Genomic DNA, 56,439 nt, shown 5'->3' on the forward strand with positions numbered 1-56,439 from the left:
CGTTAAGGATGGTCATGAAACTACCTCTCAACATGCTGGCGCAGATGCGCGCCGCAACCCGCAACCTGATGGGCAGCGGTCCCGCCGCCGCCACCGAAGCGATCCAGCAAGCGCTGTCCGCCGCCGGCCTGGCGCCGCAGGCTGCCACCACGCAAACGCCGCCACCGCAGCCGATGCGCGACATTAATCCACCACCTGCGCCGCCACCTGCACCCTCTCCAGCGCAGGCCCGGGCCGAGCAGCCGCAAGCCGCCGCCGCACCAGAAACGCCTGCCGCCCCTCCCACGCCCGCACAGGCGGCGCAGGACTTCGCGCAGGATTTCATGTCGCGCCTGGGCGTGCCGGCCGGCCTGGGCCAGCACAGCTTCGACATGCCCAGCTTCGAACTGCCGAATTTCCACCCGCCCGGTTTCAACGCGCCGGCCGCCACGCCGGTGGATATCCCCGCAGGTGCGCAGTTCATCGACGGCGTGTACCGCAACCATGCGGGCACGCGCTCGTACAAACTGTATATCCCCAGCAGCTATCACGGCCAGGCCATGCCGCTGATCGTGATGCTCCACGGCTGTACGCAAAATCCCGACGACTTCGCGGCCGGCACGCAGATGAATGCGCTGGCAGAAGAAAAGGAATGTTTTGTCGTCTACCCGGCGCAGACGCAGGGCGCCAACAGTTCGCGCTGCTGGAACTGGTTCAACGCCATCGACCAGCAGCGCGACCAGGGCGAACCGTCGCTGATCGCCGGCATCGCGCAGCAAGTGATCGACGAATACCCGGTCAATGAACGCGAAGTGTTCGTCGCCGGCCTGTCGGCGGGCGGCGCCATGGCCGTCATCGTCGGCACCTTGTACCCGGATTTGTTTGCCGCCGTCGGCGTGCATTCGGGCTTGCCGTTTGCCTCGGCGCAGGACTTGCCGTCGGCGCTGGCAGCCATGAAGGGCGGCGCCATGCCCAATGCCCAGCGCAAGGCGCCGGCCGGCGGCGTGCCCATCATCGTTTTTCACGGCGACCGCGACACCACCGTCAACCCGCGCAATGGCGATGAACTGATCGCCCAGGGCGTGCGCAGCCAGGCGGGCGGCAAGGCGGCCAAAGCCGCTTCCATCGACGGCAGCGTGCCCAATGGCCACCGCTACACGCGCACCACGCACAGCCAGGCCGACGGTTCGCCGCTGGGCGAGCACTGGGTCATCCACGGCGCCGGCCATGCCTGGTCCGGCGGCAGCGATAACGGCAGCTATACGGATGGAAAAGGACCGGACGCCAGCCGCGAGATGCTGCGCTTCTTCAAGACCGTCAGCTGATGTTGCCGGTGTAGGGCGCGATCTGCCGCTGCTTGTCGGCGATCTCGCATACACCGTCGGCATAGCGGTGGGAGATGGCGATGAACTGGTCCTGGATCTGCAAAAAGGCATCGACGATCTCGGCGTCGAAATGCGAACCGCGTCCCTCGACGATGATACGCACGGCCTGCGCATGGTCCATGCCCTGCTTGTAGATGCGCCGGCTGATCAGGGCATCGTACACATCGGCCAGCGCCATCAGGCGCGCTGAAATCGGGATGTCTTCGCCAGCCAGCCCTTGCGGGTAGCCGCTGCCATCCCATTTTTCATGGTGGCTGTAGGCGATCTCTTTCGCGTACTTGAGAAAATCGACTTCGATGCCCAGCTCGTGCTCGGCCGCCAGGATGGCGTCGCGCCCCAGGGTGGTGTGCGTCTTCATGATGGCCATTTCGTGCGGCTCGAAACGTCCCGGCTTGAGCAGGATATGGTCGGGGATGCCCACCTTGCCGATGTCGTGCAGCGGCGCCGTCTTGAACAGCAGTTCAATATTCTTGTCCGTCAAAAAATCGCGGAAACGCGGCAAGCCGCGCACTTTTTCGGCCAGCGCTTTCAGGTAGTGCGAGGTGCGGCGGATATGGTTGCCCGTCTCGCTGTCGCGCGTCTCGGCCAGCGAGGCCATGGCGTGGATGGTGACATCCTGCAGCGCCGCCACTTCCTGCACGCGGCGCTCCACTTCCGTTTCCAGGTACTGGTTCTGGTCGCGCAAGAAATCCTGCATCTGCTTCATCGCCAGTTGCGTCCTGATGCGCGCCAGCACGATGGGCGCCGAGATCGGCTTGGTGATGTAGTCGACGGCGCCCAGGGCCAGGCCCAGCTGCTCGTCCGCCACTTCGCTCATGGCCGTGACGAAAATCACGGGGATGCCGGCCGTGGCGGGATCGGCCTTCAGCGCGCGGCACACATCGTAGCCGCTCATGCCCGGCATCATGATGTCGAGCAGGATCAGGTCGGGCTGGTCGCTGCCGGCGGCGATCTTCAGGGCGCGCTCGCCATTGACGGCGATCTTGGTGCGGTAGTCGTCTTCCAGCACCGCGCGCAACAGGTCGATATTGTCTGGCGTGTCGTCGACCACCAGGATGGTTGGCTTGCTTGCCGGCGCTCTCATGCCCGTCCTTCGTTCTGCATCATTATCCTTCTCACAGTGTCAGCTCCAGCGCATCGGCCACTTCGCCCAGCTGCGCCAGCGCACCTTCGAAATCGTATTGTCCCAGCATGCGCTTCAACTGGCGCGCGTGTTCCGCCTGCCCCGCCGCGACCAGCACGGGGCCGATGCCGTCGAGGTGCTTGACGGCCTGCGCATCGTCCTGCTGCAGCAGCTGCGACAGTTCGCGCAAGCCCGCTTCCAGGCGCGCCCGGTCCACCGGCGCCACGTGCGCCAACGCCGCGCCGCCCGCCTCGGCCGCATGGCCGCGCGACTGCATGGCCAGCACGATCTTCGGCACCAGCTCGTCGAGCGCCAGGGTGCAGGCAGCCAGCGCCTGCGGCAAGCCGTCGTGCGAGCCCAGGCTGAGCAAGTGCTCGACCCGCGCGGCGCTGTCGGCCAGGCCGCCGGCGCCGATATTGCCGGCCAGGCCCTTGAGGGTATGCGCTTCGCGGATGGCCGTTTCCAGCTGGTTGTTCTCGATGGCGGCAACGATGCGCTGCATGGCGTCGAACTGGGTTTCCACGAAGCGGTCCAGCAATTTTCGCATCAAAGCGGCATTGCCGCCCACGCGGCGCATGGCCTCCGCCATTTTCAGGCCCGCGATCACGGGCAGCTCCGCTTCCGGCTGCGCCACCACCGCCGCCATTTCCTGCGGCGTGGCCGGCGCGATCCAGCGCGCCAGGGTGCCGAACAGCTGCGCCACGTCGATCGGCTTGGCGATGAAATCGTTCATGCCGGCGTCCAGGCATTTTTCCTTGTCGCCCACCATGGCATTGGCCGTCATGGCGATCACGGGCAAGTTCGAATACCGGGGATCCTGGCGCAGCTTGCGCGTCGCCTGGTAGCCATCCATCACCGGCATCTGGCAATCCATCAGCACGCCGTCATAGGCGTTTTCCGCAATCTTCGCCAGCGCGATGGCGCCATTGCCCGCGATGTCGACGCGGATGCCGGCATCGTTCAGGATATGCTGCGCCACTTCCTGGTTCACTTCATTGTCCTCGACCAGCAGCAGCCAGGCGCCGCGCAAGGCGCGCTCGTCGTCGCGGTAGCTGCTCTGGCGCTGCGTCTTGCGGCTCTGCCCCGTCACGCCGCCAAACACGAACGCAATCTGGTCGAGCAGGGTCGAGGCGCTGATCGGCTTGTTCAATACACCGTCGAGCGGCAAGTCGCGCTGGCGCGCCGCCTCGAGCAGCGCTTCGCGATGGAAGGCCGTGACCATGATGCAGGCCGGTGTCGCATCGATGCCGGCGGCATCGGCGCGGATGCCGGCCAGGGTATCGAGGCCGTTCATGCCCGGCATTTTCCAGTCCATCAGCACCAGCCCGTACGGCCGCCCCTCGGCGCGCGCCTGCGCCACGGCGCCGATGGCCAGCGCTCCGCCAAGCACGGCACGCGCCTCGAAGCCCAGCGCCGTGAGCATGCTGACGAAGATTTCACGCGCGCTGGGGTTGTCGTCGACCACCAGCACGCGCAAGCCATGGAATTGCTGTGGCAATAGCAAATTATCGCGCGGCACGGCGGCCAGGCCGAAGCGGGCCGTGAAGAAAAAGGTGCTGCCCACACCCGCTTCGCTGACCAGATCGATCTCGCCTTCCATCATTTCCACCAGCCGCTTGCTGATGGTCAGCCCCAGGCCCGTGCCGCCATGGTGGCGCGTGGTGGACGTGTCGGCCTGCGTAAAAGCCTGGAACAATTTGCTGCGCTGGGGCGGCGTCAGGCCGATGCCCGTGTCGCGCACGTCCACGCGCAGCACGGCCGCATGCTCTTCCAGCTGCTGCAGGCGGATGGTGACGACGATCTCGCCCTTGTCCGTAAATTTGATGGCGTTGTTGGTCAGGTTGATCAGCACCTGGCCCAGGCGCAGCGGATCGCCCTGCAAGGCGTTCGGCACGTCGGGGGCGACGTCGAACAGCAGTTCGAGTCCCTTGTCCTGCGCCCGCATCACGGACAGGTCGGCGATCTGCGCCAGCACGTCCTCGAGGAAGAAATCGACTTTTTCAAAGGCCATCTTGCCCGCCTCGATCTTCGAGAAATCGAGGATGTCGTCGATGATGGCCAGCAGGTTCTTCGAAGCCGATTCCACCTTTTCCAGGTAGTTGCGCTGGGTCGACGTCAGTTCCGTCTGCAGCGCCAAATGGGTCATGCCGATGATGCCGTTCATCGGTGTGCGGATTTCGTGCGACATATTGGCGAGGAAATCCGACTTCATCTTGGTCGCATCCTCGGCCACTTCGACGGCGTGGCGCAGGTCCTGCTCGACGGCCAGGCTGGTGCTCATGTCCTTGAGCGCCTGCAGCAATTCGCCCGTCTCATCGCGCGACGTCACTTCGATGACGGAACTGAGGTCGCCATTGGCCACGCGCGTGGCGATCGCCACCGCCTCGCCCAGCGGACGCGTGATCGAGCGCGCCGACCAGGCAAAGGCGAGACCCGTCAGCAAGGCCGCCAGGCCGATGCCGCCCATCAGCAACAGCGAGGTGTCGATGTCGTTGCGTATCCTGGCGGCGCTGTCGCGGATCAGCTGCTGCTGCAGGTCGTCGAGCTGGCCCACGTACAGCAGCACTTTTTCCAGCACCGGCAAGGTCTGCGTCTGCATGGCCTGCTCGGCGCGGGCATGCTCGCCGCGCTCGACCAGTTCGAACATCGCCTTGAGCGACACATAGTAGTCGGCGCGTGCCAGGTGCATCTGTTCCAGCAGGCGCCGTTCCTCGGGCCGCGCATCGAGGCCGTCGAGGATGCGCACCTGCTCGTCGATGCCTTGCTTGATCGCTTCCAGGCGCGCCTGGTTCGCCTGGCGCAGCGCCAGCTCGTGCTGGTTCGGCAGGTTGCCGATGCGCGTGGCCGCCTCGCGCGCCAGCCCGTGGATCTTGCTGGTGGCCTTGGCGGCGACCCAGTCGCGCTGCAGGATATCGTCGGTCTCGGCGCGGATGGCATAGATGCGGCTGCCGGAGAGGACGATGACGACCAGCATCAGCACGATCAACATGGCATAACCGGCATTGATGCGCACGCCGATACTGATATCCCTGAAGCGCATAACTTTCCTATAAGAAATTCTTGAAAGTCGAAGTCTGAGCGTATTCCCCTACAAAATGCAAGGTCTTTTGCAAAGGAAAAAGTATGCCGATGCGCTTATTTGGCCGCTGTCGGGACTTTTGCAGGCGGCGTCAGGGTGGCGATATGGGCTTGCAGGCACGCGGGGCACCAGCAGCCCACAGCGCTGCCGGGCACGGGAACGGCCGGCGGCAGGGCCACGCACCAGCAGGGTTTGTTGGCGTCCGGGTCAAGCTGGCCGCACTGGAAGGCGGCGCCGCACAAGCTGCACTGGCTCATGGCTGTGTGTGAATTGGCAAGTGTGTGTCATGCCGCGCCGGGATGGGACGCAGATGTAACGGGCAGTAAAAGGGCTGGCTGGGGGACATATCGGGCCAGACTATAGGATCATCAGGGAAAATACAACAAGATCGCCCTATAATGCCTCCAAGATTTTCTTCTTCCCTGTAAAATCGCACAAATCTATTTTCCGGACTCGCCATGAATCAACTAGCTAACTTGAACCTGGACATGAATGACGACTTGACGGCGGTGTCGCCGCAAATCAAGGCGCAGATTCTGGCCGAGGCCCTCCCCTACATCCGCAATTTCCACGGCAAGACCATCGTCATCAAATACGGTGGCAATGCCATGACGGACGAACGCCTGAAGCACGGCTTCGCGCGCGACGTCATCCTGCTCAAGCTGGTCGGCATGAACCCGGTCGTGGTGCACGGCGGCGGACCGCAGATCGACAACGCGCTGAAAAAAATCGGCAAGCAGGGCACCTTCGTGCAAGGCATGCGCATCACCGATGAAGAAACCATGGAAGTGGTGGAGTGGGTGCTGGGCGGCGAAGTGCAGCAGGATATCGTCATGCTGATCAACCATTACGGCGGCCAGGCCGTGGGCCTGACGGGCAAGGATGGCGGCTTGATCCGCGCGCGCAAGATGCAGATGCCGGACCGCGAACATCCGGGCGAATTCCTCGACATCGGTTTTGTGGGCGAGATCGACGCGATCAACCCGGCCGTCGTCAAGGCGCTGCAGGACGACGCCTTCATTCCCATCATTTCGCCGATCGGTTTCGGCCAGGACGGCCAGGCCTACAACATCAACGCCGATGTCGTGGCGGGCAAGATCGCGGAAATCCTGAAAGCGGAAAAGCTGATCATGATGACCAACATCGCCGGCGTCCAGGACAAGCAGGGCAACCTGGTGACCGACCTGTCGGCGCGCGAAATCGACGAAATGTTCGCCGATGGCACGATCTCGGGCGGCATGCTGCCGAAGATCTCGTCCGCGCTCGACGCCGCCAAGTCCGGCGTGAACACGGTGCACATCATCGACGGCCGCATCGAACACTCATTATTGCTGGAAGTGTTGACCGAGCAGGCTTTTGGTACTATGATCCGTTCGCACTAAAAAATAATTCGGCGCAATTCACCCAGCGCCGATTTTTTATGCCCTTGTAGCTCAGTGGTAGAGCACTCCCTTGGTAAGGGAGAGGCCACGTGTTCGATCCACGTCAAGGGCACCATCGACTTATCCCCGTATCTGAAAAATGTCCATGGCTGCGTTGCCTCGCCTCGCCGTACATGCGTACTGTCTTCGGCTCGGCGCCTTGCCCTGAACACATTTCATCTACTCTGCCGTCATCTCCTCATAGTAAAAATGTCCATGGCGGCGTTGTCCTTCCTCGCCGTACATTCGTACTGTCTTCGTCAGTCCGCCTTGCCCTGAACACTTTTCCATCTGCTCTGCCACCGGTTGTTGCGCGGCTGAGCCAGTCCTACCTCTTCAGCAGTTATTCAATACACCCGCTCGACCTTCAAGCCCTTCTGACGCAACAAATCCGGCACGCTCTTGTCGCCCACCAGGTGCAGCACGCCGATGGCGGCCAGGCTGGACTTTTCGCGCGCAAGCAAGTTGGCGATACCGTCGGCCAGGGCCGGGTTGCGGCCGTCCAGCAACACTTTTTGCACGAACTGCGCGGCGAACGAGGGGTCTGTTGCCGCCTTTGCCGCCAGCTTGTCGAACGCTGCCGCGTCGGCGTTGCGCCACGCATCGGCGATCTCGCGCGCTTCCTGGCTTTGTTCCTGGTCTTCGATCGACGCCACGCCGTCTTCGAGGAAGCGGCACTGGTCGAGGGGCGACATGGCGCCGAACAGCGCCATCTGGCCTTCCATCGATTCGAGTTCCACCACGGGGATCTTGCGCGCCTTGGCTTGCTGCGACAGATAACTGTCGACGGCCAGGTCGGAGCGGTAGCCAAGCGTGGAAAACTCGCCGATGGCCAACACGCTGGCCAGCATCCACGGCTTCATCGGCGCCACCGCTGCGGGCGCGATGCCGTATTTTTGCAACAGCGGCGCCAGACGCGGCGCCAGGGTCTGGCGGCAGTCAGGCGGCACTTTGCTGCCTGGCGCCTCCATGCCGTATTTCAGCACGGCGCTGACGGCCTTGCGCGGATCGGCGCCGGGATCGATCTCCAGCGCCAGCGCGCCGGCGCCGTTCAATGCCTGCGTCACGGTCGGCTCGAGCGGATAAAAGTCGGGCGCGCCGACATGGATGGTACCGAACAGATACAGGGTGTGGCTGGCATCCTGCACCTTGAACAGGGCGCCCCGGTTTTGCGCCACGGAAGGCGCTTCGGCCAAGGCCGACTGCAACGGCAGCAAGAATAATCCGCAAAACATCACTATAATCTGGCGTCGCATGGTTTTCCTGATTGTTGAATTTTTCATCTTCTCTCGCTAGCAAAGACTCCTGTGCCTGTGTCCCATCTTAACCGCTCGTCGCCGGTCTGGCTGTTTGACCTCGACAACACGCTGCACAATGCCTCGCACGCCATCTTCCCCACCATCACGGCCAATATGAACACGTATATTGCCCGCGTACTGGGCGACGGCGTGACGCCGGCCGACGACGCCATCGTCAATGCGGCGCGCGCGGCCTACTGGCGCCGCTATGGCGCCACCTTGCTGGGCATGGTCAAGCACCATCAGGTGCAGGCCGCGCATTTTCTGCACGAGACGCATGCGTTCGACGATTTGCGCGCGATGATACGCGCCGAGCGGGGCCTGGGGGCTTTACTCAAACGCCTGCCTGGCCGTAAAATTTTACTCACGAACGCGCCGCTGCGCTATTCGAGCGACGTGATGCGCCACCTGGGCTTGCGCCGGCACTTTTCACACCACGTCGCCATCGAGGCGATGCATGTGCACCGCCAGTTGCGGCCCAAGCCATCGACCCTGATGCTGCGCAAACTGATGCGCAAGCACCACATCCGCCCCGGCCGCTGCATTCTGGTGGAAGACACCCTGGCCAACCTCAAGGGTGCGAAAAAACTGGGCCTGCGCACGGCCTGGATCACGCAATACCTGAAAATGGCCGATCCGATCGGCGTGGCGAAGCTGCCCATGGCGTTAAATCGCCCCGCTTACGTCGATGTCAAAGTAAAATCTGTCCGGCATTTGGCACGCCGCCTTCACCGTCTGCGTTGAAGGGGATTCCTGGGCTTCCGGTTGACACTGGAAGCCGCACCGCTAGCGGCGGTGACGGACCTCCCCATCAAGGCAGCATTTTTTTTAACGACAAGAGAAAATATGGCAAGCACACCGCCGGGCCAACGCAGGCTACAAATTCTTCAGGCCCTCGCCGCAATGCTGGAGCAGCCGAAAGGCGAAAAGATCACCACCGCCGCACTGGCGGCCAGACTGACCGTATCGGAAGCGGCCCTGTACCGCCATTTCGCCAGCAAGGCGCAAATGTTCGAAGGGCTGATCGAATTCATCGAGTCGAGCGTCTTCGGCCTGATCAACCAGATCGCGGAAAAACACAGCGATGGCATGACGCAGACGCGCGACATCATCGGCATGCTGCTCAATTTCGCCATCAGCAATCCGGGCATGACGCGCGTGCTGATCGGCGATGCGCTGGTCAATGAGGACGAGCGCCTGCAGGTGCGCATGAACCAGTTCTACGACCGCGTGGAACTGGCGCTCAAGCAGGCCTTGCGCGTGGCCGCCGCCGAAGGCCATGGCAAGGAAAGCGAAGTGGCGGCGCGCGCCACCCTGATCGTCAGCTTCGTCATCGGACGCTGGCACCGCTACGCCAAGAGCGGCTTCAAGATCAATCCATCCCAGGAAGCGGCGCTGCAAATCGCCATGCTGCTGGGGTAAGTCACCGCCGCAGCTGTCCCCATGCATACCGACTGCTTCGCCCTGCTCGACGACGCCAGCACACCCGGCGCCGGTTCGCGTCTGTACACGGGCCTGGCGGCGGTCTTGCAGTGCACCGAGGGGAAACAGTGGCCGGCCCTGCTCGAAGGGCTGCAAGAGGCCTTGCAACGCGGCCAGTACGCCGTCAGCGTGTGCAGCTACGAACTGGGTGCGCACTTGCTGGCCATGCCGCCGCGTGCGGCCGGCCTTGACGCGCCGCCGCTGGCGCAAGTGCTCGTCTTCGAGCACTGCACGCAGCTGTCGCAGGACGAGGTGGCGCAGTGGCTGGACTCTCGCGTCGACGCGGACGCCGCGCCGGCCGGCGTGGCCGGTATCCGCGCGAACGTGGATCAAGCCGAATTCACGCGCGCGCTGCACCGCATCCACGACTACATCGTGGCCGGCGACACCTATCAGGTCAACTACACGTACCGTTTGCGCTTCGACGCCTTCGGCTCGCCCCTGGCCTTGTATGCGCGGCTGCGCGCGCGCCAGCCCGTGCCCTACGGCGCGCTGGTGATGCTGCCCGATGGCGGCGCCCTGCTGTCGCTGTCGCCGGAGCTGTTCGTGCGCCACGCGCAAGGCGCGCTGACGGCGCGACCCATGAAGGGCACGGCGCCTGCCGCCCCGCCTGAGCAAATTGAAGAAAACGCACGCCGCGCCGCCGCCCTGGCCAGCGACCCAAAAAACCGCGCGGAAAATCTGATGATCGTCGACCTGCTGCGCAACGACATCGGCCGCATCGCCGTCACGGGCTCCGTCAAGGTGCCGGCCCTGTTCGAGGTGACGCGCTACAGCAGCGTGCTGCAAATGACGTCCACCGTGCAGGCGCGCCTGCGCGCCGACGCAACGCTAAGCGGCATCTTCCAGGCCTTGTACCCGTGCGGCTCGATCACGGGCGCGCCGAAACGCCGCACCATGGAAATCATCGCCGAACTGGAACCGGCACCGCGCGGCATCTATACGGGCGCCATCGGCTGGTTCGATCCGCCATCTTCCGCTCAGGTCGTCGGTGACTTTTGCATGTCCGTGCCGATCCGCACCCTGGCCTTGCAACCGGCCGACCCTGATGGCATCCGGCGTGGCGAGATGGGCGTGGGCGCCGGCATCGTGCTCGACAGCGACCCGCACGAGGAATTTGCGGAATGCCAGCTCAAGGCCCGCTTCCTGACGGGCCTGAGCAACGACTTCGAACTGTTCGAAACCCTGCACGCCAGCCGCGACCATGGTTGCCGCCTGCAGGAGCACCACCTGGCGCGCCTGGCCACCTCCTGCGCCTACTTCGGTTTTAGCTGGGATGCCAACGCTGCCCGCGCCGCGCTGCAGGCGGCTTGCGCGGCACGCCCCGACAATGTCCCTTTCCGCCTGCGCCTGGCGCTGCGCCAGGATGGCCAGTTGACGACGCAAAGCGGCGTGCTCAGCGCCTTGCCGGGGACGGTCAACGTCATGCTGGCGCCCGATACAACGACTGCCGGCGATCTGTTCCTGCGCCACAAGAGCAGCGTGCGCGCGCGCTATGACGCGGCCTGGCGCGCAGCCGAGGCGCAAGGCGGCTTCGACATGCTGTTCTTTAACGAGCGTGGCGAGCTGACGGAGGGCGGGCGCAGCAATGTCTTCGTGCAGCTGGACGGCCGCTGGCACACGCCGCCCCTGTCCTGCGGCCTGCTGCCCGGCGTGCAGCGCGCGGCCTTGCTGGCCGATCCCGCCTGGAACGCGCAGGAAACCATCATCACGCGCGCCATGCTGGCGCGGGCCGAAGCGATCGTCGTGTGCAATGCGCTGCGCGGGGCGATGCCGGCGCAGTTGGTTACTTGATATCTACCTGCATCTCGTAACCGCCGTAAATCATCCGCTTGCCATCGAACGGTAATTTTTCCGGGTCCATCATCTCGGCCAGGCGCGGGTCTTTCATGACCTTGTCGTTGATTTCATCGCGCTTGGCGCGCGACTCATACACGATCCATGAAAACACCACCACTTCGCCATCCTGCAAGTCCACCGCCTGCGGGAACGAGGTCAGCTTGCCCGGCTTGACATCGTCGCCCACGCATTCGCGAAATTCCAGCGCGCCGTACTCTCGCCAAACGGCGCCGCAACTGCGCGACATGGCCAGGTAGGCATCGAGCTTGGCTTTCGGTACGGGCACGACAAATCCATCGACATACGCCATGATGTTCTCCTTTGTTGTGACAAACGCGAACAACCAGCTTAGGACAATGATGGCAAGACGACAAGCGCGGCATTAAAAAAAAAGCAGGCGTTCAAGCCTGCTTGGGTATCAGCAACTTACAGCGCCAGCGCTTTTTCCACCGCGCCAACGAGTTTCTTGTCGTCCGGCGTCACCTTGCTGGGGAAGCTTTCCACCACTTTGCCGTGGCGGTCGATCAGGTATTTGTGGAAATTCCAGGCCGGGGTCTTGCCCGTCTGCTTGATCAGGTCCACGTACAGCGGATTCGGCGCAGGGCCGGAGACGACCGACTTCGAAAACATGGGGAACTTCACGCCATAGGTGTTGTAGCAGAAATCGGCGATTTCCTTGCTGTTACCCGGTTCCTGCTTGCCAAAATCGTTCGACGGGAAGCCCAGCACCACCAGGCCCTTGCTGCCGTACTTGGCGTACAGCGCCTCGAGCCCTTCATATTGATTGGTAAAACCGCAATAACTGGCCGTATTGACCACCAGCACGACCTTGCCCGCGTACTGGCACAGGTTTTGCGGCGCTTCATCCTGCAGGCGGTTGAAGGTCTGCTTGAGAATGGCCGGGCAAGCGGCCGGTGCAGCGGCAGCTGGCGCGGTGTCAGCGGCATGGGCCGGCATGGCCAGGCTGGCGCCGGCGGCAAGGGTGGTGATCGCAAACAGCTGGGCAAGGGTCTTGGACATGAAGGGCACCATGGTTGAACGGAAAAAAACCATTCTATGTCAAACGCCGCGCGCGCGTACAAGACGGACAACAACAGCGATGGCTTGAGCGACATCAACGACGGTGCAGTACTTGCCCAGCGCACAGTTTTTTTACCTATGCTCGGCCTTCCTGTCCCTTTCCCTGCCTTGTGGAGCCGCCATGCCCTTCCCGCACCTGACCACACTAACCACCGCCCTGCTGGCCGCCAGCCTGCTCATCCTGGCGCCAGCCAGCGCGCACGCTGCCACGACGACCAAAGCCGTCAAGCCCGCCGCGACCAAGGACGCCCCCGCCCTGCCCGCCTACCAGGCCGACCTGAGCCAGACCACCGTGTCCGGCCTGTCCTCGGGCGGCTTCATGGCGGCGCAGTTTGCCGTCGCCTACTCGGCCACGGTGGCGGGCGCCGGCATCATCGCGGGCGGCCCGTATTTCTGCTCGGGCCAGCCGGGCCGCTTCCCCTACATTCCTTACCTGACGAATGCCTTGAGCACCTGCATGAATCCCGGCAGCGCGCAGGTGGCGCCGCCTGTCGCCAGCGAATTGCTGCGCGCGGCGAACGATTTTGCGCGCGAGCGTCTCATCGACGACACGGCCAACCTGAAACGCCAGCGCGTATATCTGTTCAGCGGAACGAAAGACCAGACCGTGACGCGGCCGGTGGTGGAGCAGGTGGGGAAATTCTATCAACTGGCCGGTACGCCGGCGGCGCAGATCCGCTTCGTCGACACGCTAGGCGCGGGCCACGCGATCCTCACCGACAGCAACGCCGACAAGCCTTGCGCCGTGACGGAGTCGCCGTTCATCAACGACTGCGATTACGTGCAGGCGCGCGACATCCTGCAGCACCTGTACCCGGATCTGCAGCCGTCGTCGACTACCCTGACGGGCAAGCTGATCGCCTTCAACCAGCGCAGCTTCATCCAGAACGCGTACTCGAGCATGAGCAATACGGGCTACGCCTACATCCCGAAAGCCTGCAGCAGCGAGAGCTGCCGCGTGCACGTGGTATTCCACGGCTGCCTGCAAACGACGCAGGCCATCGGCGACCGTTTTTATACGAGCACCGGCTACAACCAGGTGGCGGACGCCAACAAGATCATCGTGCTGTATCCGCAGGCCGAACCGAGCCCCGTCTACCCGTACAACCCGAAAGGCTGCTGGGATTTCTGGGGCTACACCAGCATCAATCCGATCGACCCGGATTTCTACCGCAAGAGCGGCTCGCAGATGGAGGCGGTCAAGGGCATGCTGGACAGGTTAGGATCGGCTCGCAACAGCCGTCGATAACGGACGTCACGGATGCTTGAGAAAATCGTAGCGAGCGGCAACGATTTCTGGCTAAGAAGCGCAGCTGTACTTTAGTACAGTGAGCATCGCAGGCCGGAAAGCGCGCCGCGCAGTAGATTTAATCAAGCATTCTAGATACCGCCCATGCAGATGTATTTGATGACTAGGTAGTCTTCGATACCGTAGGTCGACCCTTCACGGCCCAGGCCCGATTGCTTGACGCCGCCGAAGGGGGCGATCTCGTTCGAGATCAGGCCCGTGTTGACGCCGACCATGCCCGTTTCCAGGCCTTCGGCCACTCTCCAGATGCGGCCGATGTCGCGCGAATAGAAATAGGCGGCCAGGCCGAATTCCGTATTGTTGGCCAGGGCGATCACTTCATCGTCCGTCTTGAAGCGGAACAGGGGTGCCAGCGGGCCGAAGGTTTCCTCGGTGGCCACGCGCATGTCGTTCGTCACGTCGGCGATGATGGTCGGCTCGAAGAAGCCATTGCCCAGCGCATGGCGCTTGCCGCCAGCGAGCAGGCGCCCGCCCTTGCCCAGCGCGTCGGCCACGTGTTCTTCCACCTTGGCCACGGCCTTGGCGTCGATCAGCGGGCCTTGCGTGACACCAGCCTCGATACCATTGCCGACCTTCAGCTTGGCCACTGCCGCCACCAGCTTGTCGGCAAACGCGTCATATACGCTGTCCTGCACGTACAGGCGGTTGGCGCAGACGCAGGTCTGGCCCGCATTGCGGTATTTCGAGGCGATGGCGCCTTCCACTGCCGCGTCCAGGTCGGCGTCATCGAAGACGATGAACGGCGCATTGCCGCCCAGTTCCAGCGACAGTTTCTTGATCGTCGGCGCGCACTGCTCGGCCAGCAAACGGCCCACCTGGGTCGAGCCCGTAAACGTCAGCTTGCGCACGATGGGATTCGACGTCATTTCGCCGCCGATGTCTTTCGGTGCGCCCGTGACGATGCTGAACACGCCCGCAGGCACGCCAGCGCGCTCGGCCAGCACGGCCAGCGCCAGCGCGGAAAACGGTGTCGCTTCCGCCGGTTTCAAGACCATCGGGCAGCCGGCGGCCAGGGCCGGGCCGACCTTGCGCGTGATCATGGCGGCGGGGAAGTTCCATGGCGTGATGGCGGCGCACACGCCGATCGGTTCCTTGGTGACAACCAGGCGGCGGTCCGGCCATGGCGACTGCAGGGTGTCGCCCGCGACGCGCTTGCCTTCTTCGGCGAACCACTCGATGAACGAAGCGCCGAACTGCACTTCGCCCTTCGCTTCCGGCAGGGGCTTGCCCTGCTCGGTGGTCATGATCAGCGCCAGGTCGTCGGCGTTTTCCAGGATCAGGTCATGCCAGCGGCGCAGCACGGCCGCGCGTTCCTTGGCCGTCTTCTTGCGCCAGGCGGGCCAGGCGGCATTGGCCGCCTCGATGGCGCGGCGCGTCTCGGCTGCGCCCATCAGGGGCACCGTACCGATATGCTCGCCCGTGGCGGGATTGTTCACGTTAATCGTCTGGCCACCATCGGCATCGACCCAGGCTCCATTCACGTAAGCCTGGTGACGCAACAAGGTAGGATCTTTCAACTGCAGCATATGGATCTCCGGTCTGGTTTGAATTATCGACGAGGGATACTATGCCACAGCGCGGCCGATTCCGCAGGCGCGGAACGGATTTACTCGACCTTGAAAGACGACAGTTTCGGGTCCGGCGCCGGGTATTCCAGCTTCATGCCCTGCAGGGTTTCCAGCAGCAGGGACGCGACCACCAGATTGCGCTGCGTCTTGGAGTTCGATGGCACCACGTACCACGGCGCGTGGTCGGCATCCGTCTCGCGGATCGCCGTTTCATAGGCGCGCTGGTAGCTATCCCACTTCTTGCGCTGGGCGATATCGTTGGGGTCGAACTTCCACTGGCGGTCGGGATCATCGAGCCGCTCCTGCAGCCGTCCCCGTTGCTCATCCTTCGAGATGTGCAAGAAGATTTTCAGGATGACGGTGCCCGTTTCGCTCAGCATGCGCTCGAAATCGCGGATCTGCGCGTAGCGGCGCTGGCATTCGGCCTTGTCGATCATGTCCTGCACGCGCGTGATCAGCACATCCTCGTAATGGCTGCGGTTGAAGATGGCGATCTCGCCCTTCACGGGCACGTGCTGGTGCACGCGCCACAAGTAATCGTGCGCCAGTTCGATATCGGTGGGGCCCTTGAACGCGATGGCGCGGATGCCCATCGGGTTGATGTTGCTGAAGATGGCCTTGACCGTGCCATCCTTGCCCGACGTATCCATGCCCTGCAGGACCAGCAGCACCTTCTTTTTGTGCTGCGCGTACAGCATGCTCTGGCACTCGGCGATCTGCGCCGTCAGCGCCACGGTTTCCTCGCGGTCCATGGCCTTGCACTGGGCCGGCGTCAGCTTCTTGTTCGCAGCCTTGGTGGCGGCGCCCAGCAGGCGCTTGCCGGCGAAATCCTCGTTCAGTTCGAAGCCCTTGCCGGCACGGAATTGCGTGCGCGCCTTCATGCCGCCACCACCAGCTTGCGGTGCTCGATTTTTGTGCAGTGATCCATCACCACGTCCATGCCCGCCGCCCGCGCCAGCTGCGCCGCCTGCTCGTTGACGATGTCGAGCTGCAGCCACAGACAGCCGGCCTTGACGGCGATGGCTTCCTCGGCGATGGGCACGATATCTTCTGACTTGCGGAAGCAGTCGACGATGTCGATGCGCGCCGGCGCGACGGCAGCGGCCGCCTCCGTCAGATTGGCGTAGGCGCGCTGCCCCAGCACCTCGCGCCCGGCGAGGGTCGGATTGACGGGCAGCACGCGGTAGCCATGGCGCAGCAGGTAGTCGGCCACTTCATGGCTGGCGCGTTCGGGCTTGTCGGACATGCCGACGATGGCGATGATGCGGCTGTCTTGCAGGATGCGGGCGATGTTGGACATATTCTGGTCTATGAAGCGTGCGACATTGCCCGCCTAGCGTAGCAGATTCCCGTCCTGCCGGGAGCTAAGTAACCCCCAATAAATTATTATGATTTCTGACTTCCATAATCGGCGCTCTGCGGCGTTGCCCGCTCCTAGCAGTGCTCGCACTGCGTCGCAGCAGGCGCCTTGCATAGCATCCGGTTCTGTTCGTCATAAATTCACAATAATTTCCTGAGGATTACTTAGCCAGAAGACTTAGCCTTGCGCACGGCCGCCATCTTCGCCACGAAAGCCTGCGCGCGTGCCGTCACGGCCGCGTAATCGCCCGTGGCGCCCGGGCCACTGAGGCTGCTGCCGATGCCCACGGCCACCGCGCCGCTGGCAAACCATTCCTGCAGGTTCTCCACCGTCACGCCGCCCGTCGGCATCAATGGCGCTTGCGGCAGAGGAGCGCGCAGGGCCTTGATGTAGGCGGGGCCGAACATCTCGGCGGGGAAGACCTTGACGATGTCGGCGCCCGCCTGCAGGGCCGTGACGATTTCCGTCGGCGTCATCGCTCCCGGCATGGACAGCACCTGGTAGCGCTGGCATAGCGCGATGGTGTCCACGTTGACGCTGGGCGAAATGATGAACTGGGCGCCGGCCAGGATGGCGGCGCGCGCCGTCTCCGTATCGAGTACGGTGCCCGCGCCCAGCAGCACGTCAGGGCCATGGCGTTCGCGCAAGGTGCGCAGCACGCCCAGGGTATCGGGCGTGGTGAACGCCACTTCCAGCGCCGTGATGCCGCCGGCGATGCACGCCTCGGCGATCCGCAGCGCCGCATCGGGCGAGTCGGCGCGCACGATGCCGACCATGCCCCGTTCGAGGATGCCATTGAAAACCGCGTGTTTTTGCATATGCTCTCTCCTGTCAGGCCGGCAGGGCGCCAAAGCGCACTTCCGGCAAACCGCGCACGCCCATCTGGCGCGCATGAAACAATCCGCCGGCCAGCGGTTCGCTCGCCAGCTGGGCCGGGGTCAAGTTCTCCTGCGCCGTCGTGACGAACAATTCGTCGTAGTGCGGGCCGCCCAGGCTCACGCAGCTGGGCTGTGAAACGGGCAGGCTGATCTTGCGCTCGACGCTGCCGTCCGGCGCGAAGCGCAAGACCCTGCCGGCGCCCCACTGCGCGCTCCACAGGTAGTCATCCGCATCGATGGTGGCGCCATCGGCGGCCCCCGGTCCCGGGTCGAGCACGGCAAACACGCGCACCCGGCTCGCGTCGCCGCCCAGGTAATCGTCCCAGCGGTAGATCGCCCTCTTCATCGAGTCGCAGAAATACATGGCCGTGCCATCGACGCTGAAGCAGATGCTGTTCGAGATGGCGATCTGCGGCAGCGGCAGGCGCTCCAGGGTCAAGTCCAGGTTGAGGCGGTAAAAGCTGCCGATCGCATCGCGGCACGGGCGCTCATCGAGCGTGCCGAAGACAAAGCGTCCCTGGCGGTCACAGCGGCCATCGTTCAGGCGCGTCATGGGCAAGTCGCCCTCCACCGTGTGCAAGCGCGTGACGGCCCCGCTGCGCGCGTCAAACCAGGCCAGTCCCGAGGCCAGTCCCAGCAGCAGCACCTCGTCGCTATCCGTCAGCGCGAAACACGCCAGGCGCTCGGGCATGGCCCAGCTCTGGCGCTCGCCCGTGGCCAGCACCAGCGCATGCAGCTGGCAGCCTTCGATATTCGTCCAGAAAACGCGGCCGCTGCGTTCGCACCAGCGCACGCCCTCGCCCAGGAAGTTTTGCGCATCGACCAGTAATTGCGCCTGTGTCCCCATCATCTTTTTTCCTTCCCTTCAATGAGACTCGCGCGGAACCGCGGAACCCCGGCAGCCGACGAGGAAGTCCAGATCCGCGCCTTCGTCGGCCTGCGTCACGTGCTTGATGTACATCGACTGATAACCGCCCTTCATGGCCGGCGGCGGGGCGCTCCACTCGGCGCGCCGGCGCGCCAGCTCCGCTTCGTCGACGTCCAGGTGCAAACGGCGTCCCGCCACGTCCAGTTCGATCATGTCGCCATCGCGCACCAGGGCCAGCGGCCCGCCCACGGCCGCTTCCGGCGCCACGTGCAGCACCACCGTGCCGTAGGCCGTGCCGCTCATGCGCGCGTCCGAGATGCGCACCATGTCGCGCACGCCCTGCTCCAGCAGTTTTTTCGGCAGTCCCATATTGCCCACTTCGGCCATGCCCGGATAGCCCTGCGGGCCGCAATTTTGCAGCACCATCACGCAGCTGGCATCGATATCGAGCGCGGGATCGTCGACGCGCTTTTTGTAGTGCTCGATGCTGTTGAAGACGACGGCGCGGCCACGGTGCTGCATCAGCTCGGGCGATGCCGCCGATGGCTTGATGACGGCGCCGCGCGGGGCCAGGTTGCCATGCAGGACGGCGATGCCGCCTTCGTCCTTGAATGGCTGCGCCAGCGGCGTGATCACCTCGGGATTGAAATTTTCCGCTTCGGCCACGTTGACGGCCATGGTCGCGCCCGTGACGGTGAGCGCCTCGCCATGCAATTTGCCCAGCAGGTCGCGGATGATCACGGGCAGGCCGCCCGCATAGTAAAAATCTTCCATCAGGTACTGGCCCGACGGCATCAGGTTCAGCAGGCAGGGAATGTCGCGGCCCAGGCGATCCCAGTCGCCCAGGCGCATATCCACGCCGATGCGCCCGGCGATGGCCAGCAAATGGATCACGGCATTGGTCGAGCCGCCGATGGCGCCGTTGACCATGATGGCGTTTTCAAACGCTTCGCGCGTGAGGATCTGCGACAGTTTCAGGTCTTCATGCACCATGTCGACGATACGCCGGCCCGTCAGCTGCGCCTGCAGCTTGCGGCGCGCATCGACGGCGGGAATGGCCGCGTTGCCGGGCAAGGTCACGCCCAGCGCTTCGACCATGCTGGCCATGGTCGAAGCCGTGCCCATGGTCATGCAGTGGCCGGCGGAACGCGACATGCACGATTCGGCCTGCTTGAATTCGGCCGAGGTCATGCGCCCGGCGCGCACGTCTTCGGAAAACTTCCACACGTCGGTGCCCGAGCCGATCGGCTTGCCGCGGTAATTGCCGTTCAGCATGGGGCCGCCCGACAGCACGATCGTGGGCAAATCCACGCTGGCCGCGCCCATCAGCAGGGCCGGGGTGGTCTTGTCGCAGCCCGTCAGCAGCACCACGCCGTCGATCGGGTTGGCGCGGATCGATTCCTCGACATCCATGCTGGCCAGGTTACGGAACAGCATGGCCGTCGGGCGCAGATTCGTCTCGCCCAGCGACATCACGGGAAATTCGACGGGGAAGCCGCCCGCCTCGAGCACGCCGCGCTTGACCATCTCGGCCAGGTCGCGGAAATGGCCATTGCAGGGCGTCAGCTCGGACCAGGTATTGCAGATGCCGATGACGGGACGGCCATCGAAGGCGTCGCTGGGATAGCCCTGGTTCTTCATCCAGCTGCGGTGAATAAAACTGTCCTTGTCGTCGCCACCAAACCACGATTGCGAACGCAAGGGGCGCTTGTTCTTGTTGCTGCTCATACTGTCTCCTGCGGGGAAATCAAGCCGCGCGCGGCGGCGATCAGCAGCGCACCGTGACCGGCCAGATAGTCTTGCTGCTGGTCGTCGACGATGATGCGCTTGCCATAAAAAAATCCGTGTTCTTCGATCAGCAGCCCGAGCGCCTGGCGCAGCATGGGCTTGCCGGTAATGACGAGCGGGCTATCGGGCCGCATCTGGATGGCGGTGCTGTTGCGCAGCGCCAGCAGGTCGCCGCTGAGGACGGCGCCCATCAGGAAATTGGCCCGCTCATTGCATTCGATGGCGCTGAACTGGCCCAGGGTGCGCACGCTGAAGCAGGCGCGCGCCAGCCCCGTTTTTTGCGCCGCGGCCGCGCCGGCCAGCAGCATTTTCGGCACCAGCGTCTGCGCAAAACCGCCATCGACCGATTGCTTGATCAGGGTGTGCTGCGTGATCGCCTGCAGCAGTTCGCCCGCAATGGTGGTGCTGCAGCCGAGGATGCGGCGCTGCTCGTCAACACTGATCAGCTTGGTATGCGAACCGGGCATGATCAGGGTCGCCGCGCCCCGCAATTGCAGGCGCTCGAGCAGTGCGACGACTTCCGTCTCTTCGCCGCGCATCATGTCCATCGCTTCGACGTTATGCAGGCCGACGGCGCCATGCTGGTTGCGCACGCCGGGAATCAGCCACAGGGGCTGGGGCAGCACGTCGGGCAAGTCCACCGCCTGCATGCCTTGCGCAAGCTGGGCCAGGCCGGCGGGCGCCGGCAAATGCGGCACTTCCCGCACACCCATGGGCGAGGTAATCATGCCCGAGGCCAGCGCCAGGTCCACGTCGGACGGCGCGATGCCGGCGCTGGCCAGCACGCTGGCGATGGTGTCGCGCAGCGCCTGTTTCAGCGCACCGTTATGGCCATCGATGGCGGTATTGCGCACGCCCGTTTCCAGCTGCGCCTGAGCGACGACGGCGCCTGCGCGCCACAGCAAGGTACGCGTATTGGTGGTGCCGGCATCGATGGTGAGTATGTTCATGGGCAGGTTCGCAGCGTCGGTCAGGACAAAAATGAATGAGGGAAAAACTACCTCATGGTAGAACTGCCCCGCATATCTGACCAATCACTTATTTGACATCATTGATACCGGTTCGGATATGTCAAACGCATCGATATCCTGCACGCCCAAACGGTAGGCAAGATTGAAGCGCCTGACCTGTCCCGGCTGCAATTGCACACCCTGCGCCAGCAGGGAAAAACAGCGCGCATCGGAATACAAATGGCAACTGTCCTGGGTGCTGGAAAAACGCAGGACCCGGCCGGAAGCGGGGTCGGCAACCCGCGCCGCCTCGCGCAGCTGGCCGCTGCCCGTCCAGTAAAAGTCATGCCGGAATCCCGGCAAGTGCACGAGCGCGGGCCAGGCTAGGCGCGAAGCGAGCGGCGCCGGCTGGCGGAAGTCGAAGGCGCTGCCCGCCACATCGAGCGGAGCGCTGCACGAATGCCCGCCGGGCCAGTAGCGGTCGGCGGCCAGGCGCAGCACATGGTCGCCCACGGCGGCGCGGCCGCCCTGCAGATTGAACAGGGGCGCGGCCAGCGCAAAACGGGAAACCGTCTCGGCCGTGGCGACGCAGTCGAGGTGCAGGCTGCCATCCTCGTCGAGCCGGTAGGCCAGGCGCACCGACAGGCCGTCATGCGCCAGGTGCAGCAGCAAGTGGCCGTCGTCCGGCGGCGCGCACCGCCAGGCCGTGGACGAGCGTGCCGCAAGGGGCGTGGCGCCCAGCACGTCGGCCAGGCGGCCATAGCGGTCGGGCGCCCACCAGGCCCGTACACTGGCATCGTGTGCATCGATGGCCACGCGCATGCCGCGTGCATTGCGCAGCAGATGCATCATGGCGCCTGCCCGGGGGCTGGCGGCGGCCGGCTGCGCTGCTGGAATTCGCGCGGCGTGCAACCGAGTTCGCGCTTGAAGACGGCATGCATGTACTGCACCGTGGTAAAGCCGCAACGCACGGCCACCTCGGCCACCTGCCCGGGTCCGCGCGCCAGCAGGGTCTTGGCCGCATCGAGCTTGAAATGCAGGATTTCATCGTGCACGCTGCGCCCCAGTTCGTGGCGGAAGTGCGCTTCGAGCGAGGAACGCGACACGCCTACGTAATCGGCCACCTGCTCCGTCTTGATGCCCTGGCAAGCGTACTGGCGGATGAAATGGCGTGCCTGCATCACCTGCGGGTGCTGGAAAGGCTGGTGGCGCGTGGAAGCGAGCACGTTCAGGCCGGCCGGCGGTACGAGGATGCGCGTGCCGGACAGGCGCGCGCCATTCAACATCTGGTGCAGCAGATGCGCGGCCGTGCGGCCCATTTCCTCCGTGCCCTGGATGACGGAACTCAATGGAATACGCGTGAGCATGCGCGCCAGCGGGTCGTTGTCGATGCCGATCAAAGCCACCTGCTCCGGCACGGCGATGCCCGCGTGCATGCACGCTTGCAGCAGCTGGCGCGCGCGTGCATCGCTGACGGCGATGATGCCGACGGGTTTTTCCAGGCTGTTGAGCCAGGCGATCTGCTGTTCCACCGCTTCGTCCCACGACGGTGCGCTGGTGGCGACACCCCGGTACACGTCGGCGCGCATGTGGTCGCGCTCCATCAAGGCGCAAAACGCCGTTTCGCGCTCCTGCGCCCAGCGGTTGACATCGGCCTCGGGCAGGCTGAAACAGGCAAAACGCGTCAGGCCCGCTTCCACCAGGTGTTCATAGGCCAGCTTGACGATCTTGAAATTATCGGTCGCCACGTACGGGATGCCGGCCGGGTAATCCTCGGCGCGCGCATACGAGCCGCCCACGGCCACCACGGGCAGGCGGCTGTGGGCCAGCGCTTCGCAGACGGCGGGATCGTCGAAATCGGCGATGATGCCGTCGCCCTGCCAGCGTTCGATGCCGGGCAGGCGGCAGCGAAAATCCTCTTCCAGGAACAGGTCCCACGACACGCGCGTCGTGTTCAGGTAGGCGGCGATGCCCGCGATGATGTCGCGGTCGTAGATCTTATTCCCGTTAAACAGCAGCGCGATCCGGTGCGCGGTCGGCATCTTCATGGTGTCTCCTCCCGTGCCAGATCGTTTCACGGCTATCTACGCCCCGCTCGCGTGCTGACATCGACCCACACGGCGAGGGTGAGGATACTGCCTTTCACGATCATCTGCCAGTAGGTGTCCACGTCCAGCATGGACATTCCGTTATCGAGGCTGGCCATCACCAGCGCGCCGATCAGGGCGCCGTACACGGTGCCCGAGCCGCCGCGCATCGAGGTGCCGCCGATGAAGCAGGCGGCGATCGCGTCGAGTTCGCTGAAGGTGCCGGCCGATGGGGAACCTGCCGCCAGGCGGCCCGTGTTGATCAGGCCTGCCAGCGCGCACATCAGGCCCATGATGCCGAATATCCACAACTTGACGGCTTTTACGTTGATGCCGGACAGGCGCGTCGCTTCCATATTGCTGCCGACGGCATAGATGCGGCGGCCGAACACGGTCTGGCTCGTGATGTAGCTGAACAGTCCCAGCAAGGCCAGCAGCAACAGCACGGGCAGCGGAATGCCTTCATAGCCGTTCAGGGTTTGCACGAAGGCATACAGCACAGCGCCGATGACGGCCAGGCGCAAGCCGTCGGCCCAGGGCGCCGTCTGCGGCAAGCCATGCTGGGCGCGGCTGGCGCGCGCGCGCCACGTCAAAAAGGCGGCCAGCAGGAACAGGCCGATGCCCAGCACGATGCCGGGGACCGCGGGCAGGTAGCCCTGCCCCAGGTAGACCATCGGCTCGGAGACGGGCGCGATCGTGATGCCGCCCGTGATGCCCAGCAGGATGCCGCGGTACGCGAGCATGCCGCCCAGCCCGACGATGAAGGACGGGATGCCCCGGTACGCCGTCAGGTAGCCATTGAGCAAACCGATCACCAGGCCGCAGCCGAGTACGGCCGCCAGGTTCAGCGCCAGCGGCCAGTGCTGCGTGACGTCCAGCACGGCGGCGATGCCGCCGAGCAGCCCCAGCAGGGAGCCGATCGACAAATCGATTTCGCCGGCGATAATCACCAGCACCATGCCGCAGGCGAGGATACCGGTGACGGACATCTGACGCAGCAGGTTAGACAGGTTGCGCGGCGTGAGGAAACTGCCCTCCGTCTTCCACGAAAAGAAGGCCCAGATCAGCGCCACGGCGATCAGCAGGGCCAGCATCTTGTATTGGGTGAACAGCTGTTTGATACTGTGCGGTTTCATGCTGCGGTTTCCTTGTTTGCGGTGTTGGCGGCGGGCGCCGGGCGCTGGTCGAGCGCGGCCGCCAGCACGGTTTCCTGGCTCAGGCCATCGTTGATAAAGTCGCCGCGCAGGCGGCCTTCGCCCATCACCAGCACGCGGTCGGACACGCCCAGCACTTCGGCCAGTTCCGACGAGACCATGATGATGGCCACGCCCTGGTCGGCCAGCGCCAGCATCAATTTGTAGATTTCATATTTGGCGCCCACGTCGACACCGCGCGTGGGCTCGTCGAGGATCAGCACGCGCGGGCGCGTCAGCAGCATCTTGGCCAGCACGGCCTTTTGCTGGTTGCCGCCCGACAGGCTCGTAATGGACAGCGACGGGCTGGCCGCCTTCAGTTCCAGCTTCGCGATCTCGCCGCGCACGGCCGTCAATTCCGCCTCGCCGTCGATGCGCGTGGCGCGCGTGAATTCCTCCAGCACGGCCAGGGTGATGTTCTGCCCCACGTCGAGATCCGGCACGATGCCGTGATGCTTGCGGTCTTCCGGCACCATGGCCAGGCCCATGGCGATGGCCTTTTGCGGCGAGCGGGTATCGATCTTGCGGCCATCGAGCCACACTTCGGCCTGGCACGGCCCCTGGTAGGCGCCGAACAGGGCCGAGACGAGCTCCGTGCGCCCCGCTCCCACCAGGCCGGCGATGCCGAGGATCTCGCCCTTGCGCAGGGTGAACGACACATCGTCGACCCGCTTGCGCTGCGGGTTGTCGGCGTCGATGCAGGTCACGTGGCGCGCCTCGAACAGCAATTCGCCGATAGGTGCCGGCTGCGCACGCTGCGGATACAGCTGGCTCATTTCACGGCCCACCATTTGCGCGATGATGCTCTCGACGTTCATCTGCGCCATCGGCGTGGTGGCGATATGCTTGCCGTCGCGGATGACGACGATGGTGTCGCAGATGGCCGCCACTTCATCGAGCTTGTGCGAAATGTAGATGCAGGTGACGCCCTTGGCCTTCAGCGCGCGCAGGATATCGAGCAGCACGGCGATTTCCGATGCCGTCAGCGACGACGACGGCTCGTCGAGGATCAGCAAGCGCGCATTCTTGTTGAGCGCCTTGGCAATTTCCACCAGCTGCTGGTGGCCGCCGCCGTAATTCATCACGGGCTGCGCCACGTTCAGTTCGGGAATTTTCAGTTCGCGCAGCAGCTCGTCGGCGCGCTTGTACATGGCCGCGTAATGCATGCGCCCGCCGGGCAGGGTCAGTTCGCGGCCCATGAAGATATTCTCGGCCACGGACAGCTGCGGCACCAGCATCAGTTCCTGGTGGATGATGATGATGCCCGCGTCTTCCGTGTCGCGGATCGATTGCGCGCGCAGGGGCTGGCCATCCCACAGGATCTCGCCATCCCAGGTGCCGTGCGGGTACACGCCGGACAACACCTTCATCAGGGTCGACTTGCCGGCGCCATTCTCGCCGCACAAGCCGATGCACTCGCCGGCCCGCACCTGCAGGTCGATGCCGTCAAGCGCGCGGACACCGCCAAACTGTTTGACGATGCCTTTCATTTCAAGCAGATAGTCGGACATGCTCACTCTCGTTGCGGATACGGGGAAATGTCGGATTACGCGGCGCCCATGGCGCCGCTAATCCGACCTACGGCCGGTGCGGACGGCCGACACCACCACCGGCGTTTCCGGTGCCGGCGATTGTCGGATAACGGCCGGTGCGGGCAATCGTAGGTCGGCTTAGCGCGCAGCGCGCAAGCCGACATCAAGCGGGTGGTCAATTACCCAGCTGCGCCTTGGTATAGAAACCGTCGTCAACGAGAATGTTCACATTCGCCTTGGTCAGCGGCGTTGGTTTCAGCAGCACCGTGCTGACCTTTTTCAGGCCGTTGTCATAGCTGGAGTTGTAGGCCGGCTTTTCATTGCGCGCCAGTTGCACGGCCAGCTTGGCCGCTTCGGCAGCGATGGTTTTCAACGGTTTGTAGACGGTCATCGATTGCGTGCCGGCGATGACGCGTTTCACGGCTGCCAGGTCGGCGTCCTGGCCCGAGACCGGCACCTTGCCGGCCAGTTTTTGCGCGGCCAGGGCCTGGATGGCGCCGCCGGCCGTGCCGTCGTTCGAGGCGACGATGGCATCGATCTTGTTGCCGTTGGCCGTCAGCGCGTTTTCCACGATGGACAGCGCTTCGGTAGCGCTCCAGTCCTTCACCCACTGCTGGCCGACGATCTTGATGTCGCCCTTGTCGATGAACGGTTTGAGTACCTTCATCTGGCCTTCGCGCAGCATCTTGGCGTTGTTGTCGGTCGGCGAGCCGCCCAGCAGATAGTAATTGCCCTTCGGTTGCAGCTTGGTCACGCCTTCGGCCTGCATCTCGCCCACTTTCTCGTTGTCGAACGAGATGTACGCGTCGATATCGGCGTTCAGGATCAGGCGGTCATACGACAGCACCTTGATGCCAGCCTTTTTCGCTTCCTTGACGGTGTTGTTGAGGACAGTGGCGTTGAACGGCACGATCACCAGCACGTCCACGCCGCGCGAGATCAGGTTTTCGATCTGCGAAATCTGGCGCTGTTCACTGGCGTCGGCCGACTGCACGAAGACCTTGGCGCCCTGCTTTTCGGCGGCGGCGATGAAGAAATCGCGGTCGCGCGTCCAGCGTTCCACGCGCAAATCGTCGATGGAGAAGCCGATTTTCGGGTTTTTCGCATCGGCCAGGGCGGCGCTGCTTGTCAATGCCAGCATGGCGGTCATGATGGCTGCACTGATGATCTTGTTCATTGTGTGTCTCCTTGTGGATTTTATTAACAACGTTTTTTTAACTACGGGTACTGCTGAAAATCTGGTGATGCTGGTGTTGTCGGCTTACGCGCGGAGCGCTAAGCCGACCTACATCAATGGTTATGCCGTGGCAGGGTCTGGCCCACGGCGCGGTATTTCAGGGCCAGCTCCATGCAGGCGCCCGTTTCCAGCTGGCCCACGCTGGCGCGGTAGATTTCCTGCCACGGCGTGGCGCTGTCGTTGACGGGCGGCGGCAGTTCTTTGGCGCGGCGCGCCAGTTCGTCCGCATCGACCAGCATGTCGCAGTGGCCCCCGTTCAAGTCCACGCGGATGATGTCGCCCGTGCGCAGCAGCGCCAGGCCGCCGCCCACGGCGCTTTCCGGCGACGCGTTCAGGATCGAGGGGCTGTCCGAGGTGCCGGACTGGCGCCCATCGCCCAGGGTCGGCAGGTTCAGAATGCCGGCCTTGAGCAAGGCATCGGGCGGCTGCATGTTGACCACTTCGGCCGAACCGGGCCAGCCCACGGGACCTGCGCCGCGCATCACCAGCATGCAGCTGTCGTCGATGTTGAGCGCCGGGTCGTTGATGCGCGCGTGATAGTCGGCAGAACCATCGAAGACGATGGCGCGCGCCTCGAACACGCCTTCGCTGCCGGGACGCGACAGGTAGCGCTCGCGGAAAGCGGGCGAGATCACGCTGGTCTTCATGATGGCGAAGTCGAACAGGTTGCCCTGCAAGGCCATGAAACCGGCCTTTTCCTTCAGCGGTGCGGCAAACGGGCGGATCATCTCGCGATCAGTACTTTCGCGTCCGGCCAGGTTCGCCGCCATCGTCTGGCCCGTGACCGTCAACCGGTCCGCATGCAGCAAGCCCGCCTGCTGCAACTCCCACATCACGGCCGGCACGCCGCCGGCGCGGTGGAAGCGCTCGCCCAGGTATTTCCCGGCCGGCTGCATGTTCAACAGCAGCGGCACGTCGTAGCCATGTTCCATCCAGTCGCTCGAGTGCAATTCCACGCCCGCATGGCGCGCCATGGCCATCAGGTGCGGCTGGGCGTTGGTGGAACCGCCGATGGCAGCGTTGACGATGATGGCGTCCAGGAACGCCTCGCGCGTGAGGATGCTCGACGGGCGCACGTCCTCATGCGCCATGGCGACGATGCGGCGCCCCGTTTCATAGGCGATCTGACCCCGCTCGCGGTATGGCGCGGGGATGGCCGAGCAGCCCGTGAGCGACATGCCCAGCGCCTCGGCCAGCGCATTCATGGTCGATGCCGTGCCCATGGTGTTGCAGTGGCCGGCCGACGGCGCGGAGGCGGCCGCGATCTGCAGGAATTTGTCGTTGTCGATCAAGCCGGCGGACAGCTGGCGGCGGCCCTTCCAGATGGCGGCGCCGGAACCCACCAGTTCACCGTCCATCCAGCCGTCGAGCATGGGGCCGCCCGACAGCACGATGGCGGGAATGTCGACCGTGGCGGCGGCCATCAGCTGGGCCGGCGTCGTCTTGTCGCAGCCCGTCGTCAGCACCACGGCGTCGATCGGGTAGCCATGCAAAATCTCCACCAGGCCCAGATACGCAAGGTTGCGGTCCAGCGCGGCCGTGGGACGGCGGCAGTTCTCGAAGATCGGGTGCAGCGGGAATTCCATCGGGATGCCGCCCGCGTCGCGGATGCCGTCGCGCACGCGCTGCGCCAGCTCCAGATGGATGCGGTTGCAGGGACTGATATCGCTGCCGCTTTGCGCGATGCCGATGATGGGCCGGCCCGAACGCAGCTCCTCGGCCGTGATGCCGTAGTTCATGAAGCGCTCGAGGTACAGCGCCGTCATGTCGATGTGGTCGGGATTGTCGAACCAGTCCTGCGAACGGAAGCGCCGCGCCGGGTGTTTGCCTGCGGCGCTCATGCGCCGTACCAGCCTGCGTCGACGTAGTATTCGCGTCCCGCGCACTTGGCCGCATTGTCCGACGCGAGGAACAGCGCCAGCGCCGCCACGTCTTCCGGCTCCACGCGCAACTGCAGGCATTGGCCCTGCAGGATGACGGCTTCCGCTTCCGGCGTATGCCACAGCTTTTCCTGGCGCGGCGTGCGCACGGCGCCGGGAATGATGCAGTTGACGCGGATGCCGTCGACGCCCAGGTCGCGCGCCAGGCCGCGCGTCAAGCCCTCGATGCCGGCCTTGGCCGTCATGTAGATCGACAGGCGCGCTTGCGCCAGGTGCCAGGAAATCGACCCCAGGTTGAGAATCACGCCGCTGCCCTTGGCGCGCATGGCCGGCGCCACGGCCTGGGCGCAGAAATACTGGTGGCGCAGATTCACGGCCATGCGCTCGTCCCAGTAGGCGGGCGTGACGTCCTGCAGTTCGTGGCGGTCGTCATTGGCCGCATTGTTGATGAGGATATCCGTGGCGCCGGCGCTGTGTTCGATCTCGGCGAAGGTGGCGGCCAGGGCGCCCAGGTCCGTCAGGTCGCAATAGCGGAAAACGGGCGGCTGCGGCAGGTCGGCCAGCTTTTCCTGCAGCGCCAGCGACGCCTCGCGGGCGATGTCGAGAAAGGTGACGTGGGCGCCCTGGCGCGCGAACGCCTCGACGATGGCCACGCCGATACCGGTGCCGCCGCCCGTGATGACGACGCGCTTGCCGGCCAGACTGGAATAAATTGCATGCTGCATGGTGTCTCTCTTTTTAAAATAATCGGATCAAAGCAAGCCGCGCTGGGCCAGGTTCTGGTACAGCGCGCGCACGCCGAACGTCCATGGGGCAATCGCATCGCAGCGCTGCACTTCGTTGACCAGCGCACCCAGCGAGGCGCTGGCAATCGTCACGCGGTCGCCCAGGTGGTGCGTAAAGCCGCCGCCCTGCGCGCCGCGGTCCTTCACGGGCGAGAACATGGTTCCCAGGAACAGCATGAAGCCGTCCGGATACTGGTGGTACTGGCCTGCCGTCTGGCGCACCAGGTCGAGCGGGTCGCGGCTGATTTCGCGCATGAAGCTGGCGCCTTCGAGCACAAAGCCGTCGTCCGCGCCTTCGATCAGCAGCGACACTTCCGCCTCGCGCACGGTGTCGAGCGTGAAGTGCTCGTCGAACAGGCGGATGAAGGGGCCGATGGCGCAGGAGCCGTTGTTATCCTTGGCCTTGCCCAGCAAGAGGGCGCTGCGCCCTTCGATGTCGCGCAGGTTGACGTCGTTGCCCAAGGTCGCCCCCAGCACCTCGCCACGGCTGTTGACGGCCAGGACGATCTCGGGCTCGGGGTTGTTCCAGGCGGACGATGGCAGCAAGCCCACCTGCGCGCCGCAGCCCACCGACGACATCGGCTGCGCCTTGGTAAACACTTCCGCATCGGGGCCGATGCCCACTTCCATGTATTGCGACCAGGCGCCGCGCTGTTGCAGCTGCTGTTTCAGGCGCTGCGCCGCGTCCGAGCCAGGCTTCAGTGCCGACAGGTCGCCGCCCAATGTCATTTGCAGGGCGGTGCGCAGGCTCGCCGCGCGCGCCGCGTCGCCGCCCGCCTGTTCCTCGATCACCCGTTCGAGCAGGCTGACGGCGAAGGTCACGCCGCAGGCCTTGACGGCCTGCAGGTCGCACGGCGCCAGCAGCAGCGGCTCGCCAGCCGGCGCGGCCAGCGCCTGCTCCAGCAGCGACTGCACGGGTCCGAGCGCGATGCCGGGCGCATGGCGGACGATATCGAGCGCATCGCTGCGCTCGAACAGCTCGGCCACCGTCGCCACCGTCTGCGTGATGTCGACCACTTCGCCGCCGCGCACGGCGACGACGCACGGGCCGTCACGCCAGATGCGGCCGACAAGGAGGGCCTGCGCCAGGTCGGCGGGCAACAAAGAGGCGGGGGAAATCGGCTGCATGGCAAGCTTTCAAAAGGTCGTGACGGGATGGCCGGTGTTCAAGTTCGGACCGATTCTGCGCGCCGCCCTGTGTCGCCGCAATTACGAAAATCACCAAATTGAATGATGATTATTGGTATTGCAGTGCACCAAAAAAAGCCGCCACGCGGCCCCCGTTTCCGCCCTGTGCGCAGGCGGGAAGGCGTGCCATGGCGCATTGCATCAATTGACCCATCGATATCGTTTTGGATATCACCAATGCGAAAAAAGTGATTGGTGAGGGATGGATGGACAAACTAGTATCAGCCGTGGCCTGCAATCGGCCATTCGCACGGAGCCCGCCCACTGGACGACGGCCCTGGCACATTCAACTATCGAAGACGGTGGAGACCTGAAATGAAAACAACAATGAAAATGCTGACCGCGAGCCTGGCGCTGGCCATCTCCGGCATGGCGGTAATGCCCGTGGCAAGCGCCGCAGACAAGGGCGCGATCGGCATCTCGATGCCAACCAAATCGTCCATGCGCTGGATCGCCGACGGCGACAACATGGTCAAGGTATTCAAGGAGCGCGGCTACAAGACGGACTTGCAGTTTGCCGACGACGATATCCCGAACCAGCTGGCGCAGGTGGAAAACATGATCACCAAGGGCGCCAAGGTGCTGGTGATCGCCGCCATCGACGGCACCACCCTGTCGAACGTGCTGCAAAAAGCGGCCGACAAGGGCATCAAGGTCATCTCGTATGACCGTTTGATCCGCGGCACGAAAAACATCGATTACTACGCCACCTTCGACAACTTCCAGGTCGGCGTGCTGCAAGCGGGCTATATCGAATCGGCGCTGAAACTCAAGGAAGGCAAGGGCCCGTTCAATATCGAACTGTTCGGCGGCTCGGCCGACGACAACAATGCGCACTTCTTCTACAACGGCGCGCTGTCGGTGCTCAAACCCTACATCGACAACGGCAAGCTGGTGGTGCGCTCGAAGCAGATGGGCATGGAAAAGGTCGCCACCCTGCGCTGGGATGGCGCCGTGGCGCAAGCCCGCATGGACAACCTGCTCAGCGCCTACTACGGCAATGCGCGCGTCGACGCCGTGCTGTCGCCGTATGACGGCTTGAGCATCGGCATCCTGTCCTCGCTCAAGGGCGTCGGCTACGGCACGCCGAAGCAGCCGTTCCCCGTCGTGACGGGCCAGGATGCGGAAATCCCGTCGGTGAAATCGATCATCCGCGGCGAACAGGCATCGACCGTGTTCAAGGACACGCGCGAACTGGCCAAGGTCACGGCGAACATGGTCGACGCGATGATGAGCGGCAAGACGCCGACCGTCAACGATACCAAGACCTATAACAACGGCGTCAAGGTGGTGCCGTCCTACCTGTTGAAACCGGTCACCGTCGATAAGGCGAACTGGAAGCAGGTGCTTGTCACCGGCAGCGGCTACTACACGGAAGCGCAAGTGAAATAAGCATCGACGGTACTGAAGGCCCGGCGCTGCCGGGCCTTTCGCTTCACGCACCATCAAGAACAAGACTGCAGCACGACCGATGCCAACCAGCACGGCCGTGCCAGAGAGGTTATATGACGAACACTATCCTGGAAATGCGCGGGATACGCAAAACATTCCCGGGCGTCGTTGCGCTCGACAATGTCAACCTGCGGGTACGCAGCGGCGAGATCCACGCCATCGTCGGCGAAAACGGCGCCGGCAAATCGACCCTGATGAAAGTGCTCAGTGGCGTCTACGGCCATGGCAGCTATACGGGCGACATCGATTACCTGGGCCAGACGCGGCACTTCCGCGGCATCAAGGACAGCGAAGATATCGGCATCATCATCATCCACCAGGAACTGGCGCTCGTGCCCCAGTTGTCGATCGCCGAGAATATCTTCCTCGGCAACGAACCGTCCAGCATGGGCGTCATCGACTGGGAATACGCGCAAAGCAAGACGCGCGAACTGCTGCACAAAGTCGGCTTGAAAGAGTCACCTGACACCCTGATCACCAACCTGGGCGTGGGCAAGCAGCAGCTGATCGAGATCGCCAAGGCGCTATGCAAGGACGTCAAGCTGCTGATCCTCGACGAGCCGACGGCCAGCCTGAACGAAAGCGACAGCGCGGCCTTGCTCGACCTGCTGCTTGGCCTGAAAGCCCAGGGCATCGCCTCGATCCTGATTTCGCACAAGCTCAATGAAATTTCAAGAGTCGCCGATGCCATCACGGTGCTGCGCGACGGGAACACGGTTGACAGTTTCGACTGCCGCGTGGAGCCCGTCAGCGAAGACCGCATCATCGAAAAAATGGTCGGACGCGAAATGGCCGACCGCTATCCGCCGCGCACGCCGACGATAGGCGAGACCATTTTCGAAGTGCGCGACTGGCGCGTCTTCCATCCCGAGCATGCCGACCGCCCTGTCATCAAGGGCATCAACATGCACGCGAAAAAGGGAGAGATCATCGGCATCGCCGGCTTGATGGGCTCAGGGCGCACGGAACTGGCGATGAGCATTTTCGGCCGCGCCTACGGCCAGCGCATCAGCGGCACGGTGCTCAAAAATGGCCAGGAGATCGACGTCAGCACCATCGGCAAGGCGATCGCGCACGGCCTCGCGTATGTGACGGAAGACCGCAAGGGTCTGGGCCTGATCCTCGAGGAAGACATCCAGAAGAACACCAGCCTGGCCAACCTCGACGCGATTTCGCAGCACATGGTGATCGACGAGCAGCGTGAATTCAGCGTGGCCGAGGATTTCCGCCGCAAGCTCAAGACCCGCTGCTCGAGCGTGGCGCAGAAGGTGGTCAATCTGTCCGGCGGCAACCAGCAGAAAGTGGTGCTGGCGAAGTGGCTGTTTTCGCGCCCCGACGTGCTGATCCTCGATGAACCGAGCCGCGGCATCGACGTGGGCGCCAAGTACGAGATCTACAGCATCATCAGCGACCTGGCCGCGGAAGGCAAATGCATCATCATGATCTCGTCGGAAATGCCGGAATTGCTGGGCATGTGCGACCGGATCTATGTCATGAACGAAGGCCGCTTTGCGGCGGAATTGAGCGCGGCAGAAGCATCGCAGGAGCGAATCATGCGCGCAATCGTTACACACGGAGAAAACAATGGACAATAAATTGACAGCAGGCGCGCCGGCAGCAGCAGCGCCAGCGGCCGCGCCGCAAGCGAAAAGCTATGCCGGCTTTTTGAAGAACAATATGCGCGACTACGGCATGCTGCTCTCGCTGATCGTCATCATGGGCTTTTTCCAGTACATGACCGACGGCACGCTGATGCAGCCGCTGAACCTGACCAACCTGGTGCTGCAAAACAGCTACATCGTCATCATGGCGCTGGGCATGCTGATGGTCATCGTGGCCGGCCATATCGATTTGTCCGTCGGCTCGGTGGTCGGCTTCGTCGGCGCCCTGGCGGCCGTCCTGATCGTCAACTACAACATGAATTTTGTCGCCGCCAGCATCCTCTGCCTGCTGGCCGGCGCCGTCATCGGCGGCGCGCAAGGCTATTTCGTCGCCTTCTTCAAGATCCCGTCCTTCATCGTCACCCTGGCCGGCATGCTGGTGTTCAAGGGCTTGACCCTGGCGCTGCTGGCAGGCCAGTCGGTCGGCCCCTTCCCTGAAGGCTTCCAGATGCTCAGCTCCGGCTTCCTGCCCGACCCGTTCGGCGGCGAGAACCTGCGCGGCCTGTCGCTGCTGCTGGGCGTGATCGCCGCCGCGGCGCTGATCTTCACCTCGCTGCGCAGCCGCGCCAAGCAACTGAAACACGGCATGGAAAACGAGCCGCGCGCCTTCTTCCTGCTGAAAAACGCGGTCTTCGCCGCCGTGATGGTGTATTTCAGCTATCTGCTGGCGTCGTACCGCGGCTTTCCCAACGTGCTGGCCGTCATGTCGCTGCTCATCGTCGCCTACACCTTCATTACCAACCGCACCGTGCTGGGCCGCCGCGTGTATGCCGTGGGCGGCAACGAGAAGGCGGCGCGCCTGTCCGGCATCAAGACGGAACGGGTCAGCTTCTACACCTTCGTCAACATGGGCATGCTGGCCGCCCTGGCCGGCCTGATCTTCGCGGCGCGCCTGAACACGGCCACGCCAAAGGCGGGCACGGGCTTCGAACTGGACGTGATCGCCGCCTGCTTCATCGGCGGCGCCTCGGCTTCGGGCGGCGTGGGCAAGGTGATGGGCGCCGTCATCGGCGCCTTCATCATGGGCGTGATGAACAACGGCATGTCCATCATGGGCATCGGTATCGACTACCAGCAGGTGATCAAGGGCCTGGTGCTGCTGGCGGCCGTGTTCATCGACGTCATTAATAAAAATAAATGAGAAGAACAAGGAAGCACAGGTTCGAGCCTTAGGGGGCTCTGGCCGGCGCTTGCGCCGGCCTTTTTCATTTATGTGATCGCCAGCCGCGCCGCCCTGTCGCCCCACCACGCGGCCTCTTCAAATACGGAAAAGCCCGACAGATCGGCATGCGCGAACAGGATCGCCCCATCGTGTTCGCGCAAGGCTTTGAGCCCCGCATTGCTGCGAAATCCCGGCAACGGTGCGGCCATGGCGTGGCCGCGCACGGTGATGTCGACGCGTTCGACGCAGCTGGCGAAATCGCGCCCGTACGCCGTCTTCAAATCGACGCTGGCCAGCGCCAGCAATTCTTCGGGCGTGGCCGTATCGAGCCACTTGCGCGCTTGCTGCGGTGTGCGGTCGGACAGGGCCACGTAGGCGCTGAAGACGGTTTTCTCGGGCGGACGCACGCGGATGTCCTGGTGCGTGGAGACGACATAGCCGAGGCCCGGCTCCTGGTACACGACGTTGTCCCAGCACAGCGGTGCATGCGGCAGTTCGTCGGGAAAACGCTTGAGCAGGAAATTGGCCACCATCCACGGCGCATACGCGGGCGTGTCGCGTTTCGCGTCGAAGCCATAGGCGGCGATGTTATCCACCACGCGCGCCGCGACATACAGCGGCATGGCGCAGATGGCCTTGCGCGCCTTGACCAGGTAGGTGCGCGGCTGGCCATCGACCAGTTCCAGGCACAGCGCCTCCACGCCGTTGGCCGTCGTCGTGAGTGAAACCACCGTACCCGCATGACGTTGGACACCCGACGCCTGTTCCATGGCCGTGGCGACCGGCTGCATGCCGCCCGGCCAGGTCAGCCAGGCGCCATTGCCCGCGTTCGCCGCCTGACCCCAGCGGCTGCAGTAGTAATGCAGGCCGGCCCAGGCCGAGACCTGGTCGTAACGCGTGCCATAGTCGTCGCGGCAGCAGTAATTCAGATACCAGTGCAAGGTGGGCGAGGTGTATCCCTCGCGCTCCATCCACTGTTTCAAGGTGATGGTATCGAGCGCCTGCCAGGCCGGGTCTTGCGACGATTCCACGGTAGGAAAAACGAACACGCGCTTGCCGTCGTTGCCATGCGCCTGGCGCAGGCGCCGCACGTCGGCAAAGAAGCGCTCGTGCTGCGCCAGCTCCTCGGCGGAGATGCCTTCGGTGGGAATGAAGCCATCCTGCCACTGGCCGTTGAACAGCAAGCGCTCTTCCGGCGCATGCAGGATGTAGCGCTCGTCGTAAGTGGGCTTTTCCGCCTGCGGATCGCGCTCGATGATGCCCAGGTCGAACAATATCTCGCGCACATGCGTCGATTCGGGCGACGGCAGCGGCAGGTAGTGGCCACCCGTGGGATAAGCGAGGTCGCCGAAATGGCCGCCGGCCGCGTTGCCGTAGGGCTGCGGGCCGTCGACCATGAGGAAATCCTTGTGTCCCAGTTTATTCAGCCGCCAGGCGGCCGTCAGGCCGGCGATGCCCGAGCCGAGGATGGCCACGTCGGTGGTGATGGTTGCCGAGGGCGCCGGCAGCGCCTTGCGCTCGCGCAGCAGCTCACGCAAATAATGGCCCTCGCTGCGGCCCGGGTACAGCACCTTCGGCGTGATTTCCTGCCAGCGCAGGTAGGCGGCGATGCTGCCGATGCCGGCTGCGGCCGCCGCTGCCGTGCCGCCGGCGGCCCACAGCATGAAGGAACGGCGCTGCATCAGCGGATCACCCGGTTCCAGTCCTGCTCGAATTCATGCACGAGCGACTGGGTGTTGAGGCGGTTCGGCGCCATCGGCAGCAGCTGCATATCGGGCGGGAAGATGAACATTTCGCGCGTGGTGTCCGCATTCAGGTAGCGCATCGGCAAACGGTAGCTGGTGGGCGGTGTGTAGTCGAGCTGGGGAGAAGCGAGGATAAACCCCCATTCGCCGAACGAAGGCACGTAGGCGTGGTAGGGCCAGGTGCGCATACCCACTTCGCGCAGGGTCGAATTGATGGTCCAGTAGGCGTGCGGGGCAAAGAACGGCGACGTTGATTGCACCACCATCAAGCCCTTGGCCGCCAGGTGCTTTTTCACCAGGTCGTAGAACGGCACCGAATACAGTTTGCCGAGCGCGAAGCTGGACGGATCGGGGAAATCGACGATGGCCGCATCGAACATGTCGCCGTTATTACGCAGCCAGACGGCGGCATCGGCATTGACGACGGTGACGCGCTTGTCCGAGAACGAATTATTATTCAGCTTGGCCAGTTCCGGGCGCGTGGTAAACGCGGCCGTCATGGCAGGGTCGAGGTCGACCACGGTGACGTGTTCGATCTGTGGATAACGGAGGATTTCACGCAGGGCCAGACCATCGCCGCCGCCCAGCACCAGCACGCGGCGCGCCCACGGTAAGGCTTCCAGCACCGGATGCACGAGCGCCTCGTGGTAGCGGTACTCGTCGCGCGAGGAAAACTGCAAATTGCCGTTGATGTACAGCCGCGTATCGTCCTTCCAGCGCGTGATCACCAGGCGCTGGTAGGGCGTGGTGGTGGAATACACGATCTGGTCGCCGAACAGGCCATGTTCTCCCCAGGCCACCATGCGGTCGGACATGGCAAAGCCGGCGATCAGCAGCAGCATCACGGCGCAGGCGCGCAGCAAGCGCCCCGTGAGGTTCTTCAGTTCCGCGCGGAAGACATAGATGCTCCACAGGCCCACGCCCACGTTGAGCATGCCGAACAAAAAGCCCGTGCGCACCAGGCCCAGATACGGCGACAGCACCAGCGGGAACAGCAGGGAAACAGCCAGCGCACCCAGGTAATCGAAGGTCAGCACGCGGCTGACCAGCTCGGAAAATTCCGTCTGGCGCGTATTCAGGGCGCGCATCACCAGCGGCACTTCCATGCCGACCAGTGCGCCGATCAGGAACACCATCACATACAATAAGGTGCGAAATGGCGCCGCCATCCACGAAAACGTCATGAACAGGATCGCGGCCGACAGGCCGCCGATCAGGCCCACGGCCAGTTCGATGTCGACAAAGCGCGAGAGCACGTCGTCGTCCTTCACGTACTTGGAAAAGTGTGCGCCTACGCCCATGGCAAACAGGTAGCAGCCGATGATGGTGGAAAACTGCAGAATGGAGTCGCCGAGCAGGTAGCTGGACATGGCGCCAGCGATCAGTTCATACGCGAGGCCGCAGGAAGCAACCACGAAGACGGACAAAATCAGAATCTTTTTGTTCATTGGACTTTTTTTTGTTCTAATATGCGTTGACGTTATCAAATACTCATTGCGAGGAAAGCCGTGCCCGCCATCCTAAACTATCTGATCCATCTTATACTGGCCGCCGCGCTGCTGATTGCCTTTTTTATCATTTACACGCGCGTCACGCCGTATAACGAAGTGCTGCTGATCCGCCAGGGTAACCACGCAGCGGCCCTGTCGCTGGGCGGCGCGCTGCTGGGCTTTTCCGCCACCATCGCCTCGTCGCTGATGCACACGGCCGACTACCAGCAATTCTTCGCCTGGGCCTTCGGCGCCATGGTGGTGCAATTGCTCGCCTATGTGGTGACCACGCGTTTGCTGCGCATGTCGAAGGACCAGATCGAATCGAACAACAGCGCTTTCGGCGGCCTGCTGGGCGCCATTGCCCTGTCGATCGGCGCCATCAACGCCGCCTGCATTTCCTGACCCCGCTTTATCTTTTCAAGGACATTCATCATGAGCCTCGGCAGCTTTATCAAGAAGCAGTTTATCGACGTACTGCAGTGGAACGAAGAGACGGAAGGCGTGCTGGCCTGGCGCTTCCCCATGCAGGATTTCGAGATCCAGAACGGCGCCATCCTGAATGTGCGCGAATCGCAGGTCGCCGTCTTCGTCAATGAAGGCAAGATCGCCGACGTCTTCGGTCCCGGCACGCACAAGCTGACGACACAGACCCTGCCGCTGCTGACCAACCTGAAAAACTGGGACAAGCTGTTCGACTCGCCCTTCAAGTCGGACGTGTATTACTTCAGCACGCGCGTGCAGACGGGCCGCAAGTGGGGCACGCCGCAGCCGATCACCATCCGCGACAAGGATTTCGACATGATCCGCGTGCGCGCCTTCGGCATGTATTCGTACCGCATCGCCGACGCGCGCACCTTCTTCACGGAGATCAGCGGCACGCGCGAAGTCTATACGCGCGACGAGGTGGAAGACCAGTTGCGCGGCATTCTGATGTCGAGCATGGCCAGCTCGCTGGGCGGCGCGAACGTCCCCTTCCTCGACATGGCGGCCAACCAGGCGTTGATGGCGCAGGAAGTCAAGGATGGCCTGGCGCAGGCGTTTGCCCGCTATGGCGTGGGCCTCGATGAATTCAACGTGGCCAGCATCAGCCTGCCCGAGGAATTGCAGGCGGCGCTCGACGAACGCATCTCGGCCGGCATGAAGGGCGGCCTGGGCGCCGACAAGATGAGCGGCTACACGAAATTCCAGGTGGCCAATGCGATCCCGCTGGCGGCGCAGAACGAAGGCGGCATGGCCGGCATCGGCGCGGGACTGGGCGCCGGGCTGTCGATCGGCCAGGTGATGGCGCAAAGCATGGGCGGCGCGCTGCAGCAGCAGGCACCGGCGCCGGCGGCGCCGCCAGCCCCCGCGGAAGAACCGATCGAGGCGCGCCTGGAAAAACTCAAGGGCTTGCTCGACAAGGGTCTCATTTCGCCGGCCGACTACGACGGCGTCAAGGCTGAACTGCTGAAAAAACTGATCGGCTAAGCGCGACTGCATGCAAACTGTTTCCTGTCCCAGCTGCGGCGCGGAAGTCCGCTTCCGCTCGCACGCTTCCGTGCTCGCCGTCTGCGAGTACTGTCACAGCACCATCCTCAAGGACGCCGATTCCGTCAGGGACGTGGGCAAGATGTCGGCCGTCCTGGAAGACTATACGCCGATCCAGATCGGCACGGCCGGCGTGCACGATGGCGTGCACTTCACGGTCGTCGGCCGCATCCAGCAGCGCTACAGCGCCGGCACGTGGAACGAGTGGTATCTGCTGTTCGATGACGCCAGCACGGCGTGGCTGGGCGACTCGTCCGGCCTGTACACCCTGACGCGCGAGCGCAGTACGCAAGATACCTTACCCGTCTTTGGCGAGCTGGCGCCGGGCAAGCGCTACACGATCTGCGGCGAGCCGTACACGGCGGCCGAGATCCGCAACGCCGAATGCATCGCCGGCCAGGGCGAATTGCCGTTCAAGGTGGGCGCAGGCTGGCGCATCCAGGTGGCGGACTTCCGCAACTACGCCAGCTTTGTCACGCTCGACTACACGGATGGCCCGCAACCGGTCGTCTACCAGGGCGTCGCCGTCACCCTGGACAGTTTGAAGTGCCAGTTGCTGCGCGACGACGACGCCATCGCCAAAAGCGCCGGCAAGTACCGCGGCAAGCTCGATGCGCTCGACTGCCCTTCCTGCGGCAACGGCATCCACTATGTGCCCGGCGCGGCGGCGCAACTCGTGTGCCCCGCCTGCCACGCGCAGCTCGACGCCAGCGGTCCGGAAGCGCAGGTGCTGGCCATCGGCAAGCAGGTGCACGACAACGCCGACATCTCCCTGGAACTGGGCGCCAGCGCGAAGATCAGCAATGTGGACTTCACGGTGATTGGCATGATGCGCCGCGACGACGACGAAGGCAGCGAGTGGAACGAATACCTGCTGTACAACGCGCGCGCCGGCTTCTTCTGGCTGGTGGAGACGGACGATGGCTGGTCGCGCTCGAACGTGCTGCCGAACTGGCCCAACTGGGCGTCGCTGGACGCCGATACCTGCACGCTCGATGGCGCCACCTACCGCAAACTGTATGACTACGGCTCGCAGGTCGTGTATGCGGCGGGCGCCTTCAACTGGAAGGTGGCCGTCGGCGACAGCACGCATGTCCATGAATTCGAGCAGGGACAGACCAAACTGGCGGCCGAGATCACCGGCGAGGAAATGACCTGGTCGCGCTCCGTGCCCGTCGCCTATGACCAGATGGCCGCCTGGTTTGGCGCCGCCTTCCATGGCGGCGACCAGGTACGGAATATCCAGCTCAGTCACCGCGGCATCGCCAAGGTCTTCATCGTCATCGTGCTGGTCTTGAACGCGATCCCGATGTTCGTCTCGTTCTCCAGCACCTTGATGTGGAGTTTGCTGGGCTGCCTGGCGCTGTTCCTGCCCGCCGCTTTTCTCGACAAGAATGCAAAGAATCCCCCATGAGTAAATACGTGATCTATGCCCTGATGGTGACCTTCAGTGTCACGGCCGCCAACTGGGTGCGCATGTTCAAGGTGGCCGGCAGCAGCAGCGGCAGCAGCTGGAGTTCGCGCACGGGCAGCGGCGGCGGCAGCTATGGCGGCGGATCCAGCGGCGGGAGCCACAAATAAGCATGGCGTCCACACCGCATCTGCCCCTGGGCACCCATCTGCTGGCCGACCTGTCGGGCATCGCGCAAGAAGCTCTGCGCGACTGCGCCGCGCTCGAGCGCCTGCTATGCGACGCCGCCATCGCGGCCGGCGCGCAAGTGCTGCACGGCCATTTCCACAGCTTTGGCCCGGGCCAGGGCGTCACGGGCGTGCTGCTGCTGGCCGAATCGCACATCTCGCTGCATACCTGGCCCGAGGTCGGCTTTGCCGCCGTCGACATCTTCATGTGCGGCGCGGCCCGGCCGCAGCTGGCGCTCGACATCATCAAGGAGGCGCTGCAGGCCGCGCATTGCCAGCTGCAATCCATACGGCGGGCGCCGCCCGGGCATTCCTAGCGCCGCTGGTGGATCGCGTGGGGATCGCTTACACTGTCGGCTCATTTCCCCAACCGTGACTCCCATGCGCCGTTCCGCCCTCCTTGCCTTGCCCCTGCTGCTGCTGGTTTCCGCCTGCGATGACTACACGGCGCCCAGCCTGTACCAGGCCACCACGCCCGAGTGCAAGACGTGGACGGAGGGCTCGCGTTTCGAGCTGCCGCGCGGTATCAGCATCTACGCCACGCCGCCCGTCACCCTGAAGGAAGGCGGCACGGAGCTGGCGCTGATTTTTACTTTGCCCGTCGGTACGCAAGCCAGTTTTACGCGCCTGTCCTTCCTGCTGGAAGAACCGAAACAGCCGCCCTTCGCGCAAGCCAAGATACTCACCATTTACCAGCGCGGCATGAACCAGAAGGCGGAGATCGTCGACGTCATCGAGCAGCTGCCCATCATGTTTTCCGCCGTCGGCAACAGCAAGGAAACGCAATGGCGCCTGCGGTTGCAACTGCCGCGCCAGCTGCCGCAGCGCTTCGATCTGTCGATGCCCGACATGCTCGTCGGCGGCAAGCGCTATCCGGTGCGCACGTTTACGTACCGCTATTTCCCCGAGCGCCAAGCTTACGGCATGTGCAGCTAAGCCACACCCTCTGTTGACGGCGGCGCAGGCCGCTGGCACACTGGTGTTTTCCATCACACAACAGGAGTAGACAACATGCGCCATTCGGATACTGCCGTGCTGTCGGCTGCCTGATCACCGTTTTTCCCCGCTAAGATTTTTAGCCCGCAATTCCCCATACGCTGATCGCGTAGCCGACTTCCCCTTCTTTCGTGCCAGTCATCGCGACTGGCGGTGCCTGCACGCGCAGGCTACACGTCCGCACGCGGACGACAGAATCTGGAATAACGCTACCATGATCGCATTCGATTTTGCACAACTACGCCTTATCGGGCTGCAGCAGGCCATCGCCAGCGCAGCCACCCAGCTCGACATCTCTTCCCCCGCCGTGCAGCTGATGCGCGTTTGCGCCGTGCACCGCGACAGCATCGGCGTGCACGACGGCCTCCTGGAACAGCCAGCGCAGATCCTGCCGTGCCTGCTGCACGAACTGCAGGCACAGGACACCATCCTCACGGTGGGCGACTGGGTCGCCGCCGAAGCCGATGGTCACGGCACGCTGTGGATAACGGCGCACTTATCCCCAGCCACGCAGATCGCGCGGCGCGGCAATGACGGCCGGCGCCAACTGCTTGCCAGCAATGTCGATACGGCCCTGCTGGTGATGGGACTGGACGAGGATTTCAATCCGCGCCGCCTCGAGCGTTATCTGTCCATCGTGCTGGCAGCGCAAGTGGCGCCCGTGGTGGTGCTGAGCAAGGCCGACGTGGCCGACGACGTGCCGGGCAAGCTGGCGCAGCTCAGACAGCGCCTGCCGCCCCACGTACCGCTGTTTGCCATCGATACGCGCCATGCGTATGACGTGGCCATCCTGGAACCCTGGTTGGGTGCAGGCCAGACCCTGGTGCTGCTCGGTTCATCGGGTGCCGGCAAGTCCAGCCTGACCAATACCTTGTGCGCGGTGGAGCAGGCAACCAACGGCGTGCGCCATGGCGACGGGCGCGGCCGCCACACGACGACGGCCCGCTCGCTGCACCTGTGTGCCAGCGGGGCCTGCATCATCGACACGCCGGGGCTGCGCAGCTGGCGCGCCGATGCCGATGTGGAAACCTTGGCCGCTACCTTTGACGACATCGCGGCGCTGGCGGCGAAGTGCCAGTTCCGCGATTGCCGGCATGCCAGCGAACCCGGTTGCGCCGTGCGTGGCGCCGTCGATGGGGACCGCCTGCGCAATTATCACAAGCTGCTGCGCGACGCGCGACGCAGCGAGGAAACGCCGCTCGAGCGCATCGCCGCGCGCGCCAAGTGGAAGACGGTATTGAAGGCGGGGCTGGAAAGGGGCAAGGACAAGCGCCGCTAATTTTTACTGAAATTCGTTTGCTGAAAAAAAAGGCAGCCCGAAGGCTGCCTTTCTTGCGCTGCGCAGTGATTACATCTTGCGCAGCTTCTGGATCGCTGCCAGCTGCGCAATTGCGCTGGCCAGCTCGGCTTGCGCTTGCGCGTAGTCGATGCCCGAATCCTTGTTGTGGATATTTTCTTCCGCCAACTTCTTCGCTTCCAGCGCTTTCGCTTCGTCGAGGTCGTGACCGCGGATCGCGGTATCGGCCAGGACGGTCACGGTATCCGGTTGCACTTCCAGCAGGCCGCCGGCAACGAAGACGAACTCTTCTTCAGCCTGGCCGACTACCTTGATGCGGACCGCGCCCGGACGGATGCGGGTAATCAAAGGCGTGTGGCGTGGGTAGATACCCAGCTCGCCCTGTTCACCCGGCAACGCGACGAATTCTGCTTCGCCTGAAAAAATCAGTTCTTCAGCGGAAACCACGTCAACGTGAATTGTGTGTGCCATGTGTGTCCTATCGGGTTGAAGAACCCCGCCTTCTGAGGGGCGGGGTTAGGCCCAGACTTAACTTAGTTAAGTTTCTTGGCTTTTTCGATTGCTTCTTCGATCGTGCCGACCATGTAGAACGCTTGTTCCGGCAGGTGATCGAGTTCGCCCGAAGCGATCATTTTGAAGCCCTTGATCGTGTCTTTGAGCGAAACGTATTTACCAGGCGCGCCGGTAAAGACTTCAGCGACGTGGAAAGGCTGCGACAGGAAACGCTGCATCTTACGTGCGCGGGCGACCAGCAGTTTGTCTTCCGGTGCCAGCTCGTCCATACCCAGAATCGCGATAATGTCGCGCAATTCCTTGTAGCGTTGCAGGGTCGTTTGCACGGCACGCGCGGTGTCATAGTGCTCTTGACCAACGATCAACGGATCCAGCTGACGCGAGGTCGAATCCAGTGGGTCCACGGCTGGGTAGATACCCAGGGAAGCGATGTCACGCGACAGCGCAACGGTCGAATCCAAGTGAGCAAACGTGGTAGCAGGCGACGGATCGGTGTAATCATCGGCTGGAACGTAGACAGCCTGGATCGAGGTGATCGAACCGGTCTTGGTCGACGTAATACGCTCTTGCAGACGGCCCATTTCTTCAGCCAGGGTCGGTTGGTAACCCACAGCCGACGGCATACGGCCCAGCAGTGCCGAGACTTCGGTACCAGCCAGCGTAAAGCGGTAGATGTTGTCGACGAAGAACAGAACGTCCTTGCCTTCATCACGGAACGATTCAGCGATCGTCAGGCCGGTCAGCGCGACGCGCAGACGGTTACCTGGCGGTTCATTCATCTGACCGTAGACCATCGCGACTTTGGAGTTCTCCGGGTTTTCCAGATCGACCACTTTCGCGTCAGCCATCTCGTGGTAGAAGTCGTTACCTTCACGAGTACGCTCACCAACACCGGCGAACACGGACACGCCGCTGTGCGCTTTGGCGATGTTGTTAATCAGTTCCATCATGTTCACGGTCTTGCCTACGCCAGCGCCGCCGAACAGACCAACTTTACCGCCTTTTGCAAACGGGCAAACCAGGTCGATCACCTTGATGCCGGTTTCCAGCAGTTCTTGCGATGGCGACAGTTCGTCGTATGCGGGAGCGGTGCGGTGGATCGACGCGATCTGCTCGTGCGACACGGGGCCGCATTCGTCGATCGGGTTGCCCAGCACGTCCATGATGCGACCCAGGGTTGCTTTACCGACTGGCACCATGATAGGTTTGCCGGTGTTCTGGATCATCATGCCGCGACGCAGGCCATCGGACGAGCCGAGTGCAATGGTACGGACAATGCCGTCGCCCAACTGCTGTTGTACTTCCAGGGTCAGTTCCGAGCCTGCCATCTTCAAGGCATCAAATACCTTAGGCATCGCGTTGCGGGGAAACTCAACGTCCACCACAGCGCCGATACACTGAACGATTTTGCCATCAGCCATGTTCGTTCCTTCAATATAGTTAAATTCGTTTAAACCGCAGCCGCACCGGCGACGATTTCGGAGAGTTCTTTGGTAATCGCAGCTTGGCGGGTCTTGTTGTAGATCAGCTTCAATTCGCCGATCACACTACCCGCGTTGTCGCTTGCAGCTTTCATCGCGACCATCCGTGCCGATTGCTCGGACGCCAGATTCTCCGCGACTGCCTGGTACACCAGCGCTTCTACATAGCGCTCCAGCAATTCGTCGATGATGCTTTGTGCATCCGGCTCGTAGATGTAATCCCACGAGTGTGCGCTCTTGTCGGCGACCATCTTGTCGGCCGTCAGGGGCAGCAATTGCTCCACGACTGGTTCCTGTTTCATCGTGTTGATGAATTTGGTGTAGCACAGGTACACTGCATCGATCTTGCCTGCCTGGAACTCTTCGAGCATGACCTTGACGGGTCCGATCAGTTTGTCCAGGTGGGGCGTATCACCGGTCTGAATGGCAGAGGCGACGATCTTGACGCCGATGCGATTCAAAAAACCCAAACCCTTGTTACCGATGGCAACTGCTTCAACCCGGTTGCCAGCTGCTTCCAGCTCGCGCGACTTCGACGTCACCTGGCGCAGGATGTTGGTGTTCATGCCGCCGCACAGACCTTTGTCGGTCGTGACAACGATGAAACCCACTGCCTTCGCTTGCGTACCCTGGGCAGCTGCCAGGAACGGGTGCGTGTATTCCGGATTGGCGGTCGCCAGATTGGCGGCGATATTCCGAATCTTGTCACTGTAGGGACGAGCGGCCCGCATCCGGTCTTGCGCCTTGCGCATTTTGGACGCGGCGACCATTTCCATCGCCTTGGTGATCTTCTTCGTATTCTCTACGCTCTTGATCTTGCCTCGTATCTCTTTGCTTGATGCCATGAGTCCTTACTCCTTCTGCGCGTAGGGCGGCGCCTCACTCGAGGTGGGCGCCGCCTGGCCGCTTAATATGCGCCGGATTTCTTGAAATCAGCAATGGCCGCCGACAGAGTTGCTTCGCTGTCTTTGTCGAGTTGCTTGGTTTCTTCGATCTTGGCCAGCAGAGCAGCTTGCTTGGTCTTCATGTAAGCGTGGACACCAGCTTCGAACGACAGCACTTGCTTGACTGGCACGTCGTCCATGAAGCCTTTGTTCACCGAGAACAGCGATACGGCCATCAGCGAGATCGACAGTGGCGAGTATTGGGCTTGCTTGAGCAATTCCGTTACGCGGGCACCACGGTCCAGCTGCTTGCGGGTCGATTCATCGAGGTCCGAAGCGAACTGCGCAAACGCGGCCAGTTCACGGTACTGCGCCAAGTCGGTACGGATACCGCCGGACAGGTTTTTGATGACCTTGGTCTGGGCGGCGCCACCGACGCGCGATACGGAAATACCGGCGTTAATTGCAGGACGGATACCGGCGTTGAACAGCGAGGTTTCCAGGAAGATCTGACCGTCGGTAATCGAAATCACGTTGGTTGGAACGAATGCGGACACGTCGCCAGCTTGCGTTTCAATGATCGGCAGTGCCGTCAGGGAACCGGTCTTGCCTTTGACGGCGCCGTCGGTGAACTTCTCGACGTAGTCGGCGTTCACGCGTGCTGCGCGTTCCAGCAGGCGGCTGTGCAGGTAGAACACGTCGCCTGGGTACGCTTCGCGACCTGGTGGACGGCGCAGCAGCAGCGAGATTTGACGGTATGCAACAGCTTGTTTGGACAGATCATCGTAGACGATCAGTGCATCTTCACCGCGGTCACGGAAGTATTCGCCCATGGCGCAACCGGAGTACGGCGAGATGTATTGCATGGCGGCCGATTCCGAAGCGGAAGCGGCGACAACGATGGTGTATTCCATCGCGCCGTGCTGTTCCAGCGAGCGCACGATGTTCTTGATCGACGAGGCTTTTTGGCCAATCGCGACGTAGATACATTTCATGCCCTGGCCTTTTTGATTGATGATCGCATCAATCGCCACAGCCGACTTGCCGGTTTGACGGTCGCCGATGATCAGTTCGCGCTGGCCGCGGCCAACTGGAACCATCGCATCGATCGACTTCAGGCCGGTTTGCATCGGTTGCGAAACGGATTCACGGGCGATCACGCCCGGTGCGATTTTTTCAATCGCGGCCGTCAATTTGGTTTCGATGGCGCCTTTGCCGTCGATCGGCTGACCCAGCGCGTTGACAACGCGGCCGAGCAGCTCAGGACCGACTGGCACTTCCAGAATGCGGCCGGTGCATTTCACCGTGTCGCCTTCGGAGATGTGCTCGTAGGCACCCAGAATCACGGAACCGACGGAGTCGCGTTCCAGATTCATTGCCAGGCCAAACGTGTTGCCTGGGAATTCCAGCATCTCGCCTTGCATCACGTCCGACAAACCGTGGATGCGGCAGATACCGTCGGCGACGGAAATAACCGTGCCTTGATTACGCACTTCAGCGCCGCCGTCAAGACCTTGGATCCGGCTCTTGATCAACTCGCTGATTTCAGATGGGTTGAGTTGCATACTAACTCCTAAAAGTGTTTCTCTCAGCTTGCGCGAGGGGTAAGGGTCTGTCTAAGCTGGCCTGCCGAAGCGCGTGTCTTACGACACCAGTGCAGCGTGCAGTTGCTGCAACTTGGCGCGCACCGAGGTATCGAGCACCTGGTCGCCAACGACCACGCGCACGCCGCCGAGCAGCGATGGATCCACTGTGACGGCAGGGTTGAGCTTACGACTGAATTTCTTTTCCAGCGTTGCGACCAGCTCGGCCGTTTGGCCTTCGCTCAGATCGAAAGCGCTCGTGATCTCGGCGTCAGCCGCACCTTCCAGGCCATTTTTCAAGGCATGGAATTGCGCGCCGATTTCCGGCAGCAGGCTGATGCGGCCATTTTCGATCAACATCGTGACGAAGTTTTTCACTTCCTCATTGAGCGGCGATTTCAACAACGACAGGATGGTGGCGGCGACGTCGCTTTCCGAAACTTTCGGATTGCGCGCGTACGCCTGTACCTCGGGGTGGCTACCGATCTGTGCCAGTTCGGACACCAGCTCGGACCACGCCGCGAGGTTGCTTGACTCCTTACCAGCTTGGGCTACGCGGAACAAAGCTTCCGCGTAGGGACGGGCGACGGTTGCGAGTTCTGCCATGATTACAGCTCGACAGCAAGACGCTGCAACATTTCGGCGTGAGCCGTAGCGTTAACTTCACGCTTCAAGATCTGCTCGGCACCCTTGACAGCCAGGTCAGCCACCTGAGCGCGCAATTGTTCGCGTGCTTTCGACAGTTGCTGTTCGGCGTCCGACTGGGCTTGCGCAATGATACGCGCAGCTTCAGCTTGTGCATTTTGCTTGATCTCTTCAGCAACCAGCTGCGCGCGCTTTTCAGCGTCCGCAACGCGTTGCGACGCTTCTTCACGTGCACTGTTCAATGCCTCTTGCGCACGCTTTTCAGCGACTGCCATCGAAGCTTGACCTTGATCGGCCGCAGCCAATCCATCCGCGATTCGTTTGGCACGCTCATCCAGCGCATTGTTCAGCGCTGGAAATACGAACTTCATCGAGAACCAGACCAACACCGCGAAGGTGATCATCTGGCCGATGAGCGACATATTGATGTCCATACCTTTGCTCCTAACTAAAAGTTTCTCCTAGGGTTGGAGCGAATTACTGAGCAACAGCCGTCAGAGCGGACAGGAACGGGTTAGCGAACGTGTACAGCAGAGCAACACCAACGCCGATCATCGAAATAGCATCCAGCAGACCAGCGATAACGAACAGTTTGGTTTGCAGTTGTGGCATCAGTTCTGGTTGACGTGCCGAAGCTTCCAGGAATTTGCCACCCAAGATAGCGAAGCCCAGAGCGGTGCCGATTGCGGCCAGGCCGATGATGATTGCTGCTGCCAGAACGGTCATGCTTTGTACTTGTGCGATCAGAGCTTGCATAAAATTCTCCTAAATTTAAAAACGAAAGATACTAAAAAAACAAAATATAAAGTTAATGATTAATGTTTCTCAACCGCAAGGCTCAGATACACAACCGTCAACGCCATAAACACAAAAGCTTGCAAAGTTACAATCAAGATATGGAAAATTGCCCATGGACCACCCAACGCCCACTGTGCCCACCAAGGCAACAACGCGATCAAGATGAAAATCAGTTCGCCGGCATACATATTGCCGAACAGTCGCAGCGACAGGGAGATCAGTTTTGCAACCAGCTCAACCATTTGCAGCAAGAAATTGACAGGTGCCAGGGCGATCGTGCCGATCAGGCCGCTCGCATGGAACGGTGCCGTGAACAGTTCCTTGATCCAGCCGCCCAGGCCCTTGGCCTTGATCGAGAAGGCGATCACGCACAGCACGACCGACAGCGACATGGCGAAGGTGTGGTTGACGTCGGCAGTCGGCACGGCGCGCAGTTTATGCACGCCAAACCAGCTCAGAATCTTCGGCAACAGGTCAACCGGCAGGAAGTCCATCGCGTTCAGCAACCAGACCCACACAAAAATTGTGATGGCCAGCGGCGCGATGACCTTGCTTTTCGCGTGGAAGGCCCCATTAATAGTGTCATTGACGATTTCCATGACCATTTCGACGAAGTTTTGCAACTTGCCGGGGACACCAGCCGTCGCGCGGCGCGACGCCATATAGAAAACAGCCAGGAAAACAAAGCCCAGAATGGCCGAAATCCAGAACGTATCCAGATTGATCATGCCGTCGGCACTTCTCAGGTGGGCCAGATGGTGACTGATGTATTCTGTGGCGTTGGCCGGGGCAGCATGGCCCGCTTCAATAGCGTGTTCTGTGGTCATAATGAATTTAGATTTGTCGTTTCAGAGCTCAACAGGCCCCAAAACCAATGATTAAACAGCGAGCAATGAAAACCAGTATGCTAAGGTTGCCACCGCGAAACCCAAGATCAGCCATAACCAGGCGGCCGACTGAAACAACACCAGTGCCAATATAAACAGCACCGCTGTGATAAATATTTTCACCACTTCTGCGCGCAAATGCGCCCGGAATGCCTTATTGGCGTCGCTAGAACCGCGAACCACCAACAGGGCATACACCAGGCTACCGATGACTGCGATAGCGCCGCCGTATGCGGCGGACCAGCCTCTGACACTGCCACCGAAAAACAGGGTGACCGTGGCAAAACTGATAGCGATTGCTAGCTGCAAGGCAACTACTTTGTAGACTGGCTTGGCAATACTTTGTTGTGAATCACTCAATTGCCAAGTTCCCAGAAAAATCTACACACGCAAAGACACGGGATTATAGTTGGCTTTGATCTATAGAGTCAAACGTTGCTGCACCGCAGCAGGGCAATTGCTGCGTGAAACTGACGCTTTACCGACTATTCGCCGCCATTTGCACCACTATATGGCAAAGCCGCTTGTCTGGCCGCTCCCAGCCGTGTTATCAAGGAATCACGTGGTGCATCCGGAAAGCATGGCCCGATTGTCCACACCCGCATGGCCCCTGTCTTTGCAGCTTGCTATTTAACCACGCAAGCGGGTCAACAAACCATCCAGTACGTCAAGATCGGCAAAATCAATCACCAATTGGCCACGGCCCTTGTTGCCCATCTTGAACACCACGGGCGTGGCCAGCGCATCGGACAGCTCTTCTTCCAGGCGCGCGATGTCGCCCGACTTTTCCTTTTGCCGCGGCTCGACCGGGTTGGCCGCTTCCTCGACTGTGCGGGTAACGAGCTTTTCCGTTTCGCGCACGGACAGGCGCTTGGCCACAACCTGATTGGCCAGGGTGATCTGGCTGGCCGCATCGACGGCCAGCAGCGCGCGCGCATGGCCCATGTCGATATCGCCGGCCATCAGCATGGTTTGCACGGGAGCGGCCAAGTTCATCAAACGCAACAGGTTCGACACGGCGCTGCGCGAGCGTCCCAGCGCAGTGGCCGCTTGCTCATGCGTAAAACTGAAGTCGGCGATCAGGCGGTGAATGCCCTGCGCTTCTTCCAATGGATTGAGGTCTTCGCGCTGGATATTCTCGATCAGCGCCATGGCCGCGGCGGCCAGGTCGTCCACATCGCGCACCAGCACCGGCACTTCCGTCAGGCCGGCCAGTTGCGAGGCGCGGAAACGGCGTTCGCCGGCGATGATTTCATATTTGACAAGTCCGCTCAAGGTGTCTTGCCCGATCGGGCGCACCAGGATCGGCTGCATCAGCCCTTGCGCCTTGATCGAGGCGGCCAGTTCGTTCAAGGCCCCCTCGTCCATGCGCGTGCGCGGCTGGTATTTGCCCGCTTGCATTTGCGACACGGGCAAGTTCGATGGTTGATTTGTGTCCGGACTGGCGAAGTCGCCGCCACCGCCGCCCAACAGGGCGTCGAGTCCGCGACCCAGTCCTTTTAATTTTTTCGTAGCCATGCTGTCCTAATCGTGTTTTCAGAGTAAGCGCTCACACCATATTGTGCAGACGCTCGCCCCTTGTTTACATATGTTTGATGCGTTCGACCATCTCGGCGCCGAAAGCGATATACGCCTGGGCACCTTTCGAGCTCGGGTCGAAGGTCACGCCGGGCAAACCGTACGACGGCGCTTCGGCCAGGCGCACGTTGCGCGGGATGATGGTATTGAACACCTTGTCGCCGAAGTGCTGTTCCAGCTGGGCTGACACCTGTTGTGATAATGTCATGCGTGGATCGAACATCACGCGCAGCAGGCCGATGATCTTCAGATCCGGGTTCAGGTTCGCATGCACCTTCTTGATGGTGTTGACCAGATCGGACAAGCCTTCCAGCGCGTAGTACTCGCACTGCATCGGGATGATCACGCCATGCGCGGCGCACAGGCCGTTCAGGGTCAGCATCGATAATGCCGGCGGGCAATCCACTAATATGAAATCGTATTCGCCGTCCACTTCGGCCAGCGCATCCTTGAGGCGGCGTTCGCGGTTGTCGAGCTCGACCATCTCCACTTCCGCGCCGGCCAGTTCGCGGTTCGACGGCAAGACATCGAAGCGCCCCGCTTCCGAACGCTGGCGTGCCGTCTTGACATCGGACTCGCCCAGCATGACTTCATAGGTCGATGCCTTCAGGCCGGCCTTGTTGATACCGGCACCCATGGTCGCATTGCCCTGCGGGTCGAGGTCGACCAGCAGCACGCGCTGATTCAACTTGGCCAGACCGGCGGAGAGGTTGACGCTTGTTGTGGTTTTACCAACACCACCCTTTTGATTTGCTACACAAAAAATTTTGGCCATGTATCTTCTAGTTGTAAAGAGATGCAAACTTCATCATGCGCCCCGGCATTTGGCCGAAACGATTTATACTGTTTATTTCATTTATACGATATAAATCGTTTATACGGTTTATATAATTTATACCGTATAAACTGTTTATATCATTTATTTTCGACTTTTAAATTCTTGCTATAAAGACCAGATGGCGCTCTGCATTTAGCCCTGGTACCTGGATTGCGCGTAATTCCGTCACTTTCCAGTCTGCCGGCAATCGCTCTCTCTCGTCTGGCGGTGCCACCCCTTTCAAGGCGATGTATTGCCCGCCCTCGGCCAGTACGTGGTTCGACCAGTTGACGAAGTCGGACAGGTCGGCAAAGGCGCGCGAGGTGATCACGTCGAATTTCTGCTGCACTTCCAGCTGTTCCACCCGTTTCGTGTACACGGTGACGTTGCTCAAGCCCAGTTCGGCCTTCACTTGCGTCAAAAAAGCCGTCTTCTTGTGCACGGTGTCGATCATCGACACCTTGATATCGGGCCGCGCGATGGCCAAGACCATGCCCGGCAAGCCGCCACCGGCGCCCACGTCGAGCACATTCTTTGCGTCAGCGAACGCCGGCACGGCGGCCAGCGAATCGAGCACATGCAGGGTCAGCATCTGCATAGGATCGCGCACCGACGTCAGGTTGTAAACGCTATTCCATTTGGCCAGCAAGGCCAGGTAATCGAGCAGTTTTTCCGTCTGATCCGCGCTCAGGTCCAGCCCCAGCGCGGCGATGCCTTCATTCAAAATAGGGGCCAATGCGGCCCGGTCAAACTGCTTCATTCAACAACCTCGTCCTTTAAAGTGGTGGTCTGCGCGGCGCCAAAGCCGCGCTTTTTCAGGTGCACCAGCAGCAGCGAAATGGCCGCCGGCGTCACGCCTGAAATGCGCGATGCCTGGCCCAGGGTTTCCGGGCGCTGCTTGTCGAGTTTTTGCCGCACTTCGACCGACAGTGCGCCGATATCCAGGTAATTGAAACCTTCCGGCAAGGCCAGGTTTTCATAGTGTTCGTGGCGCTCGATTTCCTTGCTCTGGCGCTCGATGTAGCCCGCATATTTGAGCTGGATTTCCACCTGTTCGCGCACGGCGGGATCCATCACGCCGGGGCCGGCCAGGGCTTGGCCTTCCATGCCCGTCATGCTCATCAGGGTGTCGTAGGCGACGTTCGGGCGGCACAGCAGGTCCGCCAGCGAGTACTCGCGCTCGATGGCCTGGCCGACGATGCGTTCCGATTCGGCGGCCGCCAGGATGCGCGGATTGACCCACGTGGAACGCAGGCGCTGCAGTTCCAGCGCCACCGCTTCGCGCTTGGTCTCGAACGCTTGCCATTGGGCGTCGCCGACGCAGCCCAAAGCGCGGCCGATTTCCGTCAACCGCATGTCGGCATTGTCTTCGCGCAGGCTCAAACGGTACTCGGCACGGCTGGTGAACATGCGGTACGGTTCCTGCACGCCCTGGGTGATCAGATCGTCGACCAGTACGCCCAGATAGGCCTCGGAGCGGCCCGGTACCCAGGCTTCCTTGTCCTGCGTCAGCAAGGCCGCATTCAGGCCCGCCAGCATGCCTTGCGCGGCCGCTTCTTCGTAGCCGGTGGTGCCATTGATCTGGCCGGCGAAGAACAGGCCGGCGACGGCCTTCGTTTCCAGCGACGCCTTCAAGCCGCGCGGATCGAAATAATCGTACTCGATGGCGTAACCAGGGCGCAGGATGTGGGCGTTTTCCATGCCCTTCATCGACTGCACCAGGGCGATCTGCACGTCGAACGGCAGGCTCGTGGAAATGCCGTTCGGATAGAACTCATGCGTCGTCAAGCCTTCCGGCTCGAGGAAGATCTGGTGCGATTCCTTGCCCGAGAAACGGTGGATCTTGTCTTCGATCGACGGGCAATAACGGGGGCCCACGCCTTCGATCACGCCCGTGTACATGGGGCTGCGGTCCAGGCCGGCGCGGATGATGTCATGCGTCTGGCTATTCGTGTGCGTAACCCAGCACGGCACCTGGCGCGGGTGCATGGCCGTGTTGCCCATCACGGAGAACACGGGCACGGGATCGAGGTCGCCCGCCTGTTCCTGCATGACGGAAAAGTCGATCGTGCGGCCATCGATGCGCGGCGGCGTGCCCGTTTTCAAACGGCCCTGCGGCAGTTTCAGCTCTTTCAAGCGGGCCGACAACGAGATGGCGGGCGGGTCACCAGCGCGGCCAGCCGAATAATTATTCAAGCCCACGTGGATCTTGCCGTCGAGGAAAGTACCGGCCGTCAGCACGACGGCGCGCGCAAGAAACTTCAGGCCGATCTGCGTCACGGCGCCGACGACCCGGTCGCCTTCGACGATCAGGTCATCGACCGCTTGCTGGAACAGCCACAGATTCGGCTGGTTTTCCAGGCGCGTGCGGATGGCGGCCTTGTACAAAATACGGTCGGCCTGGGCGCGCGTGGCGCGAACTGCCGGGCCTTTCGAGGAATTCAGGATGCGGAACTGGATGCCGGATTCGTCGGTGGCAATCGCCATCGCGCCGCCCATGGCATCGACTTCCTTGACCAGATGGCCCTTGCCGATGCCACCGATGGAGGGGTTGCACGACATCTGGCCCAGTGTCTCAATATTATGCGTGAGCAATAGCGTCTTCTGCCCCATGCGGGCGGAAGCGAGGGCCGCCTCGGTACCGGCGTGACCACCGCCGACAACGATGACGTCGAATTCTGTAGGAAATAACATGATAAATAGGTAACAGTGCAAGTAAAAATGCGGGAAGAGAGCTCCGATTATAGAGTCTTTTTGCAAGCGCAACCTTGCACGGGCCAATTTTTGCTTAATTTTTACTCAGCACGGGCAAGTTAACGGTGATTTTTGTTTCACGTGGAACACGCAGCGGTGCCAGGACAGGGCCCGCGCTGGGGCTGCAGCGTCCGGCAATGTTTGCTACAATTGCCGCATCGTTCGCATCCGTGGCCACGCTTGTGGCCATCGTGACGATCATCCAGGAGGACGGCCTCC

Annotated in this window: 52 protein-coding genes and 1 tRNA gene; 17 read left to right on the forward strand and 36 right to left on the reverse strand. The window is 62.4% G+C overall.

What is annotated here, in order from left to right:
* Positions 1 to 14: 14 nt before the first annotated feature.
* Positions 15 to 1,304, forward strand: a complete 1,290-nt coding sequence (locus KO538_RS13370) for a PHB depolymerase family esterase (RefSeq protein ID WP_257620338.1) — start codon at positions 15 to 17, stop codon at positions 1,302 to 1,304.
* On the opposite strand, the gene KO538_RS13375 is transcribed toward KO538_RS13370, so the two are convergent.
* From KO538_RS13375 to KO538_RS13385, 3 genes are all read right to left on the reverse strand, one after another.
* Positions 1,297 to 2,448 (reverse strand): two-component system response regulator, encoded by a 1,152-nt coding sequence (locus tag KO538_RS13375; protein ID WP_219328567.1) that lies wholly within the window; start codon positions 2,446 to 2,448, stop codon positions 1,297 to 1,299. The genes KO538_RS13370 and KO538_RS13375 overlap by 8 nt on opposite strands.
* Positions 2,449 to 2,479: 31 nt before the next feature.
* Complete coding sequence (locus KO538_RS13380; protein WP_219328568.1) at positions 2,480 to 5,527, reverse strand: response regulator; 3,048 nt, start codon at positions 5,525 to 5,527, stop codon at positions 2,480 to 2,482.
* 95 nt (positions 5,528 to 5,622) lie between these two features.
* Positions 5,623 to 5,823: a cysteine-rich CWC family protein gene (locus KO538_RS13385; RefSeq protein ID WP_219328569.1), complete on the reverse strand. Its 201-nt coding sequence runs from the start codon at positions 5,821 to 5,823 to the stop codon at positions 5,623 to 5,625.
* 231 nt (positions 5,824 to 6,054) lie between these two features.
* Here KO538_RS13385 and argB point away from each other — a divergent pair, with 231 nt between their 5' ends.
* Both argB and KO538_RS13395 read left to right on the forward strand, forming a co-directional pair.
* On the forward strand, positions 6,055 to 6,948 hold the full coding sequence (argB, locus tag KO538_RS13390) for an acetylglutamate kinase (protein WP_010393729.1): 894 nt from the start codon (positions 6,055 to 6,057) through the stop codon (positions 6,946 to 6,948).
* 40 nt (positions 6,949 to 6,988) lie between these two features.
* Positions 6,989 to 7,063, forward strand: a tRNA-Thr gene (locus tag KO538_RS13395).
* A 271-nt stretch (positions 7,064 to 7,334) separates the two neighbouring features.
* On the opposite strand, the gene KO538_RS13400 is transcribed toward KO538_RS13395, so the two are convergent.
* Positions 7,335 to 8,204, reverse strand: coding sequence for a TraB/GumN family protein (locus KO538_RS13400; protein WP_257620339.1), 870 nt, complete (start codon positions 8,202 to 8,204; stop codon positions 7,335 to 7,337).
* Between the two features lie 90 nt (positions 8,205 to 8,294).
* Between KO538_RS13400 and KO538_RS13405 the strand changes: the two genes are divergently transcribed.
* The 3 genes from KO538_RS13405 to pabB all read left to right on the forward strand — a co-directional run bounded on the left by KO538_RS13405 (position 8,295) and on the right by pabB (position 11,561).
* The gene (locus tag KO538_RS13405; protein WP_080698605.1) at positions 8,295 to 9,029 is read left to right on the forward strand and encodes a pyrimidine 5'-nucleotidase; all 735 of its coding nucleotides are present in this window, start codon (positions 8,295 to 8,297) and stop codon (positions 9,027 to 9,029) included.
* A gap of 102 nt (positions 9,030 to 9,131) precedes the next feature.
* Positions 9,132 to 9,707: a nucleoid occlusion factor SlmA gene (gene slmA / locus KO538_RS13410; protein WP_034752791.1), complete on the forward strand. Its 576-nt coding sequence runs from the start codon at positions 9,132 to 9,134 to the stop codon at positions 9,705 to 9,707.
* 21 nt (positions 9,708 to 9,728) lie between these two features.
* Positions 9,729 to 11,561: an aminodeoxychorismate synthase component I gene (gene pabB, locus KO538_RS13415; RefSeq protein WP_219328571.1), complete on the forward strand. Its 1,833-nt coding sequence runs from the start codon at positions 9,729 to 9,731 to the stop codon at positions 11,559 to 11,561.
* Here pabB and KO538_RS13420 read toward each other — a convergent pair.
* Complete coding sequence (locus KO538_RS13420) at positions 11,554 to 11,916, reverse strand: DUF1428 domain-containing protein (RefSeq protein WP_034752786.1); 363 nt, start codon at positions 11,914 to 11,916, stop codon at positions 11,554 to 11,556. The genes pabB and KO538_RS13420 overlap by 8 nt on opposite strands.
* Positions 11,917 to 12,032: 116 nt before the next feature.
* Positions 12,033 to 12,626, reverse strand: coding sequence for a glutathione peroxidase (locus KO538_RS13425; RefSeq protein ID WP_219328572.1), 594 nt, complete (start codon positions 12,624 to 12,626; stop codon positions 12,033 to 12,035).
* 181 nt (positions 12,627 to 12,807) lie between these two features.
* Between KO538_RS13425 and KO538_RS13430 the strand changes: the two genes are divergently transcribed.
* Positions 12,808 to 13,935, forward strand: coding sequence for a poly(3-hydroxybutyrate) depolymerase (locus KO538_RS13430; RefSeq protein WP_219328573.1), 1,128 nt, complete (start codon positions 12,808 to 12,810; stop codon positions 13,933 to 13,935).
* 131 nt (positions 13,936 to 14,066) lie between these two features.
* Here KO538_RS13430 and gabD read toward each other — a convergent pair whose 3' ends face one another.
* The 15 genes from gabD to KO538_RS13505 form a co-directional block, all read right to left on the reverse strand.
* Positions 14,067 to 15,521, reverse strand: coding sequence for an NADP-dependent succinate-semialdehyde dehydrogenase (gene gabD, locus KO538_RS13435; RefSeq protein ID WP_072455978.1), 1,455 nt, complete (start codon positions 15,519 to 15,521; stop codon positions 14,067 to 14,069).
* Between the two features lie 80 nt (positions 15,522 to 15,601).
* Positions 15,602 to 16,444, reverse strand: a complete 843-nt coding sequence (locus KO538_RS13440; RefSeq protein WP_219328574.1) for a PPK2 family polyphosphate kinase — start codon at positions 16,442 to 16,444, stop codon at positions 15,602 to 15,604.
* On the reverse strand, positions 16,441 to 16,863 hold the full coding sequence (locus tag KO538_RS13445) for a CoA-binding protein (protein ID WP_219328575.1): 423 nt from the start codon (positions 16,861 to 16,863) through the stop codon (positions 16,441 to 16,443). The genes KO538_RS13440 and KO538_RS13445 overlap by 4 nt, the downstream gene beginning before the upstream one ends.
* Before the next feature lie 224 nt (positions 16,864 to 17,087).
* Positions 17,088 to 17,741 carry a bifunctional 2-keto-4-hydroxyglutarate aldolase/2-keto-3-deoxy-6-phosphogluconate aldolase gene (locus KO538_RS13450; protein ID WP_219328576.1) on the reverse strand — a complete coding sequence of 218 codons (654 nt, stop codon included), beginning with the start codon at positions 17,739 to 17,741 and terminating at the stop codon, positions 17,088 to 17,090.
* 13 nt (positions 17,742 to 17,754) lie between these two features.
* Positions 17,755 to 18,651, reverse strand: coding sequence for an SMP-30/gluconolactonase/LRE family protein (locus KO538_RS13455; protein WP_374106849.1), 897 nt, complete (start codon positions 18,649 to 18,651; stop codon positions 17,755 to 17,757).
* Positions 18,652 to 18,666: 15 nt separating this feature from the next.
* A complete protein-coding gene (gene araD, locus KO538_RS13460) occupies positions 18,667 to 20,397 on the reverse strand; it encodes an L-arabinonate dehydratase (RefSeq protein WP_058049351.1) in 1,731 nt (576 codons plus the stop codon).
* A complete protein-coding gene (locus tag KO538_RS13465) occupies positions 20,394 to 21,407 on the reverse strand; it encodes a 2-dehydro-3-deoxygalactonokinase (protein WP_219328577.1) in 1,014 nt (337 codons plus the stop codon). Before KO538_RS13465 ends, araD begins: the two co-directional genes overlap by 4 nt.
* A gap of 84 nt (positions 21,408 to 21,491) precedes the next feature.
* A complete protein-coding gene (locus KO538_RS13470) occupies positions 21,492 to 22,259 on the reverse strand; it encodes a hypothetical protein (protein WP_219328578.1) in 768 nt (255 codons plus the stop codon).
* A complete protein-coding gene (locus KO538_RS13475; protein ID WP_046681867.1) occupies positions 22,256 to 23,455 on the reverse strand; it encodes a DNA-binding transcriptional regulator in 1,200 nt (399 codons plus the stop codon). Before KO538_RS13475 ends, KO538_RS13470 begins: the two co-directional genes overlap by 4 nt.
* Before the next feature lie 32 nt (positions 23,456 to 23,487).
* Positions 23,488 to 24,630 (reverse strand): sugar ABC transporter permease, encoded by a 1,143-nt coding sequence (locus tag KO538_RS13480; RefSeq protein ID WP_034783811.1) that lies wholly within the window; start codon positions 24,628 to 24,630, stop codon positions 23,488 to 23,490.
* Positions 24,627 to 26,198: a D-xylose ABC transporter ATP-binding protein gene (gene xylG, locus KO538_RS13485; protein WP_219328579.1), complete on the reverse strand. Its 1,572-nt coding sequence runs from the start codon at positions 26,196 to 26,198 to the stop codon at positions 24,627 to 24,629. Before xylG ends, KO538_RS13480 begins: the two co-directional genes overlap by 4 nt.
* Positions 26,199 to 26,394: 196 nt before the next feature.
* On the reverse strand, positions 26,395 to 27,369 hold the full coding sequence (gene xylF, locus KO538_RS13490) for a D-xylose ABC transporter substrate-binding protein (RefSeq protein WP_139143382.1): 975 nt from the start codon (positions 27,367 to 27,369) through the stop codon (positions 26,395 to 26,397).
* Between the two features lie 140 nt (positions 27,370 to 27,509).
* Positions 27,510 to 29,297, reverse strand: coding sequence for an IlvD/Edd family dehydratase (locus tag KO538_RS13495; RefSeq protein ID WP_219328580.1), 1,788 nt, complete (start codon positions 29,295 to 29,297; stop codon positions 27,510 to 27,512).
* A complete protein-coding gene (locus KO538_RS13500) occupies positions 29,294 to 30,061 on the reverse strand; it encodes an SDR family NAD(P)-dependent oxidoreductase (RefSeq protein ID WP_219328581.1) in 768 nt (255 codons plus the stop codon). Before KO538_RS13500 ends, KO538_RS13495 begins: the two co-directional genes overlap by 4 nt.
* Before the next feature lie 27 nt (positions 30,062 to 30,088).
* Positions 30,089 to 31,249, reverse strand: coding sequence for a fumarylacetoacetate hydrolase family protein (locus tag KO538_RS13505; RefSeq protein ID WP_219328582.1), 1,161 nt, complete (start codon positions 31,247 to 31,249; stop codon positions 30,089 to 30,091).
* Positions 31,250 to 31,678: 429 nt separating this feature from the next.
* Between KO538_RS13505 and chvE the strand changes: the two genes are divergently transcribed.
* The 3 genes from chvE to mmsB all read left to right on the forward strand — a co-directional run bounded on the left by chvE (position 31,679) and on the right by mmsB (position 35,563).
* Positions 31,679 to 32,701: a multiple monosaccharide ABC transporter substrate-binding protein gene (gene chvE / locus KO538_RS13510; RefSeq protein WP_235194257.1), complete on the forward strand. Its 1,023-nt coding sequence runs from the start codon at positions 31,679 to 31,681 to the stop codon at positions 32,699 to 32,701.
* Between the two features lie 113 nt (positions 32,702 to 32,814).
* Positions 32,815 to 34,356: a multiple monosaccharide ABC transporter ATP-binding protein gene (gene mmsA, locus KO538_RS13515; protein WP_219328583.1), complete on the forward strand. Its 1,542-nt coding sequence runs from the start codon at positions 32,815 to 32,817 to the stop codon at positions 34,354 to 34,356.
* On the forward strand, positions 34,346 to 35,563 hold the full coding sequence (gene mmsB / locus KO538_RS13520) for a multiple monosaccharide ABC transporter permease (RefSeq protein ID WP_034752728.1): 1,218 nt from the start codon (positions 34,346 to 34,348) through the stop codon (positions 35,561 to 35,563). The genes mmsA and mmsB overlap by 11 nt, the downstream gene beginning before the upstream one ends.
* A 68-nt stretch (positions 35,564 to 35,631) precedes the next feature.
* Here the strand turns inward: mmsB and KO538_RS13525 are convergent, their stop codons facing one another.
* Positions 35,632 to 37,266 carry an NAD(P)-binding protein gene (locus tag KO538_RS13525; RefSeq protein WP_219328584.1) on the reverse strand — a complete coding sequence of 545 codons (1,635 nt, stop codon included), beginning with the start codon at positions 37,264 to 37,266 and terminating at the stop codon, positions 35,632 to 35,634.
* Positions 37,266 to 38,777 carry a polyamine aminopropyltransferase gene (locus tag KO538_RS13530; RefSeq protein ID WP_219328585.1) on the reverse strand — a complete coding sequence of 504 codons (1,512 nt, stop codon included), beginning with the start codon at positions 38,775 to 38,777 and terminating at the stop codon, positions 37,266 to 37,268. The genes KO538_RS13525 and KO538_RS13530 overlap by 1 nt, the downstream gene beginning before the upstream one ends.
* Before the next feature lie 60 nt (positions 38,778 to 38,837).
* On the opposite strand from KO538_RS13530, the gene KO538_RS13535 reads away from it, so the two are divergent.
* From KO538_RS13535 to rsgA, 7 genes are all read left to right on the forward strand, one after another.
* Positions 38,838 to 39,224: a DUF350 domain-containing protein gene (locus KO538_RS13535; RefSeq protein ID WP_034752720.1), complete on the forward strand. Its 387-nt coding sequence runs from the start codon at positions 38,838 to 38,840 to the stop codon at positions 39,222 to 39,224.
* 30 nt (positions 39,225 to 39,254) lie between these two features.
* A complete protein-coding gene (locus KO538_RS13540; protein ID WP_219328586.1) occupies positions 39,255 to 40,289 on the forward strand; it encodes an SPFH domain-containing protein in 1,035 nt (344 codons plus the stop codon).
* A 10-nt stretch (positions 40,290 to 40,299) separates the two neighbouring features.
* Positions 40,300 to 41,763: a DUF4178 domain-containing protein gene (locus KO538_RS13545; RefSeq protein WP_219328587.1), complete on the forward strand. Its 1,464-nt coding sequence runs from the start codon at positions 40,300 to 40,302 to the stop codon at positions 41,761 to 41,763.
* A complete protein-coding gene (locus KO538_RS13550) occupies positions 41,760 to 41,930 on the forward strand; it encodes a hypothetical protein (protein WP_157814714.1) in 171 nt (56 codons plus the stop codon). The genes KO538_RS13545 and KO538_RS13550 overlap by 4 nt, the downstream gene beginning before the upstream one ends.
* Before the next feature lie 2 nt (positions 41,931 to 41,932).
* Complete coding sequence (gene speD, locus KO538_RS13555; RefSeq protein ID WP_070303233.1) at positions 41,933 to 42,304, forward strand: adenosylmethionine decarboxylase; 372 nt, start codon at positions 41,933 to 41,935, stop codon at positions 42,302 to 42,304.
* 64 nt (positions 42,305 to 42,368) lie between these two features.
* Positions 42,369 to 42,923: a hypothetical protein gene (locus tag KO538_RS13560; RefSeq protein ID WP_034752711.1), complete on the forward strand. Its 555-nt coding sequence runs from the start codon at positions 42,369 to 42,371 to the stop codon at positions 42,921 to 42,923.
* Positions 42,924 to 43,197: 274 nt separating this feature from the next.
* Positions 43,198 to 44,262 carry a ribosome small subunit-dependent GTPase A gene (gene rsgA, locus KO538_RS13565; protein ID WP_219328588.1) on the forward strand — a complete coding sequence of 355 codons (1,065 nt, stop codon included), beginning with the start codon at positions 43,198 to 43,200 and terminating at the stop codon, positions 44,260 to 44,262.
* A gap of 69 nt (positions 44,263 to 44,331) precedes the next feature.
* On the opposite strand, the gene KO538_RS13570 is transcribed toward rsgA, so the two are convergent.
* The 13 genes from KO538_RS13570 to mnmG all read right to left on the reverse strand — a co-directional run bounded on the left by KO538_RS13570 (position 44,332) and on the right by mnmG (position 56,160).
* The gene (locus KO538_RS13570; protein WP_034752707.1) at positions 44,332 to 44,751 is read right to left on the reverse strand and encodes a F0F1 ATP synthase subunit epsilon; all 420 of its coding nucleotides are present in this window, start codon (positions 44,749 to 44,751) and stop codon (positions 44,332 to 44,334) included.
* Between the two features lie 62 nt (positions 44,752 to 44,813).
* A complete protein-coding gene (atpD, locus tag KO538_RS13575; protein WP_034752705.1) occupies positions 44,814 to 46,214 on the reverse strand; it encodes a F0F1 ATP synthase subunit beta in 1,401 nt (466 codons plus the stop codon).
* Between the two features lie 29 nt (positions 46,215 to 46,243).
* On the reverse strand, positions 46,244 to 47,119 hold the full coding sequence (gene atpG, locus KO538_RS13580) for a F0F1 ATP synthase subunit gamma (RefSeq protein WP_072456005.1): 876 nt from the start codon (positions 47,117 to 47,119) through the stop codon (positions 46,244 to 46,246).
* Between the two features lie 62 nt (positions 47,120 to 47,181).
* Complete coding sequence (gene atpA, locus KO538_RS13585; RefSeq protein WP_034752701.1) at positions 47,182 to 48,723, reverse strand: F0F1 ATP synthase subunit alpha; 1,542 nt, start codon at positions 48,721 to 48,723, stop codon at positions 47,182 to 47,184.
* A 78-nt stretch (positions 48,724 to 48,801) separates the two neighbouring features.
* A complete protein-coding gene (locus tag KO538_RS13590) occupies positions 48,802 to 49,347 on the reverse strand; it encodes a F0F1 ATP synthase subunit delta (RefSeq protein ID WP_034752699.1) in 546 nt (181 codons plus the stop codon).
* Positions 49,348 to 49,349: 2 nt separating this feature from the next.
* Complete coding sequence (locus tag KO538_RS13595; protein WP_034752697.1) at positions 49,350 to 49,820, reverse strand: F0F1 ATP synthase subunit B; 471 nt, start codon at positions 49,818 to 49,820, stop codon at positions 49,350 to 49,352.
* A gap of 43 nt (positions 49,821 to 49,863) precedes the next feature.
* On the reverse strand, positions 49,864 to 50,142 hold the full coding sequence (gene atpE / locus KO538_RS13600) for a F0F1 ATP synthase subunit C (RefSeq protein ID WP_034752695.1): 279 nt from the start codon (positions 50,140 to 50,142) through the stop codon (positions 49,864 to 49,866).
* Between the two features lie 59 nt (positions 50,143 to 50,201).
* The gene (gene atpB / locus KO538_RS13605; protein WP_046681851.1) at positions 50,202 to 51,011 is read right to left on the reverse strand and encodes a F0F1 ATP synthase subunit A; all 810 of its coding nucleotides are present in this window, start codon (positions 51,009 to 51,011) and stop codon (positions 50,202 to 50,204) included.
* A gap of 51 nt (positions 51,012 to 51,062) precedes the next feature.
* Complete coding sequence (locus KO538_RS13610) at positions 51,063 to 51,431, reverse strand: ATP synthase subunit I (RefSeq protein ID WP_034752692.1); 369 nt, start codon at positions 51,429 to 51,431, stop codon at positions 51,063 to 51,065.
* 270 nt (positions 51,432 to 51,701) lie between these two features.
* Positions 51,702 to 52,589, reverse strand: coding sequence for a ParB/RepB/Spo0J family partition protein (locus KO538_RS13615; RefSeq protein WP_034752690.1), 888 nt, complete (start codon positions 52,587 to 52,589; stop codon positions 51,702 to 51,704).
* A 64-nt stretch (positions 52,590 to 52,653) separates the two neighbouring features.
* Complete coding sequence (locus KO538_RS13620; protein ID WP_034752687.1) at positions 52,654 to 53,424, reverse strand: ParA family protein; 771 nt, start codon at positions 53,422 to 53,424, stop codon at positions 52,654 to 52,656.
* 157 nt (positions 53,425 to 53,581) lie between these two features.
* Positions 53,582 to 54,226 (reverse strand): 16S rRNA (guanine(527)-N(7))-methyltransferase RsmG, encoded by a 645-nt coding sequence (gene rsmG / locus KO538_RS13625; RefSeq protein WP_219328589.1) that lies wholly within the window; start codon positions 54,224 to 54,226, stop codon positions 53,582 to 53,584.
* Positions 54,223 to 56,160 (reverse strand): tRNA uridine-5-carboxymethylaminomethyl(34) synthesis enzyme MnmG, encoded by a 1,938-nt coding sequence (gene mnmG, locus KO538_RS13630; RefSeq protein ID WP_219328590.1) that lies wholly within the window; start codon positions 56,158 to 56,160, stop codon positions 54,223 to 54,225. Before mnmG ends, rsmG begins: the two co-directional genes overlap by 4 nt.
* Between the last annotated feature and the right edge of the window lie 279 nt (positions 56,161 to 56,439).

The organism is Janthinobacterium sp. NKUCC08_JDC (assembly GCF_019345575.1).
In the GTDB taxonomy this organism is placed as follows: Bacteria; Pseudomonadota; Gammaproteobacteria; order Burkholderiales; family Burkholderiaceae_D; genus Janthinobacterium; species Janthinobacterium aestuarii.

What these genes read in the sequence shown, in the direction of transcription:
- KO538_RS13545 (WP_219328587.1), top strand. Translation starts at nt 40,300, where the DNA reads ATGCAAACTGTTTCCTGTCCCAGCTGCGGCGCGGAAGTCCGCTTCCGC.
- mmsB (WP_034752728.1), top strand. Translation starts at nt 34,346, where the DNA reads ATGGACAATAAATTGACAGCAGGCGCGCCGGCAGCAGCAGCGCCAGCG.
- KO538_RS13570 (WP_034752707.1), bottom strand. Translation starts at nt 44,751, where the DNA reads ATGGCACACACAATTCACGTTGACGTGGTTTCCGCTGAAGAACTGATT.
- araD (WP_058049351.1), bottom strand. Translation starts at nt 20,397, where the DNA reads ATGAGCAGCAACAAGAACAAGCGCCCCTTGCGTTCGCAATCGTGGTTT.
- rsmG (WP_219328589.1), bottom strand. Translation starts at nt 54,226, where the DNA reads ATGAAGCAGTTTGACCGGGCCGCATTGGCCCCTATTTTGAATGAAGGC.
- KO538_RS13465 (WP_219328577.1), bottom strand. Translation starts at nt 21,407, where the DNA reads ATGAACATACTCACCATCGATGCCGGCACCACCAATACGCGTACCTTG.
- KO538_RS13430 (WP_219328573.1), top strand. Translation starts at nt 12,808, where the DNA reads ATGCCCTTCCCGCACCTGACCACACTAACCACCGCCCTGCTGGCCGCC.
- KO538_RS13595 (WP_034752697.1), bottom strand. Translation starts at nt 49,820, where the DNA reads ATGGACATCAATATGTCGCTCATCGGCCAGATGATCACCTTCGCGGTG.
- rsgA (WP_219328588.1), top strand. Translation starts at nt 43,198, where the DNA reads ATGATCGCATTCGATTTTGCACAACTACGCCTTATCGGGCTGCAGCAG.
- KO538_RS13480 (WP_034783811.1), bottom strand. Translation starts at nt 24,630, where the DNA reads ATGAAACCGCACAGTATCAAACAGCTGTTCACCCAATACAAGATGCTG.
- KO538_RS13525 (WP_219328584.1), bottom strand. Translation starts at nt 37,266, where the DNA reads ATGCAGCGCCGTTCCTTCATGCTGTGGGCCGCCGGCGGCACGGCAGCG.
- KO538_RS13420 (WP_034752786.1), bottom strand. Translation starts at nt 11,916, where the DNA reads ATGGCGTATGTCGATGGATTTGTCGTGCCCGTACCGAAAGCCAAGCTC.
- KO538_RS13540 (WP_219328586.1), top strand. Translation starts at nt 39,255, where the DNA reads ATGAGCCTCGGCAGCTTTATCAAGAAGCAGTTTATCGACGTACTGCAG.
- KO538_RS13550 (WP_157814714.1), top strand. Translation starts at nt 41,760, where the DNA reads ATGAGTAAATACGTGATCTATGCCCTGATGGTGACCTTCAGTGTCACG.
- KO538_RS13455 (WP_374106849.1), bottom strand. Translation starts at nt 18,651, where the DNA reads ATGATGGGGACACAGGCGCAATTACTGGTCGATGCGCAAAACTTCCTG.
- KO538_RS13440 (WP_219328574.1), bottom strand. Translation starts at nt 16,444, where the DNA reads ATGAAGGCGCGCACGCAATTCCGTGCCGGCAAGGGCTTCGAACTGAAC.
- xylF (WP_139143382.1), bottom strand. Translation starts at nt 27,369, where the DNA reads ATGACCGCCATGCTGGCATTGACAAGCAGCGCCGCCCTGGCCGATGCG.
- pabB (WP_219328571.1), top strand. Translation starts at nt 9,729, where the DNA reads ATGCATACCGACTGCTTCGCCCTGCTCGACGACGCCAGCACACCCGGC.
- chvE (WP_235194257.1), top strand. Translation starts at nt 31,679, where the DNA reads ATGGCGGTAATGCCCGTGGCAAGCGCCGCAGACAAGGGCGCGATCGGC.
- xylG (WP_219328579.1), bottom strand. Translation starts at nt 26,198, where the DNA reads ATGTCCGACTATCTGCTTGAAATGAAAGGCATCGTCAAACAGTTTGGC.
- KO538_RS13505 (WP_219328582.1), bottom strand. Translation starts at nt 31,249, where the DNA reads ATGCAGCCGATTTCCCCCGCCTCTTTGTTGCCCGCCGACCTGGCGCAG.
- KO538_RS13450 (WP_219328576.1), bottom strand. Translation starts at nt 17,741, where the DNA reads ATGCAAAAACACGCGGTTTTCAATGGCATCCTCGAACGGGGCATGGTC.
- KO538_RS13370 (WP_257620338.1), top strand. Translation starts at nt 15, where the DNA reads ATGAAACTACCTCTCAACATGCTGGCGCAGATGCGCGCCGCAACCCGC.
- KO538_RS13380 (WP_219328568.1), bottom strand. Translation starts at nt 5,527, where the DNA reads ATGCGCTTCAGGGATATCAGTATCGGCGTGCGCATCAATGCCGGTTAT.
- mmsA (WP_219328583.1), top strand. Translation starts at nt 32,815, where the DNA reads ATGACGAACACTATCCTGGAAATGCGCGGGATACGCAAAACATTCCCG.
- KO538_RS13445 (WP_219328575.1), bottom strand. Translation starts at nt 16,863, where the DNA reads ATGTCCAACATCGCCCGCATCCTGCAAGACAGCCGCATCATCGCCATC.
- argB (WP_010393729.1), top strand. Translation starts at nt 6,055, where the DNA reads ATGAATGACGACTTGACGGCGGTGTCGCCGCAAATCAAGGCGCAGATT.
- atpE (WP_034752695.1), bottom strand. Translation starts at nt 50,142, where the DNA reads ATGCAAGCTCTGATCGCACAAGTACAAAGCATGACCGTTCTGGCAGCA.
- KO538_RS13615 (WP_034752690.1), bottom strand. Translation starts at nt 52,589, where the DNA reads ATGGCTACGAAAAAATTAAAAGGACTGGGTCGCGGACTCGACGCCCTG.
- atpB (WP_046681851.1), bottom strand. Translation starts at nt 51,011, where the DNA reads ATGACCACAGAACACGCTATTGAAGCGGGCCATGCTGCCCCGGCCAAC.
- KO538_RS13470 (WP_219328578.1), bottom strand. Translation starts at nt 22,259, where the DNA reads ATGATGCATCTGCTGCGCAATGCACGCGGCATGCGCGTGGCCATCGAT.
- mnmG (WP_219328590.1), bottom strand. Translation starts at nt 56,160, where the DNA reads ATGTTATTTCCTACAGAATTCGACGTCATCGTTGTCGGCGGTGGTCAC.
- atpD (WP_034752705.1), bottom strand. Translation starts at nt 46,214, where the DNA reads ATGGCTGATGGCAAAATCGTTCAGTGTATCGGCGCTGTGGTGGACGTT.
- KO538_RS13500 (WP_219328581.1), bottom strand. Translation starts at nt 30,061, where the DNA reads ATGCAGCATGCAATTTATTCCAGTCTGGCCGGCAAGCGCGTCGTCATC.
- gabD (WP_072455978.1), bottom strand. Translation starts at nt 15,521, where the DNA reads ATGCTGCAGTTGAAAGATCCTACCTTGTTGCGTCACCAGGCTTACGTG.
- KO538_RS13375 (WP_219328567.1), bottom strand. Translation starts at nt 2,448, where the DNA reads ATGAGAGCGCCGGCAAGCAAGCCAACCATCCTGGTGGTCGACGACACG.
- KO538_RS13620 (WP_034752687.1), bottom strand. Translation starts at nt 53,424, where the DNA reads ATGGCCAAAATTTTTTGTGTAGCAAATCAAAAGGGTGGTGTTGGTAAA.
- KO538_RS13590 (WP_034752699.1), bottom strand. Translation starts at nt 49,347, where the DNA reads ATGGCAGAACTCGCAACCGTCGCCCGTCCCTACGCGGAAGCTTTGTTC.
- KO538_RS13530 (WP_219328585.1), bottom strand. Translation starts at nt 38,777, where the DNA reads ATGAACAAAAAGATTCTGATTTTGTCCGTCTTCGTGGTTGCTTCCTGC.
- KO538_RS13385 (WP_219328569.1), bottom strand. Translation starts at nt 5,823, where the DNA reads ATGAGCCAGTGCAGCTTGTGCGGCGCCGCCTTCCAGTGCGGCCAGCTT.
- atpG (WP_072456005.1), bottom strand. Translation starts at nt 47,119, where the DNA reads ATGGCATCAAGCAAAGAGATACGAGGCAAGATCAAGAGCGTAGAGAAT.
- KO538_RS13425 (WP_219328572.1), bottom strand. Translation starts at nt 12,626, where the DNA reads ATGTCCAAGACCCTTGCCCAGCTGTTTGCGATCACCACCCTTGCCGCC.
- atpA (WP_034752701.1), bottom strand. Translation starts at nt 48,723, where the DNA reads ATGCAACTCAACCCATCTGAAATCAGCGAGTTGATCAAGAGCCGGATC.
- slmA (WP_034752791.1), top strand. Translation starts at nt 9,132, where the DNA reads ATGGCAAGCACACCGCCGGGCCAACGCAGGCTACAAATTCTTCAGGCC.
- KO538_RS13475 (WP_046681867.1), bottom strand. Translation starts at nt 23,455, where the DNA reads ATGAAGATGCCGACCGCGCACCGGATCGCGCTGCTGTTTAACGGGAAT.
- KO538_RS13495 (WP_219328580.1), bottom strand. Translation starts at nt 29,297, where the DNA reads ATGAGCGCCGCAGGCAAACACCCGGCGCGGCGCTTCCGTTCGCAGGAC.
- KO538_RS13560 (WP_034752711.1), top strand. Translation starts at nt 42,369, where the DNA reads ATGCGCCGTTCCGCCCTCCTTGCCTTGCCCCTGCTGCTGCTGGTTTCC.
- speD (WP_070303233.1), top strand. Translation starts at nt 41,933, where the DNA reads ATGGCGTCCACACCGCATCTGCCCCTGGGCACCCATCTGCTGGCCGAC.